Below are 56819 nucleotides of genomic sequence, written 5' to 3'. Positions count from 1 at the left end.
GACGGAGGCCGCCGGTGCGGCCGCCCGGGCGCGGGCCGCGGCGGCCGAGGCCACCGCACACGCCGCGCGGGCCAACGCCGCTGCCAACAAGGCCGAAGCCGCAGCATTCGCAGCGAACGCGGCGGCCAACAAGGCCGAGGCGCAAGCCGCAGCCACGCACGCCGCGGCCCAGCGCGCCAACCAGAAGGCCGCGGAGGCCACGGCCCAGGAGGCCCGCGCCGGCATCGCCGCGCACGAGGCCGGCCGGCTCGCCGGGCTCGCCGCCATGGCGGCGAACAACTCTTACCAGGCCGCGAACCGCACCAAGGAGGAGGCACAGGGCGCCGTCCGCGAGGCGGCCATGGCACGCCTCCAGTCGACCATCGCCGTCAAGGCGTCCGCCGCGGCACGCAGCACCGCCGCCGGCATCGCCGACCCCGCGAACACCGCGATCGCACTGACCGCGCCGTTCGCCGGGAAGGACATCGACGCCGACTTCGCCGCCGAGGTGGCCGCCGCCGCGGAGCAGATGGGTGCCGAGCAGGTCACCGCGGCCGAGGCGAAGGCCGCAGAGGCGGTCAAGGCCGCCGAAGCCGCCGAAGCCGCCGCCAAGGGAGCCAACGCCCAGGTCGCTCCGGCCTTCAAGGCCGCCGCGGACGCGGCGCGTTCGTCCGCGAACGCAGCACGTTCCGCCGCCGCGGCCATGAGGTCGGCGGCGCAGGCCGCCGAGGACGGTGCCAAGGCCCGCACGGCCGCCGCGCGCGCCAACCAGGCCGACGCCCAGGCCCAGGCCGACGCCAAACTCGCCCGCGAGGCCGCCAACAGGGCCTTCGCGGACGCGATGGCCGCCCGCAACGCCGCCAACCAGGCGGAAGCCGAAGCCTCCCGCGCCCGAGGCGCCGCCGCCGAGGCCGACAGCCACGCGGTCGCCGCGAACAGCGCCGCCAACCTGGCCGAGCACGAGGCGAGCGTCGCCCAGGGCGCCGCCGCCCAGGCGGAGAAGGACGCCGCGGACGCCAACAAGTTCGCGGAATCGGCCGACGGCCACGCCAAGTCCGCCGAAGCCGCGGCCAAGAACGCCAACACGTACGCCAAAGAGGCGGACGAGGCGGCGAAGAAGGCCGAGGAGTACGAGCTCGAGCAGCAACGCAAGGCCCGCGAAGCGGCGGCCAAGGAGGTCAAGGAGGGCAAGGAGGGCGGCGACCAGCACCCGAAGCTGACCGACGAGGAGATCGCGGCGCTGAAGGCGGCCGGCATCACGCCGGAACAGTGGGCGATGGCCCGCCAGCTGGACAAGAAAAGTTTCCTCGACTTCCTCGTCGAGAACGGCGGTCAGATCATCGTCGACCTCCTCTTCGAGGACATCGAGAAGTGCTTCGAAAAGCCCAACTTCGAGGACTGCTTCTGGGCCGCAGTCGGCGCCCTCCCCTGGGGTAAGGCGCTGAAGATCATCAAGGAAATGCCGGCGATCGCCAAAGCCCTCAAGCGCATCGTCACCGGCCTCAACGACTTCCTCGACAAGTCCGCCGAAGCCAAGAAGCTGTTGGCCAAGGGCGAGGAAGTCCTCGAAAAGCTCCGCAAGAAGAACCCGCCGTGCGTGCCCGGCAAGAAGCACAGCTTCGCGCCCGGCACTCCGGTCCGCATGGCCGACGGCACCAACAAGCCGATCCAAGACATCCAAGTCGGCGAGCAAGTCCTGGCCACCGACCCCGAAACCGGCACAACCGCAGGCCGCGCCGTCACCCATCTAATCGTCGGCGAAGGCGACAAGAACCTGCGCGAACTCACCGTCGACACCGATGGCGAAGCCGGCCAGGCCACAGGCACCATCACCGCCACGGACATCCACCCCTTCTGGGTCGAAAACCGGCACACCTGGGTGAACGCCGCAGACCTCAAGACCGGCGACCGACTGCGCACCCCCGAAGGCGAACTCAAGGAACTCATCGGCATCCGCGCATGGACCGAACGAATGCGCGTCCACAACCTGACGGTCGACGACCTGCACACCTACTATGTACTCGCCGGGGAAACGCCGGTCCTGGTGCACAATGACGGTGATGTATCCGGAGTCGTATTCTATCGCGGGGTGAAGTCGGGCGAGCAGCTCTCATTCGCAGGGAGATTGGGTACCGACTTCAAGGTTGACAAGGTGACCGGGTTTGTTATTCCCGGGCGCGGTATATCACTTACGACGCAACCCGACTCGCTGGGGAAGTTTGGTCGAGTTGGCGTTCCGGTCGATGCCTCCAGCATTCCGAACGGACTGGAGATTGTTCAGGTGGGCAAGCCCGGGCACTATGAACTGGCGGTTAAGCCGGGCGTCAACATGACGCCGGACGAGTTTCAGGGCAAGCTTGGAGCGGTCCGCCCGGTTGCCGGTTGCCCCTGAGCGATGTCCGACCTTACGTAGGAGGTGTTCAAGTCGAAGTATCAGATAGTTTTTCCGGAGGGCCTCGATGAATTCGACTGGTCTGAGATCGAGAATAAAGGTTGGATTGACGGCGTCCGGATTTCATGGAGTGGCAAAAGCTGGACGCTGTCGTTCTTCGACGAAAATCGACTGCCACAGGCCGTTGCCATCGACATCGATCGAATGGGATACTTCTCGGCCAGGAATGTAATTGTGGTTCGACAAGTTGCTCGCGATGAAATACGTCGCGCAGTGTCAGCAATGGCGGATAGGGGATTTGCCGATCTCCTGACCGACTGAAGGCGAGATGCCCTGCTGGAAATATCCAGCAGGGCATCTCCTTTCTCACGAAAGGCCCTGTCCCGTTCCTCGATGAGAATCAGTCTATGACTATCGCGCCCTCGAGAAGGAGGGTCGGTCCCGAAGCCGGTCTACTTCGACTCGGCGTCGGGCAGCTCTGGCTGGGAGGTGAGCCATTGGAGAGTCTACGACGGCGCAGGCACCTACCAGCCGCGCCCGAAGGCACACCTGCTGCGCGCGGAGTGCTCCTGCGGCTGGACCGGACCCCGGCACACCGTCGACTGGACGACGGCCGGGGAGCTCCCGTTCCACGAGAGCGGACTGCGGCGGGTTCGTACCGGAAGGTCGTCCTCTCAGCTCTTGACGGCCTCTGCGATCTGCTGGGCGGTCTGGGCGGGGGTGAGGTGCGTGGTGTCGACGACTTCGGCCTCGGCATGCAGCCACGTGCGGGCCGCCTCGGCGTAGGGCTCAAGGTGTTGGAGCCGGAACGGGGAGTTGGGGCCGAGAACGGTGTCGCCTGCGATACGCGCGCGGAGAGTGTCCAAGTCGGCATGTAGGACGAAGTGCCGGACCGGAATATCGTGCCGGGCAAGGCCCGAGCCAATCTCGCGCCAGTACCGCTCGACCAGGACGGTCATGGGCATCACCAGAGTGCCGCCGGTGTAGTCGAGAACGCGTCGGGCGGTCTCGACCACGAGGGGACGCCACGGCGGCCAGTGCTGGAAGTTGTCCGTTGCGGGCAGCCCTGGCTTGATGTCCATGAGCGTCTCGCCGACTTTCTCGGCGTCGAACACCCGTGAGTCCGGAATCAGCTGCCGGACGAGCGCGCTGGTCGTCGTCTTGCCTGCGCCGTGCGTGCCGTTGAGCCATACGATCATGGACTTGACGCTAGCGTCTTGCGGGCTGAGGGGACGGGCAGCGTGGAAGACCCGGTGCCGGTCGGCCGGAGGTCAGGAGCCAGTGACACCCACCACGCTTCGCGCGCAACTGGTGACAGGTAGCGCGCCGACCGGGTGACAACCAGCGTGCTCTGCCCGGTCGAAGTCGCAGGCCAGCGGACGCCGATGGTGACAACCAACGTGCTTCGGCTCACGTCGTGTGACTCGCAGCGACAACTGTCACTTCGCAGGGATTTCTGTCACCAGCCGCCCCTAGCCGTCGAGTGGTGAGCCGTGACGGGCTGGCTGAACCAGGTCAGGCTTGTTGGAACCGGAGCGCTCCAGCACTGGAATCGATCTTGAGCTTGGGCTGTGGCCCACAATGATCAGGCGTCTGCCGTCGGGACCTGGTAGAACCGGGTCCCAGTGGCACTTGGGCCACGAGGCTCTGGGGGCGGTATGTCGGGACCGGCAATTGGACTGTGGCTCTTCGAACCACGCGGGTTCGCGGACATCCTGGCTGATGTGGTCCCGTGGTTGGAGACCTTCTGCGAGCCCGTGGAGGTCAAGGCCGGCGGCGACGTGGACTTCTGGGTGCGAGACGCTTCGGCCCTGGGCCTCCGGGCCTTCGACCCGGCCGACGTCGGTGTGTTCTTCCTGTCGGAGGACGAGGAGTTGCCTGCCGAGGACGAGGACTACTCGGCTCTCGCGGCCACCAGTGCAGGGGCTGATAGTCGGCGCCGGCTGCTCGGGGCCGGTGAACCACGTGCTGCTCGGCCACCTGACGCTCGCTCTCACCCGCCGCCTCGATGCGCTGGTCGATTTCGACGGCCTCTTGGGTGGTCACCGCACCACGGGAGAGGACGCGAGCAACGAGGCAGTCCTGACCCGGGCGAGAGCACTGGCGTCAGACCTCCCGGGAAGGCTCACGGAGGTCTCTTATGACACCGGCGGTGGGTGCCGGTGGCTTCGACATGTGGGAGACGTGGAGTTTCTGGAAGCCTGGCTGCAACATCCCGACTTCTACTTGATCAAGTAGCGCTTCAGCGCCGATCGTCGCGTCCCGGCTCACGGTGCAGGTCGCCACTCGCGGTCGCGTGCTGTCGCGTACTGGTGGATTCCTTTGATTGGTGACAACCCGACTGCGAACACGAACCTTGTGACAACTAGGTTCCGTCTTCAAATGATTGTTCGATGGTGGATCATGGTGTCGTGATTCGTCGCCATGAACTGACTCATTTTGAGTGGGAGTTGTTGGCTCCGCTGATAGCGAGTGCCGGCAGAGGTCGGCCTCGGGTGGAGGGCCGCCGGGTCGTCAACGGGCTGGTCTACAAGATCCGGACCGGGGTTTCCTGGCGTGACCTGCCGGAACGTTACGGCCTGTGGAAGTCGGTCTACACCCGCTTCCGCCGCTACGCCATCAACGGCGTATTCACCCAGGCCGCAACAGATCCAGGCCCAGGCCGACGCCGCCGGTGACATCGACTGGCTCGTCCAGATCGACTCCACCATCGTCCGCGCCCACCAGGGTCGGCCGCCATCGCCTCGAACGCCTCCTTGCGCACCGACCGGTCCCCCTCCGCGCGGGCCTGCGCGTACAGGGCGGGCCATCGGGCCTGTGCTCCGGGTGCGCAGGCTGTCACCAGCGCCTCGCCGGTGTCGGCGACGACCCGCAGTGCCTGCTCGCTCCATACCCGGCCCGACCGGTGCACGTCACGCCGTACGACCGTCTGGCCCGTTTCGAAACTGCGCACCGCGTCCTCCCCCGGCCCGGCCGGGGCCTTGGACTGTCCGGCCCGGCTTGCCCACCTCAGCCCACCCCGGCCGGGGTGGGCAAGCCGCCGTCCGGGTGGCTTGCCCAGGTTCCCCTTGGGCTTGCTCCAGGACCAGATGAACCTGGAGCTCGGCGGGGACCTCCTTGTCGACCTTGGTCAGAAACCTCTTGAACTCGGCTGCCCGGTGCTGGCGGTGCAGTGATCCGATGACCTTGCCGGTCGCGACTTCCAGGGCGGCGAAGAGGGTGGCGGTGCCGGCGCGGATGTAGTCGTGACTGGGGCGCTCGGGAACGCTCGGCATCATCGGCAGGACCGGCTGGGACCGGTCCAGGGCCTGGATCTGCGACTTCTCGTCCATACAGAGGACCAGAGCCTTCTCCGGCGGATCCAGGTAGAGGCCGACGACGTCACGGACCTTGTCGATGAACAGCGGATCCGTTGACAGCGTCAAGCGAAGCAGGTGCCCTGAGAGCCTCGTCCCACCGCTCTGGCGGGCTTGTCCCGAACAGAGGTGCTGGGTCGGTCACATCTATGCGGAAACCCTGTGGGGTGGTGAACGATGGTGGGGTCGGCGTCGACCCTTGCCACCAGTCTGCGAATCAGGACGACGGTCAGACGTCGCGGTTGCTCACTGCCGAGAAGCCCGCGCAGTGGTCCACAGAGGGCGGGGTCAGCAACTGTCAGGCGTTGACACGCCTGGTCATGGGCCCCCTGTTCCCCCTTCTTGCCAAGGCTTCCGGCGGCGAATTGGAAATGCTTGTCCCGGTGGCCCGAAGGGGGCCGGCACGGCGGTACATCACATTCGGCAGTTCGCACTGACGTGCCATTCCGCTAACACTTGCAATATGGTCGAACATGTCACATGATCCATTTCCAGTGAGAACAGATGTTGAGCCTATGAGCGACATTTGGAATGTCGTTCTCCTCGGTTCGATATCGCGAGAATTGGCTGTGTGGATCTTGCACATTCACGCCGGCGCCTAATTCACTGGGAGCGAATAAATGCGGCACACGCGCAACCGACTCATGCGAAATGTCAGCATGGTGGTGACCGGCACCGTGATGACCACCGCCATGATGTTGGCAGCACCGACCATGGCATCCGCCGATGGTGGTGACACCGTCACCACGTCGGAGGTCGCCGCGGCACTGAACACCACCGACGCCGGGAACGGCGACCTGGTCGCCGAGCCCGTCAAGGCTTTCGTGGACACCGACTCGGCCGCCATCATCACCAAGGACGGCACGACCACCGATGTCCCCAAGGACCCGGAGAAAGGCGTGTCGCTCGGTTCGGTCAACGTCGGGCTTCCGAACGCCGACGAAGCCAAGGACGCCAAGCGGCTCTCCGATGGCACCGTCGTGTACCCCGGCACCGACGGTTCCGCCCAGGCGGTCATCCCGACCGGGACCGGCGTCCAGATGCTGACAACCATCGCCAACGTCGACGCTCCGACGCGCTACGACTACAAGGTCGGCGTACCGGACGGGGGCAAGGTGACGATCGACGGGCACGGCAACGCTGCCGTGCTCAACGGCGACAACACCCTGGCGCTGGTTGTTCCGGCACCTTGGGCAAAAGACGCCGATGGGACCGCTGTTCCGACTCACTTCGAGACGGACGGCACCACGCTGACCCAGGTGGTCGAGCACGCGTCCAACAACTATGCGCACCCGGTCGTGGCGGACCCGAGGATCTACTACTCCTGGGGAGCGATGGTCATCAAGTTCGACTCCTGGGAAACGGGCGCCATCGCGCGAGCGGGTTCGGCCTACATCGGCGCCCGCTATGGCGGCCCCGCCGCAGCGGCCTTCGCGAGCTTCGCCGGCGACTGGCTGGCGCGTGTCGCGGAACAGCGCAGGCAGTGCCTCGTCTACCGCCTCGTGCCGTACTACGTCTGGGCAAGCGGCCTCTGGATCGAGAAGTGCTAGGGCCTGTCTGGCAATTGATCTTGTGATAGGTCGAGGTGAGTTGCTAGACGCGGCGTGGGAGCGGGTGGAAGCCCTGCTGCCCAAGGTTGACGGGCGTGGGCTTCCATGGCGTGATCACCGGCAGGTGGTCAACGGTGTGCTGTGGCGGCTTCGGACTGGGACCCCTTGGCGTGATCTCCCGGAGCGGTACGGGCCGTGGCGGACCGTCTACGAGCGGTTCGCCCTCTGGGAGGCAGACGGCACGTGGTCGAAGCTGCTGGAGCACGTCCAGGTCCGCAACAACGCGGTGGGGCAGGTGGAGTGGACGGTCTCCGTCGACTCCACGGTCAACCGGGCCCACCAGCACCCCGCCGGTGCCCGTAAAAGGGGGCCGCAGATGGGGACGAACTAGAAGATCCCGGACGCTCGCAAGCACGCCAGGCCCTCGGCCGGTCCCGGGGAGGGCTGACCACCAAGGTCCATCTTGCCGTGGAGGGTCGGGGCCTGCCGTTGTCGATCGTGCTCACGCCCGGCAACGTCAACGACGCCACCGCTTTCGGGGAAGTTCTCGACGGGATCCGCGTCTCTCGTGCCGCCGCGGGTCGCCCACGCACAACGCCAGAGCGGGTACTGGGCGACAAGGCGTATTCGAGCCGGGCGATCCGCCACCTGCTGCGGCGCCGGGGCATCGCCGTCACGATCCCCGAGCGCCGTGACCAGGAAGCCAACCGCCGACGCCGGGGGCGTCTCGGCGGCCGACCACCAGCCTTCGACAAGGAGATCTACCGCGACCGCAACGTGGTGGAGCGATGCTTCGCCCGCATCAAGCAGTTCCGCGCGGTCGCCACTCGCTTCGACAAACTCGCCGACCGCTACCGCATCGGAATCGTTCTGGCCTCCCTGGTCCGCTGGCTCCGCGAACCAGCCAGGTGACTATCCGTCGGTCCCGCCTGAGCCGGTGCAACGGGCCAGATGGGCCCGGCACTCGTCAAGAGCCTGTGTCACGGTTCCATGCTCGTTCTCGCCCGCTGGTTCGAGGAGTTCCCCAGCACTCACGAGGGCTTCCCAAAACTCCGCAGGCTGACTGCGGATGGCACGTGGACCGCTGCGCACAAGGGAGCGGAACACGCTCGCCAGCTCGCCCATGACAAACCAGCGCGAGAGACCCAGAGCACGACCGCTCGCCACGCCGCCCATGGCGCTCATCGCCGTCCGCAGGTGTTCCGCGATCAGCAGCTCCCGTTCGTCGAGCTGCTTGGCAACGTCGAACATACCTAGCGTCTCCATGAGTCCGCCATACAGCTCCTCCTCGCCCGGGAGTAACTCACTCTGCACCCGCTCTGGCGGCGCCGGCTCACAGGAGCGCCGGTCGTGCTCCGTTGCTTTCCGCCATTCACCGTCATGGTGCCGCTTGACGCGACCGGAACCGTTCTTCGCAGGTGAGAGGCATCCCGTCAGTGACCCTCGCAGTGCTGCTGTGGGCGGCCCGCGACGGCCGAGCAGGGGCCAGGGAGCTGTTCGTCGAGGTCAGCAGCCCACGCTTCCACCGTGCTGGGGAGGCGGGCGGTTCGACGCACTTGGCTTGATGGCGGTCTGGCCCTCCGAGATCTCGCGATGATCCATCAGATTCTGTCAGTGCCCGCTGCTACATCATTCTGAGGGACGGGCCGCGACCGCAGCCCGCCGACAGGAGGGGACGCCATGTCGAAGGTGCCGGACGGGTTCCACCGTGTCCGCGGACACATCCGCCGCAATCCGAAGCCGCGGAGCGCGAAACGGATGAGCGGCTGGATGATCGCTGGCGTTGCGGCCGGCATCTGGTTATGGGGGCAGGTGTTCGGATTCGGCGAGGCGGCCAGCACGCCGGCGCCTGCGCAACCGAATCCGGCGCTCTCCTCTCCGGCTACCCGCTGATGGGACGCAAGCCGTTACGCCTTCGACGCCCGCACGGTGCTTCCGAGATTGCCTCGGCGGCTGTCGTTGCGCTGGCCGTTCTCGTCCTGGCCTTCCGGATGGCCACGGCGGCCGTCGGGGCGCTCAGGGACGCGTGGCCTTTCCTGCTGGCTCTCGTTCTTCTGACAGGGGCCATTGGGGCCTGGCGGATCGCGCGAGCCGTGGGCCGTCGGCGGCGCGACTCCGAGCGGCTGGCCATGCTGCGGATCACGCTGGCCGAGTTCGACGCGATGGACGACCGGCAGTTCGAGCACGCCTTGCGGGACCTGCTGGTCCGGGACGGCTGGCCGGCACGCCGCGTGGGCGGTGGCGGCGACCAATCGGCCGACGTCATCGGTGACCACATGCACCGCGGCCGGATCGTCGTGCAGGCCAAGCACACACGCGTAGGTGGGAAAGTGGGGTCCTCGGTCATGTACGCGGTGAAGGGGACGGCCGGGCCAGCCCACCGAGCCGACCACGCTGTCGTCGTCACCAACGGCACCTTCACCCGAGACGCCATGGCCTGGGGCGACCGGCACGGCGTCCACTGGGTCGACCGGGACAAGCTCAGGCGCTGGGCGGAGACCGGCACCGCGCTGCACGAGCTCCTCGGGCTGTCCGCACGCGCCCGTCGCGGCCGGTTCAAGCGTGCGGCCTGACAGTCACTTCCCCATCATCGACGTTCCGGAGGTGTGGTGTTCGACGAAGACGGGTCCCTCGACCCGCTGCTGAAATTCCTGTTGTACGCCATCCTCGCGCTGGCGATCGGCAAGATGCTGTGGGAGTGGCTCACGAAAGACGTCAGCCGGTGGATCACCGTAGATCTGTGGGGGCTGATCGCTGATCACCCCTGGTGGACCGGCTTCATCGCCGTCGGCGCGCTGGCCTCGCTCACCCTCCTTGCGAAGCTGCTCTCGTTCCTGTTCGGCGCCGACACGTACACCTACGTCGATCAGGACAAGGCCTACGCCTCCAACGCTCCGTCGAACGAGACGGCAGACCCGGACGTGCTGACCTTCAGAATGAAGCAACTCGCCGCGATGACCGCGACGGGATTCGAGCAGGCGTGCGCCGAACTTCTGGCCCGTGACGGGTTCCACAGCACACGGCGGGTGGGAGGCTCCGGCGACCTCGGCGTGGACGTCAGCGCCCGCGACCACGACAACCGGCTCCTGATCTTGCAATGCAAGCAGTACGCGGTTCCGGTCGGCTCGGGTCACGTGCAGAAATTCAACGGAACGGCCCGCATCCACCATGGAGCCGACGTCCCGATCATGATCGGCCTCAACGGCTTCACCCAGCCTGCGATCGACTTCGCCGCGCACCACGAGCTCATCCTCATGGGCCGGCCCGAACTGAAGAAATGGGCGCACGGCCGGCACCTGTACGACGTCTTGGGTATCCCGAGCACGACCCAGTGAGCCCCAGACCCACCCCCCAGCACGTCGAAGACGTAAGCGAGCAGGTTCGTGGATTCCGGGAGTCGAACAGCAAGGAAGCCAACGACGCAACACAGGGCTGGGTGAGCGGGCAGGTTGCCCGGTGCTCCACCGGTTTGCATGGCCCGTGCCCGAGTAACCGGGCGCCCCGGCCCCGGAACTGCCGGTCGTTCTCGACATGCCGGGCAAGGTCGCCGACTTCCTCCGCGCCGCCGAGCTGGAGCCCGCCGAGCGAGCCACGCTTGACCAGGGCGTGACTGTACGGCGCGGCCAGGGTTACACCCTTCGCCTCATTGCCGTGCCCGCGATCCACCGCCAACTCCTCGACCGCTGCCAGCCCCTCGACGGCACCGCGGCGGTCCCGGCCCAGCGCAAGGCCCGCCGCGAGTACGAGAACCGCGTCAACGCCCTCCCGGCTACCAGCCTGCACTGAGCGGACCGAGCACCACACCCGCCAAGATCAAGTACTGGCGGCCTTTGGGCCTACGTCGGCGCTACCCCTGCTCGGGGACGAGACGAACCGGAATGCCGAGTGGTTCACCGATTCTTGGCGCAGTACGTCGCTGTCGCGGCCGACGCCAGGCTGACCGCCCAGTTGCCGACCCGAGCCGGAGCGGAGGCGCCGGCCACGCGAAAGGCCTCCCGCCGTCCCGCGTACAGGCGGGGCGGCCGGAGGCCTCAAGTCGGTGGCGAGGAAAGCGAAGGGACTAGTTTCAAGGAGTGTGGAGAAGGAAGCCCCTTCATGGCCTCGCCACGGACACGCTAACAGTCAGCCGGGGATCAGGTCACGCAGGTTTTCGGGAGTGACGATCCGCGACCCCGGGTGCAGCCCGGCGGGGCGCTCCAGGCCGATGTAGGTGACGGGTCCCGCCGGAACGGTCTCGCCGTCCCACAGGGTGACGGTCGTCGCGCTGCCGGTCATCAGCTCCGTGAGGTGGCGCACGGTGAGCTGCTCGCGCTCGACGATGGCGCGCAGCAGCGTCGCGACCGTCACCCGGTTGCCCTCGACCCTGTTCGACGACGGAGTCCCCTTCAGGTAGAGGTTCAGCCACTTGGCACGCCACCGGCCGTCGGAACCGCGCAGGAAGACCAGCGGCAGGGCTACCCGGCCCGGACCGCGCAGTTCCGACTTCATGCGTACCGCGCGCGGCTCGAACGGGCGTCCCTTCTGCTCACCCTCGCGCAGCATGAACCCGAAGAACGACTCCTCGACCTCCTCGAAGCCCTCTCCGGAGAAGATGTTGATCTGCGGAACGATGCAGGTGGCGCGCACAGCGCCCAGACGCAGGTTGATGAACTCCGAGGCTCCGTCCGGCGCGTCCGTGATGTCGCCGGAGTGCTCGCCCTCGACCCCGCGCAGATGGGTGTACGACAGCCAGGAGGCGGTCGAGTAGTCGGCGTTCAGGAGCGCTGCCGACAGGTCGTAGTCGGTGGAGCGCTCGCTCTGCTTCCAGTACACGAAGAAGCGCAGCAGTTCTCCGTCGACGCGGGACACCGAGCCGCGCGGCAGCACGCCGAGCCCGGACGCGGTGGCGTTGCCGCTCAGTGGCAACGCCACGTCCAGGATGTCCGGGTCGATCAACAGGTGGGCCGCGGCGGGCAGCCGGCGGCGCAGCTCGGCGTCGAGCGCGGCGATCAGCCGCTTGCGCTCGGGCGCGTACACCGGTCGGCGGTCGTCTTCGGCGACCCAGGCACGGCCGAGGCGGTTGACGAACACGCGTTGCTCGCCGGTCTCCCGCTCACGGTTGTGCAGGTGCTGACGCACGGACAGCACGACCCGGCCGGAGACCTCGGGGACGACCTGCTCGGCGGCGGCCACGACGGCGTCGCGCTCGTCCTGGGTGAAGGAGTCGCGCAGCAAATGGTCCAGCGATCGGAAGAGCTTGCCCGGTGCGGCTTTCAACAGCTCGACCGCGGCGGTGGTGTCGCCCCGGGCGAGCAGGTCCTCGACCCGGCTGTCCAGGGAGCGCGCCGTCTTCTCGCCGCGGGCGACGGCGAACACGTCGGCCGCGTGCGGCCATTGCGGGTACTCGTGCGGGTGGAGCCGCTCGCCGAGCCGCTTCCACCGCTCGCGGTGGGCGTGTACGTCGGCGAGCTTGGCCGGCGACGCGGCGACGACCGCGTCCAGGCCCGCGAGCAGCGCCCGGCGCACCGATCGGGGCACGGTGCGCAGCCGCGTCGGCTCCCGCAGCGTGACGTCGCCCCCCACAAGCGCGCACGCCAGACGGAGCACATCGGTGACCGTGTCCAGCAGCAGGCCCGCACCGGCCATCAGCCGGGCGTGGTTGACCACGGCGCGGTTCTCCCGTACGGGGATCTCCTCGGGCTGCGGCCCGTCGGCGCAGTGGCCGGCGAGGACCCCCAGGTCGTGCAGGCCATCCTCGCCGAGCGGGGTGGTGCTGCCGGCCAACGCCAGGTAGAGGAAGGTGATTTCGGCGTCGAGGGCGCCGCCTGGGTGCAGCACCGTCACACGGTCCCCCGCGGCGGCGATCAGCTCGTCGTGGTGGGCGAGCATCTCGGCGTAGGTGTGCCGGACGTTTCCGTACGACGGGAGGGTGAGCAGGTTCACCACACCGGCGCTCAGCTGCTCCAGCGTGCTCGCGCGCGTGGTGTCGTCGGCGAGCGCGTCGCGGATGCACCGCATCCAGAAGTCGAAAGTGTTCGGGACGTTGGCGGGAAAGTCGATGAAGTACGGGTTGTGCCGGACGTGGTCGCCGACCATCTCCCGGACGACGCCCAGCGTCCGTACGGCGGTCTCGACGACGGCACCCTCGGAGAGCCCCGACAAGTGGGCGAGTAGCTCGGCCGAGAGCTTGAAGCCCACGGACATCAGCGCGGCGTCGAACTGCTGCGCCGCGACGGCGCCTTCCCCGACGGGTCCTGTGGGGCAGGGAATGCGGTGGGTGTGCCGGATGACCAGGGGTTCGAGTCGGTGGACCATCCCGGGATGATCCCAGGCCGGTGCGAACGGCCGCACCCGGTTTTCCCCCGCACCCGCCCGGGCGGAGTCGACCCGGGGATCAGATCACCAGCGGTGCCTACCTGGCCGGCGCCGAAGAACATCAGCAGCTCGCGCGCGACATCTTCGAGGGCACCGCGGTGAAGGTCCGCGACGCGGGGCCCCGGGTGGGGCCGCGTCGGCCCTGAAGATGGCCTTCGGCGGCTACCAGAAGGCGGCCCGCACCCTCGCGGCCGTCGCCCACGCCCTGGCGGACGACCACGGAGTCGGCGACCTGCTCGTCGAGGAGGCCCGCACGATGCCCGAATTCATCCTCGCCGACCGCGATTACATCCCCAGCGTGGCCGCCCGGGCCAGTCGCCGAAACCCTGCAAGCGGCCGACCTGCCGGCGCACCACCGGTCGGTCACCGGCCCCGGACCTGACCGATTGACCGGTGACTGGTGACTGGTCACCGATGACTGACCGGTCGCTGCCTCCGCCTTCGTGGAGCCGGTGACCGATGCCGGTGACCGGTGACCGAAGGCCGACCCGGTGATCAGACAGAGAGCGCCGGTTCAGTGGGTCACCTGGAAGCGGGCAGGACCGGATGGTCGACGTGATGGTGCTCGATGTCGACACCGCACTCACCGCCCCAAGCTGTCCAGACTCGCCGGCCGACCGCTCCGCGACTGCCACGGAGCTTTTGCCGGGTCCTGCCGTCCGCCCGCCCCGGGTATGCCTGCCCTCGGTCCTGCCCCCAAGGGCCTCGCGTGCGCGCGGTTCGCCGGATGGGATGCGGGGCAGTGACACACGAGCGGCCGAGGGAGCAGGAGCAGGCGTGCCCAGACACGAACGTGATTCCGACACCACGCCCCCCCACACATCGCCCCACGCTGCGGGATGGCTCTCCCCTGCGTATGCCCGACGCCGTCTCCGCCGTCGCCATGCTCAACTCGCCCGACGCCGGAACCCATTCGCTTCAGCCCCACATGCACGCCCTCCAGCGCGCCGTGGGAAACGGCGCCCTGGCCAAGGCCCTCGCCGGCCGCCGCGACGCCTCTGTACGTACCTCCGCGGCACGCGGCGCGCGCACAGGTACGCCCGTCCAGCGGGCCGACACCGGCGCCACGGACGCTGGTCCGTCCGACGACATCACCTATCGGCTCCAGCTCCAGGTCAAGAAGGAGCGCCGGATGCGCGAACCCGAGTTCTGGGACGGTGACAACGTCGGCCACGCCTGGGTTGTCCTCTACACCGAGTCCGGCGGCTCCACCTCGTACAAGTCCTACGGCTTCTTCCCGGTCGCGCCTCTCAACGGGCGCCGCGAGGTCATGGCGACGGTGCCCGGCGTCGTGAAGAGGAACTGGGACCTGCCCGAAGGGGCCTCCTCCCTGCTCGAAACGGCTCTGACGCAGGAGCAGGTTCTCAAGTTCAAGGAGTACGTCGACCAGCACGACGCCGACGACTACAACCTCGCCCGCTACAACTGTGTCTCCTTCGCCCGCGGCGCGTTCAAAGCCGCCACCGGCAAGAGCGCCCCAGGCTTCGGCCTCCCGCTCCTGGAGAACCCCAATCTCCTCCAGGACGCCATCAAGCGGTCCAACGAGAAGCAGGGCAAGCCGCGGGCGGGCGAGCCGATCACGGACGCGTACGCGGGCGACGCCAGCCCCACCAGGGCGGAACGCCTTCAGCAGCGGGCCGACCACCCATCCAACGCCGGCAGCGACTCCGACGAGTCCGCCCCGCGCGGCAGGGCCGCCGTACCCGCGGTACGGCCCGCCTCGGAACGCTTCCCGCTCGATTGAGTCTGGCGGCGGCCATCACACCGATCAGTACTTGCGCACACCAGGCCTGTCGCGGGCGGTTGCGCAGAGCCTTCGACAGGTCGAGATACAGGCCGTCGGTGACGAGCCGGTGGGCACCGTCGTGGCGGACACGGAGTTGATGGTGACGCTGCGCGCACATCCGCCACAGCGGCAAACATCGCCAGCACCTGCCCCGCCGGGGTGACACCCGTGGCTTCGGCTCCAACCGTGTCATCTTCGACGGGCAGGTCGCGGGCCACCTGATTCTGCAGATCTTCTGCTTCGAGGCCGACCAGAGCTCCAGCGAGTGGTACGACGCCCTGCACGCACGTCTGCGGCAGCTGCCGCGTGGCATCTTCAACACCCCCTGGTTCCAGGTCGGTGCCAACCTGCCCGGTGGCGGCATCGCCGGCATCCTGGCCGACATCAACACCCTGGGCGTCATCCTCATGAGCCACCGGCGGGTCCCTTTGTCGGGTTGCTCCTTGAGGTTGCGATGATCTTCGTGGACCTCGAGGGTCAGGCTCAGCCCGGCTGGCCGAGGGAGTCTGCCTCAAGGGTCGCGCGGAGCGCGGTCAGGGTCGAGGCGATGCGGTTCAGCTCGTCGGGGGGAACGGTCGCGGTGAGCGCGGTGAGTTCGCTGGTGACGACGGTACGGGAGGCGGTCAGTTGTTCCTTGCCCTCGGGTGTGAGGCGAAGGACGGACGAGCGGCGGTCCTGGGGGTGTGCGACCCGCACACACCAGCCCGCGGTCACCAGTCGGTCGACGGCCTTGCTGACGGCTCCCACGGTGATGGCCAGCTCGCCGACGATGTCGAGGACGCGGCATTCCGGCACGCGGTCGATGATCTCCAGAAACTCGAACTGCCCCAGGCTCAGATCTTGTTCGGTGCGCAGCCGGGCGTTCACCGCGTTGTAGAGCCGGGTCTCGACGCGGACGAGATCAGTGAAGATCGATGTGATGTGGCTCACGACACCTCCAGTAGATTCCTAGGAATCATCTTCCTTGGAATGTGGTTGACTCTGAGAGATTGATTCCTGGGAATCCATCTTCTCATCCCGATCACTGGAGGCCACCATGTCCCGACAGCAGCGCGAGGCTCTGGATGCCCTGCTCCGTTCCGCTCCGCGCGGCGGGACGCCGCCCACTGTCGAGGAGCAGCGCAGCGGTTTCGCCGCAGCTCTGACCAGGCCCGCGCCGGACGGCGTGGTCACCCGCAGGACCGTCCTGGGCGGGCGGCCGGCCCTGGAGCTGATACCGGCCGAACTCTCCGGCCGCGGCCGGCTGCTCTACCTGCACGGCGGCGGCTACGTCGTCGGCTCACCCCACACCCACGCCGGGCTCGCCGGTGAACTGGCCCTGCGCACCGGGCTGCGAGCGGTGTCGGTGGACTACCGGCTGGCGCCCGAGCACCCCTTCCCCGCGGCCGTCGACGATGGGCTCGCTGCCTACCGCGAGTTGCTGGCAACGGGTACCGACCCGCGGGAACTCGTCGTGGCCGGCGACTCCGCCGGTGGCGGTCTGAGCATCGCCACCCTACTCGCGGCCCGCGAGGCCGGACTCCCGCAACCAGCCGCCGTGGTCACCTTCTCCCCGTGGGTCGACCTCACCCTCACCGGGCAGAGCATGCGCTCCAAAGAGGATGCCGACCCCATCTTCACCGAGGCCGACGTACGCGCCTACGCCGATCTGTACGCTGCATCGGCCGACCGCACACACCCCCTGGCGAGCCCGGTGCTCGCCGACCTCACCGGGCTGCCCCCACTGCTCGTGCAGGTCGGAGCGAACGAGGTGCTGCTCGACGACGCCGTCCGGCTGGCCGGCCGTGCGGGCGCCGACGACGTCGAGGTCACGCTCGAAATCGGGCCCGGCCTTCCCCACGTCTTCCAGCTCAACCACGGCCGGCTCGACGAGGCGGACGCCGCACTCGACCGCGCCGCCCGCTTCCTCACCACACACCTGGGCGTCGAGCGCCTCGAACTCGCCCACTGACGCCTGCCGACCGGGCGAGGACGCCGCCCGATTCCACACATCCTGCTGCCGGGGAACTTCAGGGGGCCGAAGGGAATCTCTTCGGGTAAAGCGAAGAGCCTTGACCCTTCGCCGGCCTCCAGACAGCTCTCCAGCACTACGGCATGCCGCCGGACATCAAGTTTGCGGAGGGTTTTGCGGACGATTCAAATGTCGTGCGTGACTTCGTTACGTGAAGCCGGCTGTCCGCCGGATTGGCTCGGGTGCTCTGCGCATTCGACGCTGTTTCGGATGGTGCGGTCGCACGTGCTCAGCGCTGCGACGAGTTGGTCGTGTTCTCGGGTCGGCAAGGCCCCGGTGTCCAGTGCGCAGGCGTGTAGGAGGGCGTGGCAGTGTTGAAGCTGTCGATTGGTGGCGAGGGCCGTGAGCAGGGGGTGGGCAAGGGTCTCTCGGGCGGCGTAACCGTCGTTGGCGTCGCTGGTGCGCTGGTAGAGGTCCTCTGTGATGCGGCGTGCGGCGGCGTTGTTTGAGGCTGCGGTGATGTCCAGGAGAGTGAGTCCGAGTCGGATGTCGAAGACGGTCGTGCCGTGTTCGCTCGGGTGATCCAGGTAGCCGGTCACGAGTTCGGCCAGGTGGCGGTCGACGGGGCGTCCGAGAGCGCTGCGGCACAGGACGGTCAGGCAGGTGGTGATGAGCTGTTCCCACGGTTCGCCGGGCTGGGTGTCGACGAGGAGTGCGGCGGTGCTGTCGGCGTCGTCGGAGGTGAGGGCTGCGAGGACGGCGACTTGGCGGCCGTCGCGCATGCGCTTTCCGATGCCGTGGTGCTTCTCGATGTGGGCGAGGGCCTCGGTCCACCGCGGGGAAGCCGATGACCGAGTGTGATCGCGCCGCTGGGGATGTACGGGCCGGGTAGCCGGGGGGACTACGGCCCCCGGGAGGATGATCCGTTCGGGCCGTGGATCTGGGGCGGTGACACCCCCTGACCCTCCGGTCCGGGGGTGTTGTGGGCATGCAGAGTGGGGTCGCCACCGGAGCCGAGGGGAGAGCTCTCTTCGCATCGGCGGCCGGCGCGAGGCCCGCGACCTCGGTGGCGGCTGGAAGGCCGGCCGGATGAACGCCGATACGAACAGCTACTGAGAGGTCGGGTGTACGGCCACGACCACGACGCCCCCAACCTGGGCCCGCTGCCGCACCAGACATACGCCGTCCTGGTCGGCGGCCCGCTGGATGAGCTGCTGCTCGACATCACCGGCTGACGGCCGGAGGAGATCGACGTCGGCGTCGCCCTGATCACCGAGCCGGGGCGCCGGCCCGGCCACCGGGCGCTGTACGACCCGCGCCCCGGCGAGCCGCGCCCGGCGGGCGGCCCGGGTGTGGTGTGCCGCTTTCAGTACTCCGGTGACACACCCTGGCCCACCCGGGCGCCGCCGCGAACAGGCCGCAGCGGACGACGCGATGTGAGGAGGCAGCGTAGTCGTCCAGGGCGTCGACATCGGCACGCAGCCTGGCCTCCAGCCCGTGCAGGATCGCCTCGGTGAAAGGCTTCTGCGGATCGCCCTCGACGAACTGCGCCCGCTTCGGATGGCGCAAAGCCCGATGGTGGAGACTCCCTGGCGTCACCGGTCACCGGTCCAGTCACCAGCCTGCCGGTCACCGCCCGATTGAGGCGCTGCCAGGAACGCGCCCGGACCCCGGCGTTGCTGCCCGGGAGTCACACCTCCGGTGCACCTCTGGGTCCCCTGCCGCAACTCCCCGTCCGTGCGCCCTGCGGTGCAATCCCGGTTACCTAGACGCCCAAGTACTCCCTGGGAGGCTTCTTTTCCCTGGTCAGACCTGGTAACAGGCGCGGAGGCAACCAGTTTGGTAACTGGTTGGGTAACAGGTGCTGGGCAAGCCTCCCGAACCCCCTGGGTAAGGCTGGCTTGCCCGGTCGCCGGTCTGGTCACCGGTCTTGTGCGGCGAACTCACCGGTGGCGGAACTCACCGGTGACGTCTCCGGTTGGTGGTGGTGCCGGGTCCGAGGGTGCGCCGGTCCGAAGCCGGCTCGGAGTGCTTGCCGGTGTGGGCCTCGGCGGGTGGGGGTGTCTGGGTGCCCTCGGCGGCGAGGCGGGCCCGGCGCGCCGCGATCGGTGGCGTCGGGGGTGTGGCGGGGCGGGGCCCGAGCCGAGTTGGCGGCGCTCGTTCATCTGTCCAGTCTCCAAGGCCCGTTCCGGGCTGGGCGCGAGACCCGCCGCCGGTACACATGGGGGGAAACAAGGGGGGAGACATCGGGGGAAACAAGGGGGGAACCATGGGGGGAGACATGGGGGAAGCGGGTCCGCCGCTCCCTCGGTGTCGTTCCTGGTCAGACCCGGTATCCCGGTCGGTGACTGGCCGGACTTACTTAGGGGGTGGGGAGGGTTGGGGGTTGGCGGTGCCGTTGGTTCGGTGGGGTCGGAAGTCGGGGTTGGTGGGGGTGGGTGGTGCTGGCGTGACGTGATGATCACGGACGCGGAAGGCGCGGTGCGGGCACGGGGGTTACGGGTTGCGGGGCTTGGGGTGGGTGCTGCCTGATGGTGGCCGGGTGCGGTGGTGCGTCGTCGGACGGGAAGCCGGCCGGGGCGGTGTCTTCGGTGGCGACGTCGTCGGCGGTGCCGGCGGCGGATCCTCAGGCGGCGGAGAAGACGCCGGTCCTGACGGCGTACGCGGCCCTGACAGCGGCGGAGGAGCGCTCGTACGCGGCGGCGAGGGTCGACCCGGAGCTGACGAAGTTGGCGGGGAGTCGAGGGGCGCCAGTAGCAGGAGTCCGCCGGGCGCCCCGCGCCGGGGCGTTCCGCATGCGAACGCCGTTGCCGCATCCGAAACAGGGTGCGGCACCCGGGCAGACAAAGTGTTGAGTCGAACATCCGAAGAAACCTCATTCGGCACTGGTGATCGATTTCAACCCGACTCCGCACAAACCGAGACCGTCACCGCTCAGCCATGGTGCGCCTCATACCGGCGCAGTCACAAAGCCGGTACCGGGCAGGCGGGCAGCACAGCCTGGGTGTCTCGGAGGCAAGGCAGGGCGCTGTACACGCCATTGATTTCCCGGGCCCGAATCGGTCAGCCGATCGCCGAAGTCGAAGGCGGCCTCGAATGCAGCCGAGCCCTGCGTATCCGATCGCAGTCCTGGGTGCTTGCCTGCGTATCGTCCACGTCGTCGTATCGAAGCGGCCCTCTCCGCGAGGTCGATTCGGCCGATTCCCCGCAGCTGCCTCTCGTGTGCGAGATCGTCTGAGCTTGGAAGGCCGTGGCGCCGCGGCGGAGCCGCAGGGGGTTCCGTCTCGTGTGCGTACGACAGTGCATCGTTGCAACTGCCGGGGCGGTGTGGTGTTTGGCGCCGCTGTGTCCGCTGGTTTCGGGGCCGGGTAGCGGCTGACTGGCCTGCATGCGGCGCGCTTTCCCTGCTGACCATGCAGGCACTGAGACGATGGCGCACTATGGGGCAGAATGGTCATAAGTGGGATCCGCCACCACCGCGCCACGTGCTACATCGAGGTCATAGGCGGTCAATTTGGACAGTGTGGGCGCTCATGGCCGTGTTCACGGGGCTTCTGGGTAGCTTCGTTGTCTCCTTTATCGTGCTTTTTCAGGACCAGAACCGTCGCGTGCTGCCGCCCGGACCGTCTACCGCATCCACAACCGCTGAATCGTCGTCATCTCCATCTGAGATGCGGCCTACTCCGAAGTCATCAAAGCCGTCGTCATCCCCGCCGGAGATCTCACCTACCCCGCAGCCATCGGAACCGTCGTCATCCCCGTCGGAGATTCCACCTACCCCGCAGCCGTCAGCGAGTGTTCCGATCGCGATCCCTGGGGGGCCGCCAGTCACCATCGTGGTCACCCTTACGCAACCAGGCACAGGCTCGGCGGATGGTTCGGCCGGACCTTCCTGGGTTGGCGCCCTCGGAACAGCGCTGACCCCGATTGCGGTTGCGGGGATTACCTATTTCCTGGGCCGCCGGGCAGGCGGTGCTGCGGCTGAAGCGGCGGATGACAGCCCCGCGTCCGATCTGGAGCCCGACGTGTGAGCAGTGGCATTGCACAGGAGGCGCTCCCGGCTCCAGGTGCTGCCCGTGGATCCTCAGGCCGCACTCGGTCTCGCCGACCCCCTCGCGGACATGGCTCGCCATCCTCGGTGAGCCGGCTCTCCGCCGCGACGTCCTGACCCGCGCCGGCGAGGCCTTCACCCGGAAGCCGGCCCGGCGAGCGGCAGGGTGACCGTACGACCCAGGGCATTGACGACGCCGGCTACTCCGGCCCCTGGCCGGACACCTGGGACGTCACCGTGCAAGTGTGCGCGGCGCGGTCCGGGTCCACCGTCCACGCGTACGCCGACGTCCGATGGGACGGCCGCCGATATCCTCGACGGGGCGAAGATCCGGGTACAGATCATGCAATCCCGGGACGGCACCGACCCGGTGGTGACCGAGCGAGATTTCCCGCTCAAGGACCGGGTGGAGCGCACGACGCCCAAGGGCGACCACGACGGCCACTTCCGTATGCCGACGATCAGTCACCGCGCCGCCCGTGGCGCCTACTCGGACGGGGTGCTGTTCCTGGACTGGCACAAGGACGGGCGCGGCTACCGGGCCCACGACTACAAGGGATCACCGACCGTCTGAGCCGGCCCGGAGTCACGGCTAGGCTCCGCAGGACCAGCGCGCATGAAGGAGTCCGACGTGTGGCTTTGTACGTGAGGATGGTCAGCATTTCGACACCGGTTTGGGAGGCACGAGGCCCGAGGCAGGACACCGTTTGTTCACGGATTTCGACAGCACGAGGCTGCGGGGCTGACAGGGTCCCGTCCTCCGGTCCCTTGTTCGCGTCGTTGGCGCTGGGCAGCTCTTGTCGATCAGCACTGACCGCGGCCGAAACGCTGCGACGACTGCGTCCGGTGGTTCGGGCCGATAACGCATGGCAACCGGGCCCCAAGCGAGGCAGGGTGTGGCGTGATGAGCTATCACGACGAGACGTCTCGCACCCTGTCCTACGCCCGCCACGACACGCTGGAAGGGCTGCTGCCGCTCTCTACGTCCAGACAACGCATCCCCGTTGCGCAAGGAGATCGAGCAGGCGTGGCGCGGGCTCGATGTTGTTCCAGCGGAGGTCCAGTTTCTCGAGTGAGGGGAGCTCGGGCAGCCAGTTCGGCAGGGTGTGGAGTCTGTTGCTCCGCAGGTCGAGATGGCGGAGCCGTGAGAGTCCCGCCAGCGCCTCTGGGACGTCCGTCAGGGCGTTCTCTCGTAGGTCAACGTGGCGCAGTTCGGCCAGGTCGCTGACGGATTCTGGTAGGCACGTGAGTGTGTTGCCCCGCAGCCATAGCTCGCGGAGCTGGTGCAGTCTGGCCGATCGATTCGGGGAGTGCGGTGAGTCGATTGTGCTCGGCCCGGAGTTCCACCAGTCCGATCATTTTGCCGATGGTGTCCGGGAGGCTGGTGAGGTGGTTGCCCCCGAGGTTGAGGTATCGGAGGGCGGTGAGCCGGCCGAGCGATCGGGGAATCTGTTTCAGCTGGTTGTCGTGCAGGTACAGGTATTTGGTGAGCGGTAGTTCAGTCAGCTCGTCTGGGATCGAGGCGAGCTTGTTGTGGCCCAGGTCCAGCGTGTGCAACTGCCGTAGCTGTGCAATCTGGGGTGAGATCCGCGTGAGCGCGTTATTCGCGAGGATCAGCACGCGCAGTTCGGTCCGCTGCCATAGCGACTCTGGCAAGGAGCCAAGGTTCTGCTTCCACAGACTCAATGTCGCCGTCACGTCGGCATGCCTCCAAGATTTGGACGGACTCGCTGCCCGCAGCCTACGACCAGTGCGGTCACCGTCAGGCGAGAAGATTCCGCTTCCGGAGGAGCCGGAAGCCCGCGCGGCCGAACATCTGGCGCTTGAGCATCTTGATGCGGTTGACATGACCTTCGACGACGCTCGAGTTCCAGGGGAGGGTGAGGCCGGCGATGACGGCGTCACGGTCGCGGTCGATGCCCGCGGTGAGCGTGTGGAGGCTGGGTAGGTTGTTCTGTCTGACGGCGTCGAGCCAGTCCGGCAGTCGCTCGCCCTGGCGCTCGGTGAGCATGGTCGCGAAGGCCCGCACGTGCCTGGTGAGTGCGTCGATCTCGGGGCAGTTGGCCCGGACGTTCTTCAGCTGGAGGTGTTCGGTCTCGGAGAGCGTTTCGGGGCGGCGGAGGATCCATCCGGCGACGGCCCGCGGCGAGGGCGGCCTTGCGGTGACGGGCCGTGGTGAGGTGCGTTTCTGGCGGAGGTAGGCGCGAACGCGCTGGTAGCTTCCCTGGTAGCCGAGTGGGACGATTTCTTCCCATGGTTTCCAGGCGTTGGTGTGACCTTCGTTCCAGCGGTCGTCGAGGTAGGCCTTGTACTCGTCGAGGACCGAGGTCCTGGTCTGCCACTGACCGGTGCAGAGGTCTTCCGGCGTGGCAGTGTCCGCGTACCGTTCGACGGTTCGGCTCGTCATGCCGAGCTGCCGCTGGATCGCGCGGCGGCTGTGCCCTGCCTTGATCAGGGCATGGATCGTGGCATGCGTGGTCCGGGTCCGGTCGGCGAACCGGTGGCCGGTCGGCCATGGCGAGCCGGACGGCTCCTCTGCGGGCTCGGGCTCCGTCTCGGTCGGTTCAATCGTCTGAGGGACCAGGACGCGCAGGCATGGGCGGTGCTGGGCGATGCTGCGCTCGGCGGCCTCGCTGAGGTTGTGCCAGAGGTGCCACCGGTCCGCGACCTGCACGGCCTGCGGGGCACCGACGGTGGTGCCCCACGAGGCTCCTGCGGCGGTGCACCGCACATCAACACGCACTATTGCGATGTTCACGTCGACCGACAGCACCGCGACGTCCGCGATCGACGGGAACAGCAACTCCTCCAGCCGGAGCAAGATCTCATTCACAGCCCCGAACTGTCTGCCCAGCCACTTCTGCCACTGTTCGTTTGAGGCAACTTCCCGAGGCGTCGCAGGGAGTTCAGCCGTCACTCACAGTGCACGGATCCCACAACCTGAGCCAGAACCACTTCACGTGAACGAAGCCAGCTCACCGCCTGCCACACCAGCCGGGCCGTCCGAGACCGGTTGTGCCCGAGCGGGCGGAAGCCCATGAACCGATCGATCGACACCTGCCCGAGATTACGCAGCGCGCCGGGGAGAGCAGACTCGTTCAGGACCTGGGCAAGGGAGTCGACGGACCGCTCGGACAGCGGGCGCCAGGCGGCGGCATCTCCCATCGGGAGGTTGATGCCGGTACGGAGCACGAAGTCGTCGGTGGGCTTGCCCTCGTTGTCCGCAGTCAGGTGCGGGGCCATGCGGCCCTGGCCCATGGACAGCACGTTCGCAGCCGGCTCCTCACGGGCGAGCCTGAGGAGCCGGTCGCGGTCGGCGGTGGAGTTCTGCCCGCTCAGCCGGATCGGGGCCTTCAGATCCATCAGCAGGGGCGGGGGGCGGTGTTGGCGTCGACCCGGATGACCACCACACTGAGTCCGGAGTCATCGTCGAACGGGACAGGGATGAAGCTCGGCTCCCACGGAGGGTCGAACTTCTCGGCAACCGCTGGCGACCTTGTCGATCGTCTCCTGGGCGTCGGTACCGACGACGCGGTCGGTGCCCGGCTCGACCTTGTCGTTGATGCCCACAAGGATTGTGCCGCCGTAGGTGTTGACCATCGCCGCGATGGTCGTCAGCAGACTCTTGGAGTACTCGCGCTTGAACTCCAGCGTCAGGCTCTCCACCTGGTCCGGCCGCGCGGCAAGGGCACGGATGCGCTCGATCGTCAGGTCCGCAGCCGACGCGACGAACAAGGAGTGACACCTCGAACCTCTATCCGTCACCCGTAGGAGGGGGAGAAAAACGAGGCAATCCAGCCTCCCCACAGACTCGCCTGCGTGTGGGCTCCCAGAATCCACCCGAGAACAGGAATGAGCAGGTAAAAGGGCAGGATCCGGAATGTGAACGCCGTCTTCAGCGGTCGTCGGCGAAGGGCGACAAAGCTTAGAGAGGCCAGGATGGAAGCCACCACGAGTACGCAGATCATCAGGACCTGATCTAACGCACTGAAGGTCTGGGGTTCCATCCTCAAGTAGGCGTATGCCTCTCCGAACATCATGAGGACGACTAGCACTGCGAAGTTCGCAAAGAAGGGCAGATCTCGGCGTACTCGGTCTGTCAGCCGGCGCCGTACAGATGGCCAGTCAGTGTCAAACACCGAGTTGTCCTGGGTATCCGCTCTGGTAGCAGCGTTGTTCGGGTTGTCCAGAGCGTCTCCTGGTCGGGCAACGACTACGGACGTTCGAGGGGAGGGCTGGCCAGGAGAGGCGGTCTCGCCCGTGGCCACGATGCCCTCGCGCAGAGCGTCGAGTTCGTGATCCTGTTCGGCAAGCTGTTCTTCTGCTCGCCGCAGGAGATCGGTGACCTGGTCCCCAGAAAGGAAGGGGGGCTCAGCCGCCACGGCTGAGAGGTTCGACGACGAGATGGCTTCGTCGGTGATGTCGTGAGCTGCGGTCTTCGCGCGGGCGACCTTCTCCTCGGCAGCTAGGCGCAGTCCGTAAGCTTCCCCTGCCGCTCTACGAGCGCGTTCCAGCAGATGGTGAGCATCCCGACGGTATTGGCGAAACTGGCTGAGTTCACGTTCAAGCTCGGCTCGAACCAGCTCGCGGGCGTTATCACGCTGGACCTCAAGTTCGATGCACCGCTCCTGCAGAGCGGAGACTGCATCTTCCAGGGCTGCGCAGCGCTTCTCCGAGGTGGCGAGCTGGCGCATGGCCTCAATCTGCTGAAGCCGAGCGTCGTCCAGCCTCATGAGAACCGTGGTCAGTGGGCTGTCGTTGTGTGAAGGATGCGGCGATCGCACAGTCTTGGCGGCGCCGGCGGTTTCCCCCATCTTGGCTTCGGCCAGCAGATGGTGCCCGAGTTTGCGCTGTCGTTCTCGCATCTGTGGCTCTGTGATGAGCCGGTCGACGACCGTATCCAGAAGGTCGCCGGCTATCAGACGACTGCCATTGCGGTAGCCGGTCCACATGCTTCTGGAGTGGTGGAAAGTCGCTTCCAGTTCACGTATCGGAACCCCTGCAGTGATCTTTCTTAGCCATATCGCCAGCTGGTTAGCCTGCTCCGTACGCCCCTGAAGATCACTCAATGGCCGTGCCATTCACACCTCCGCTGCTTGTTCAGGACAAGGTCCCCAGTTGTCCGCGATCTATTCCAGACCACCTGCGGCAATGCCGACAGTCGAGTCCGGACAACCTCGCTACCCAGAACCCTGGAGGCTCCACAGTTTCCCGCCAGTTCAGGCGGACACAGCGAGGAGAACACGTGACCATCCAGATTGCGCCGCTGGCGGTAGTGCTCATCGTCGTGGGCTGCGCCGTCGGTTTGGCGGTCTTCAAGTACACCGCCGGCACGCACGGCACAGCCGGTCGCGGGGACCTGGTGGCATCGATTGCCTCAGGGGCCGCCGTGGCAACGATCCTCGCGCTGCTGCTTACACCCGGCTTCGGGCAGCCGATGACGCCCACCTCGCCGACGACGAAACCGACTTCGACCGTGTCCCCTCAGTAGGAGGGCCTTGCTCAGGTTCAGGGAGGGGGCTCGCTTCCCCACCGGCGCCCTGTGCCTCCACCTCCTCCACCTACGCCGCGGCGAAATGCGCGACGCCGCGGCACTGGGCAGGGCAGATCGGTGTCCTGGAAGGCGACGACCACCTCGCCCGTGCGCAGCAGCAGGCGCCCGGCGGGGCCATGGGTCCGGGGATGGTGATCTTGTCGTGGGCGAGCAGCCACGCGCCCACCGCGCCCCGATCGAAGGCCGGTGTCGTGGGGGTGCCGCCAGCGGGTGCGGGGAAATCGTCGTGTCGCCGGCGCCAGGTCGTCACCGTGGCCCGGCCCACTCCCGCGATCCGCGCGACATCCGCCGATGTCACGACGTCAACCTCCCCGGCCGGTGCCGGGGCCGGCCGGGCGAGCGGCGACCGTTCACCCGGGCTGAGGCACCGGAGCCGCCCCCAGTCGATTTCGGGGTGCATGGTCGGGAGCAGGGCGACGTCCAGGCCCCGGTACAGGGACACCTCCACGGCCCCGCCCGTAGTCCACGAAGCCGGTTCGTGTTCTGCGCCCGGGCGAAAGCGGAGGGCGCCAAGGCCATCCGCCGCCGGGGCCAGGCTCGCGAGTACTACGCGACCGAGAGATCGTTACCGAACACTGCCCCTGCCGTCTGTCTCCCCCCGCCAGTGGGCGAGGTCGCGTCGGGTGGTGAGGGTGTGGGGGTGGTCCGGGCCCAGCACCCGCATTCGGTCGGCCAGCAGTTCGGCGAGCGCGGCGGCGGCGCCAGCCGGATCCCCCGCCCGCCCGCGCCAGTGGGCGAGGTCGTGTCGGGTGGTGAGGGTGTCGGGGTGGTCCGGGCCCAGCACCCGCAGTCTGTCGGGCAGCAACTGCTCGAAATCGGCCACGGCACCGTCTGCATCCCCTGCTCGCCCGCGCCAGTGGGCGAGGTCGTGTCGGGTGGTGAGGGTGTCGGGGTGGTCCGGGCCCAACACCCGAACCCTGTCGGGCAACAACGCGGCGAGTGAGGCGGCGACACCATCCGCTTGCCCTGCCTCCCCCCGCCACCGGGCGAGGCTGTGTCGGGTGGTGAGGGTGTCGGGGTGGTCCGGGCCCAGCACCCGCAGTCTGTCGGGCAGCAACTGCTCGAAGCCGGCGGCGGCACCGTTCGCGTCCCCCGCCCGCCCCCGCCAGTAGGCGAGGTCGTGTCGGGTGGTGAGGGTGTCGGGGTGGTCCGGGCCCAGCACCCGCAGTCTGTCGGGCAGCAACTGCTCGAAGCCGGCGGCGGCGCCAGCCGGATCCCCCGCCCGCCCGCGCCAGTGGGCGAGGTCGTGTCGGGTGGTGAGGGTGTCGGGGTGGTCCGGGCCCGACACCCGCAGTCTGTCGGGCAGCAACTGCTCGAAATCGGCAGCAGCACCATCTGCACCCCCTGCCTCCCCCCGCCACCGGGCGAGGCTGCTCCGGGTGGTGAGGGTGTCGGGATGGTCCGCGCCCAGCACCCGCAGCATGTCTTCCAGTAACTGCTCGAAGTCGGCGGCACCGCCCACATCCCCCGCCCGTCCCCGCCAGTAGGCAAGGTTGTGCCGAGCGGTGAGGGTGTAGGGGTCATCCGGGCCCAGCACCCGCAGTCTGTCCTCCAGCAACTCGGCGAGCGAGGCGGCTGCTGCTGCTGCGTCTCCCGCCTGCCCCTGCCAATGGGCGAGGTTGCTGCGGGCGGCCAGGGTGTTGGGGTGGTCCGGGCCCAGCACCCGCAGCGTGTCCTCCAGCAACTGCTCGCAGTCGGCGGCGCCGTCCGCGTTCCCCGCCCGCCGCAGCCAGTAGGCGAGGTTATACCTGGCGGTGAGGGTGTTGGGGTGGTCCGGGCCGAGGCGCGTGTGGGCGGTGTCGGCAAGGTGGCGGAAGTATGCGGTGGCGGCGGTGACCTGGCCAGTCGCGCCAAGGCTTGCACCGGTGCGGTAGAGCACGGCGTGGGCCTCGGGCTGGTAGAGGGCCCCTGGCGCGTGGCGGGTGAGGGCGTCGGTGTTGGCGCGCAGGGCTCGGGCAAGGGCGGCGTCCCGCTCCACGTCGGGCCAGGTGGCGGTCAGGGCGTCGGCGACGGTACGCGCGAGCTGGTCGTACCGTTCGGTGGGCAGGGGTTCGCGGGCGGCACGCTGGATCAGCTGGTGCACGTGGACGGCCTGCTGGGGGGTGCCGGGGGTGTGGTCGATCAGGCTCAGGCGGTGCAGCACCCGCAGTGTGTCGTACGCCTGCTCCGCTGTGATGGGCGCGGCCTGGTCGTGCCCTGGTGTGCTGTGGGTGCGGTGTTCGGCGAGGTAGGCCAGTACGGCTGAGCCGGTCAGGACGGGGGCGGGGATGCCGTTGGGGTCGAGCATCGCAGCGACTTCGAGCAGGGGGCGGGCGAGGCCGGCCGGCTGGAGTTGGTCGGCGCGGTTGATGGACAGCGACCAGGCCGCGGCCGTGCTCGTGGTCTGGTCGTCGGGCAGGGCGTCGGCATCAGGGAGCAGATCGGCCAGGCGCCGAGTGTGATCGGCCAGGCGCCGGCGGTAGGTGGCGCAGTCCAGTTCCGCGTCGATGAGGTAGGCGGCTGCCTGGGACAGGGCCAGGGGGAGGTGGCCGAGGTCGGCGGCCAGGTGCGTGAGTTGCTGCTCGGGTTCGTGGCGGCCGCGTTCGACCAGGGCCGCTTGCAGGTATGAGGTGGCCTCGCCGGGGGTGAACATGCCTACCGGTACTTGCCGTCGGCCGGGGCCGCTGAGGGCGGCGTCGCGGCGGCGGGTGGTGACCACCGTGGCGCCGTGCGGGCTGGTCGGCGGCCACAGGTTGGAGAGGTCGGCGGGGGAGGACACGTCGTCAAGGACGATCAGCCAGCGCCGTGGCACCGTTGTGGGCCGGGGTTCGAGCCAGGCCAGGAACGCCCTTGCGGCGTCCTCGGGGTTCTCCGGAGGCACGGGCAGAACCTCGGCAGCGGCCTGCGCGTACCCGGACATGATCGCCGACCGGGTACTGGCGGTGATCCAGACCAGGAGGTCCGCGGTGCCCGAGTGCCAAGCGCGGCGAGCGTAGTCGGCGGCGAGCTGCGTCTTGCCGACTCCACCCGCACCGGCCAGCACCTGGCCGACGAGGACCGCGGCATTCCCGTCGTCCAGGGCCGCGCCTACCTGGTCCACCGCGTGGCGGTGCTGGAAGCAGTCAGCACGGCGCGGGATCACGCCGACCTGGTGCGGCCAGGACACCAGAGGGCGCGTGCTGGGGAAGTAGTTGTTCTGCGTGCTGTGGTCGCCGTACTGGCCGGCGGCGGGTCCGTTGTACGTGTTCCCGCCGCTTCCACGGGTGTGTTCGGGGTCGGCGGTGGGGCCGTTCAAGACCCGGTTCCGAAGTGGTTGTCCATCCGGTTGTTGTTCCCGGTCTGGATTGCGGTGGGGCCGTTGAAGGTGCCCGAGACGTTACCCCCGCCACCTGTGTGCGCGGACTGTTCGTCGATCAGGGCCCGCAGTCCTTCGGCGAGCCGGGCGCGTTCCTGCGTATCGCTCACGCTCTCCAGCAGCACCTCGAAGCGGGTCTGCCAGGAAGCCTCGTGACGGATCCGTACCCGGTCCGCCTCGGCCGGCTCCAGTTCCCGCAGGGCGGTGGCAGTCTGGTCCAGGCGTTCCAGCTCCGTCTGCTCCAGCGCAGGATCCCCGCGGCCCAGCAGCCGGGCCACCCGGGATCGCAGCCCGTTCCACGCGTCAGTACCCGCCGCCTGCACCACCGCGGTGCCGCCTGCCACGGCCACTGCCGCCAACGCCGCCTCCAGCATTCCCGCCACCCCCACGCTCGCGTCTCTGCTCCCGAGACCGTACCGCCGCCTCGGCACGCAGGCAGAGATCGCGCGAAAATGCCCGACAACCACCCGTCTGCCCATGCGCCCAGGCCGGGGTGCGATCGTGTCCGGGCGTGGCCTGGCCGCGTTGGGTAGGGCATGGAGATGGTCGAGCGGTTGCCGTTCGGGATGCGAGCCCCGGTGGCGGTGACGTATGTACCGGTGCGCGGAGTGCGGAGCACTCACGAAGAAGATGAACCCCAGCCTGCCGCGTTCTCCACACGTACGAAAAGCACCTGGTGCGACACCCACATCACGGAGATGCTGCGTAAGGGCGGCCTGGAACCGCTGGAGCCCTTCACGAAACCGAAGGCGTGGCGCCTGACCCGATGCCTGGCATGCGGCTGCGAGGCGCACTACCGCTTCGAGTACACCCTGGAAAAGAACGCGTATGGGGAAGCGACGTGCCGGGCCTGCTACTGGCGACAGTGGGCGCGGAAGGCCCGGCAGGCCATGGGCGCGTACGCGGACCGGAGCCCGGTTCCCGAGGCCGAGGCGCGGGAGCACGCCGAGAAGAACGGATACGACTACCTCAACGCGCTGACCGCCCCGTCTTTCTCCGACGATCCGCACCATGTCCGGTGCCGGTACTGCGGTCGATTGAGTGCCGCGCGGCTCGGGGACATCGGGTTTGGCTGCCAGTGCCAGATTAACCCTCGGCGTGAGCGGCAGACGACCAAGCCCGTCGGTTCCAAGCAACGCGACCTTCTCAAGGACAGCGAACTGCCCGTCCTCGACTGGTGGGACCACGAACAGAACGACACCGCCATCTGGGAGACCGTCACCGTCAAGGCGCGGCGGGAGGCGGCCTGGCGCTGCCCCGACTGCGGCCTGCGGTTCACGAAACGGATCCTCGCTATGGTCAACATGCGCGGGTGTCCGGAGTGCGAACCGAAGCGACGCGCTGAGTGGGAGGCGGAGTACGCCCGCTATCAGACGACGCCGGTCGCGGACGTGCCTGAACTGCTCGCCGCCTGGGACGACGAGGCGGATCCCCGGACCGTGAAGGTCACGGACTACTCGCAGCGTCGGCTACGTTGCCCACGAGGGCACCGCCGTCGCCAGTCACCGCTCCCGTATCTGCGTAACGGCTGCCCGTCCTGCCGCGGCCAGGACACACGCGCGACGCGTCTCAAGGCGATCGAGGCCGACCCCAAGGCTTTCGGACTCAACGCCGAGATCGCCGCACAATGGCACCCGACCAAGAACGGCAAGACTCAGCTGACGAAGGTGTCGCCCGGTTCACGCAAGCTCGTGTGGTGGCGGAATCCAGACTGCGGCCACGAGTGGCAGGAGACACCGGCCCGCCGGGAGCAAGGCCAGCGCCTGCGCTGCCCGGAGTGCCGCACGATCCTCGACTCGCTCGCCCACCACTTCCCTGATCTGGCGGCGGAATGGTCGCCGACCAATCCGTTGTCCGCGTGGCAGGTGCGGCCGAACGGCCAGACCTTGTTCACACCGGCCTGGATCTGTTCCGTAAACCCGGATCATGCATGGCAGGCAGCCCTGTCCTCACGAGCGAACGGCAGGGGCTGCCCCGAGTGCCGGGAACACGGCAAGTCCCGTATAGAGCTTGACCACTGGGCCGCTGCGGAGCGCGCCTTCGGCCGGGCATCGTCCGGCCAGTCGGTGCGGCACGAGGCATTCGCTCGGCGCGCGAACTGGCTCGTCGACATCACGGTCGAGACGGTCGGGGAGCGGAAGCTAGCCATCGAGTACGACGGCTCCTACTGGCACGCGGACAAGGCCGACCGCGACATCGAGAAGTCCCGTGACCTGCTGGCCGCCGGATATCTGGTGGCCAGACTACGCGAGCATCCACTGTCACCACTGCCGATCGACAACCCGAACTACGCGGAGTTCGTCGTGTACTCGGCGATGCCTACGCCGGACGAGACGATCGAGCGTGTGAGAGAGTGGGCGAGCAGGCGGGACGAAGAGCTGGGGGCCCAGCGCTGAGGCCTGTTGCGGTGGAGGCGACCGCCTTCTCCTCTCCCGATGGGACGCCGCCACAAGAGACGATGGACCGGCTCGAGGAACTGCTCAACCGGAGTGTTGGCGCCTACGCCCATTACGCCCATTACGCCCGCGCCATCCTCCTGCTCTCCGACGCCTAGGCCGTCTCTTTCGGATCTTGCCGGGCGGTGCGGACCCGGCCGTCGGCGGCCCTGGTGTCGCTCAGGTTGCCGGTGTCCCACCGGTGTCCGGGGCCGGGCTTACTGCGGACCACCAGGCGATCAGCCGGTCGGCCATCGCATCGGTCCGATGGTTGACGGGGTCCAGCCCGAAGTGGTCCTCCAGCTCGTACCAGAGGAACTCGCCGATCTCCGCCCGCGTGGTGCCACGGTGGAGGCGCTGGAACAAGGGGGCGAGCATGCAGTCGTACTCGTCCGGCGAGAGGTCGGCGACGCCGATCGGATCCCACTCGTTGAGCAGATACCGCAGGTTGTCGGACAGTGCGGCCGACGGAGTCCAGGTAGGCATCGGCCCAGACTGCCACTTCTGGGCGACGGCCGTCGCCGAAATATTGCGGGCCCTTCCTCGTGAGCGCGACGGTCCGGAGGAGTTTCCTTCAGATCATCGGATCGTTGGTCTGGTGTGTCGTTGACTGACGCCCAGTGGGCCCGAATCGAGCCGTTGCTGCCGGATCGGACGCCGAAGCGGGGCGGGCGGTGGCGTGATCACCGGCAGGTGATCGATGCGATCGCGTTCAAATACCGCACCGGCACGCCGTGGATGGATCTGCCCGAGCACTTCGGATCGTGGAAGGGAGCCCACAACCGGCTGCGGAAGTGGGCCGCCGACGGCACCTGGGAGAAGTTCGGGAGCCGTTTCGGCGAGATCCGGAGCCACTGACCGGGTGACCTGGTGGGGCTGGGCGGAGTGTCCGTAGGGGGCTGAGGACGGGGCGTCGGTGGCTTGTGATCGTGGGCCCGGGTCGCCTCCCTGACAAGTCGCGGCCGGGGCCTCGCTCATGGACGTGCCGGGGGGCTGGACCCGTGGGTCCAGCCCTCACAGGCTGACTACCTGACGCTGCTGGTCAGACCGTGGTCCCCGCAGGCGCCGTGGCAGTGCTCAGCCGTGGATCTCCCAGGTGTCCCTCGGCAGCCAGTGGGAGAGGTCGTCGAGCGCCTCGGTGGGGAAGAACACCGGCCGGGTGAGGAGGCGGTCACCTTCCCGTTGCACGTTGATCACCACGCCCAGGGACTCCGAGCCGGGAACGCCCGCGCTCATGTAGGAGAGCTCGTCCTCGGGTGAGCGGGCCTCGGCTCGATCCAGCATCCACTTCTCCAGCACGGAGGGCACCCGGCCGACAAGTGCCGCACCGTCCGCGGAGACCTGCGGTCCGCACAGAGCGTCGACCGCAATGCCCGCGAGCTGTTCATCCCGGTAGTAGAGGTGCAGGCCGAACTCCGGGTACTTGCCTTCCACGACTGTGTAGACGTTCGCGTCTACCTCGCGCCGACGGGTGTGTCGCTCGACCTCGGCAGTGAGGCCGCTCATGGCGTCCGCCACCTCACCGGGGCTCATACCGAAGCGCAGCGGCCCAACACCCACGAACGGTTCCAACAGCCACTGCTGCCGCTCTTCATCCGGCACGACATGCCACCAGCCCTTGAACATGATCACGGAGTCTATGACAGCCGCGGACGCTCACGTGCTGCGCAAGCTCTGCCGTCCACCCGAACGCACGACCATCAAGATCCCGACAGCGTCAGGTAGTCAGTTCGGGGCGGGGAAGAGGGATTCCTGGGTGGCCTGGTAGCGGTAGGACTCGGTGCCGGTCTGGATCAGCGTGCAGCGGAAGGTGATCCGGTCGGCGATGGCCGCGCAGAGGCGGGCGTCGCCGAAGGAGCAGCTGCATCGCGCGCTGAACAACCGTGACGTGTTTGCCTCGCCCTCGCACCGCTGGTCCAACCCGCGGGCCCGCCTGCTGGAGGGCCCCGAGTGGGACGCGGTGTGCGAGGACGTCCTGGCGGCCCTGAGCCTGGACATGCCCGTCGAGGAGCACTTGGCAGAGCTGGTGCGGGGACTGGACGCCGGGTGGAAGCAGCTCGCCGAGCGGCTGGAGGAGGCGGGGCCGGCGGCGAAGGTATCCATCGAGGTGCAGGACGACGGGCGGGTGAACCTGCACGTCGACAAGCTCGGCGCCCTCGGCGAGCCACCCGGCTACGAGGCGCCGACCCGGGCCCGGCTCGTGCACGTCGACCAGTACTACCTGCGCGTCGACACCATCGCCGCGGCGAACGCGCGGCTTGTCGAGGCCCAGGCCGCCGTGCCCATCGTGAAGTTCTGGGGCAACGGCCTGCTCGCCTCGGTGGACGGGCTGCGGTTCGTCGTCCCCGTGCGCACGATCAGCGCGGCGCCGTCGCCGAAGTACTTTGGGTTCAAGCGGGGCATCACCTGGCTCAACGCCGTCAACGACCAGGTCGCGGGCATCGGGCAGATGGTCGTCCCCGGCACCCCGCGCGACTCCCTGCACATCCTGGACGCCCTGCTGAACCTGGACGGCGGAGTGAAGCCGGAGATGGTGGCCACCGACAACGCCTCGTACTCCGACATGGTGTTCGGCCTGTTCAAGATCCTCGGCTACAACTTCAGCCCCCGGTTCCGCGACCTGGACGACCAGCGGTTTTGGCGGGCCGCGATGCCCGGCGTCGAGACCGGCACGTACGGTGTGGTGGAAGAACTGGCCCGCAACCGCGTGAACCTGAACAAGGTAATCGCGCACTGGCCGGACATGCTGAAGGTCGCCGGGTCGCTGGTCACCAACCAGGTCCGCGCGTACGACCTGCTGCGGATGTTCGGGCGCGAGGGGCGTCCGACTCCGCTGGGTACGGCGTTCGCCGAGTACGGTCGGATCGCCAAGACCGAGCACCTGCTGCGCGTGGTCGACCCGGTGGACGACACCTACCGCCGTCAGATGAACAGGCAGCTCACCGTCCAGGAGTTCCGCCACAAGCTGGCCCGGGACGTGTGCCGCCACGGCAAGCGCGGCACCATCCACCAGGCGTACCGCGACGGGATGGAGGACCAGCTCGGCGCGCTCGGCCTGGTCCTCAACGCCATCGTGCTCTGGACGACGAAGTACATCGACGCCGCCGTCGCCCAGCTCCAGGCTGAGGGCCACGAGATCCGCGACGAGGACATCGCCCGCCTCGCCCCGCTCAAGCACCGCAGCCTGAACCTTTATCTGGACACCTTTAGGATCGAAATCGAGGGCGCACTCCCTCGATCAGAGGACGAAGCCCCGTTCATCGATCGTGCGGGACGGCGTACCGAGGAACGTCTCGGGCGTAACGGTGCCGTAGGCGACGTTGAAGGTGTCGAGTCGGTAGTGCCACTGTCCGCCGTAGCTGGCGATGAGCCGGTAGTTGACCTGCCATCGGAGCCATTGGCCGGCGGAAATCCGGGCGGCCGGAGGCCGGCCGCTGCGCGGATGCGTGGCGAAGCTCGACATCTGAGGCGGACGGACTCGCAGGTATCCGTCCGCCTCGCGCAGCGTCACCTCGAGATCTGCGAAGTCCAGCACCCGCTCGTGGGGCTGGAAGCCGTCGGCCTCTCGCATCTGGACCTCGTGCAGGCCGGACGTCAGATCGGGCGGGAGAGGGAACGCCACCGGCGCCCCGTTCCGCACTGCGGCCGCGGATCCGCCGCGGGACGCTTTGGTCCAGGTCGTGCGGACCCGCTGAACGACGACATCCATAGCGTCGATCATCGGTGATGACGGCCGTCGATGCCACGCGGATTATCCGCAGCCCCTGGTCGGTGGATCGCCGTCCTGGCTGGTGGGAGCAGGCTCGCCGAGGTCGGCCAGCAGCTCACGGATCCGGCCGATGATCGCCGTGTGGCGCTCCGCCTCACGCGGCCGGCCGCGTTCGGTGGCATCTTGGATGAGTTGCTGCTCGGTGAGAAGCCGTGCCTGCAGCCGGGGCGCGTACTCGCTGGTGGTGAAGAACTTTGAGCAGCGCAGGTAGAGGTCGCACTCGCAGGGTCCCTCGGCCGGGGTGCGCAGGCAGTGGCCAAGCTCGAGCTCGGTCTTGAGGAAGTTGGTCTTGAGCCAGTGGACGGTGGCCTCGTCGAGCTGGTTGGCCGGCAGGGCCTCGGCGGCCGGGCCGGCGATGCGTCCGCCGGCGGCGACGACCTTCTCGTACTGCTCTTTGAGCACGGGGTCGCTGACGTGGGAGCAGGTCGCCGACATCTGCGCGGTGCGGTGGCCCAGGATGGCCATGATGGTCTGGATCTGGGCGCCGCCCTCGGCGAGCTGCGTGCCGACGGAGTGCCGGAACCGATGGGCCGTGACCGTGTGGTTGCCGTCGCCGTCGACGAGTCCGGCCCTGCTGCAGGCGATCTCCAGCGCGTCGTCGAACAGGAAGAACCTGCCCATCGGCTTGCCGCGTCGCATGAACACGTAGCGGACCGGACGCTGGGCCCAGGGGCCGTGCCGGGCAGCGGCGTTGCCGTCCTTGGCTGTCTGGATCAGGTTCCGCAGCGCGTCGGCGGCCTGCGGATGCAGCGGGATCATGCGTTCGGTGTAGGTCTTGCCGACCGGGATCCGCAGCCGAGGGCAGCCGTCGGGACAGGCGTTCAGGCAGAGCGCCTGAGCTGGACGAGGACGACGAAGACGTGGGCTGAACGCCCGCGTCGGGTGACGCGGGCGACATCAGGAGTGCTCGAAAGCGCAAGCGCCGGTAGGGGAGCTGATGTCAGGCTGCCTGGCTTGTTCAACTAAGCCTTGATGGGTGCGGCCGATCTGGCGGCCCGCTCGATCTTCGCGCAGTGGGCTGCACGGGCTTCCTCGTCGATCTGCTGCTCGTGTTCGGGGCGCATCCCGGTCCGGCCGTCGAGGCCCTCGCGCAGGATGTCGGCGTGCCCGGCGTGCCGGTTGGACTCGCCGAGGACATGGACCATGACGGCGAACAGGTTCGTGTTGAGATAAGGCTCCGGCCACCACGGCACGTGGCCCGGGGCGTCGAGGGGAAGCTCGTTGATTGTCGCGTCCGAGTGTTCCCACGTGCGCCGGTAGAACCCCATGATCTGATCGCGGGTTTCGTCCTCGGCGGCCCACTGATCGCTGCCGTCGGAGTCCTGCCACCGGGGCAGCGGTTCCGGGGAAGGGCGGTCGAAGACCTCGCCGAAGTACCTGGCCTCGACGGTGGCCACGTGTTTGACCAGACCGAGGAGGTTGGTTCCGGTCGCTGTCAAAGGTCGGCGGGCGTCGTATTCGGACAAGCCGTCGAGTTTCCAGAGCAGCGCCTTGCGGTCCCGCCGCAGCCTGCCGTGCAAGTTGTCCTTCGCGAATTCATCGATCATGCGGCATGAGCCTGCCATGGGCTGCTCGTGGCCTCAAGATCCACCAAGGTTCAACCCTGCGACCGAGGATCGAATCCTTGGGAGGGCTTCCACCCCCTTTACCCCGGCGGGGCGGGCCGGGTCGTGACAGGGCACGAGCGGTGTGCCGGAGCCGGGTGCCGGTACCGCCCCCGCGGTCCCGGCGCCCGGTTGCCGACGTCTCAGGCCCTGCGGGAGCGCCACCGCACGCCGACCAGGACGCCCGCGATGAGCAGCAGGCCCACCGCGGCTCCGCCCAGGCCCGCACGGAGCCCCTCGGGGACGTACGAGCACGCCACCCGGTCTGCGCCGCCGGATCCCAGCGGGATGCCGAGCAGGCCCTGGTAGGGGACCGGGGCGCGGGCCGGGCCGCCGTCGACCGAGCACGTCCAGCCGGGGGACGCCGTGGTGGAGAGCACCGCGGTGCCGGTCGAGCCCTTGGGGAGGCGGGCCTCGATGGTGTGTCCGCCGGCGGTGACATCGGTGGCCCCGCCGTCCTTCAGGTGCGCCACGGCCGCGTCGAAGGCGGCCTGGTCGAGGCAGCCCAGCGCGTCGGGCGGCAGGACCTGGCCGTCCTTGGAGGTGCGGACGGAGAAGGTGAAGCGGCCGTCGGCCCCCGCACGGCCCAGATCCTTGATCGGGGCGCTGACCGCGGGAGGCATGGCGGCGAAGCTGTCGCGGCGGCCGGTTCCCTCGGCCCGGACGGTCGCGTTCAGGTCGGGTGCGTAGACGAAGGCGCGTGCGCCGGGGGTGCACTTCCCGGTGAAGGTGGCCCAGCTCTCGGGGCCCTCGCCCGTGCCCTTGGTCAGGGGGAAGCCCTTCCCGGGCGCCGGGGCGGGCGCGGCCGGTGCTCCGACGCGGGTGAGTGGGGGCACGGTGTAGACCTTGGCGCCGAGGGCGGCCTGGCGTCGGGCCCAGACGGAGCCCTCGGGGGCCCCGTAGGCCTGGTCGCTGCCGGTGGCGCGCAGGGTGACCAGGGGCGGGGCGGGCAGGCTGCGCACGGTGACGCGGTCCGCACCGGCCGGTTCGAGGACGGTGCCGACGCCGAGCAGGGCCCGCAGGACCGGGTCGTTCGCGGGCCACAGGTGGCGGCCGCCCATCCCCTGCCCGAGCCCGAGTCCGCGCAGCGCGGTCGCGGTTTCCACGCTGACGTAGCTGCTGTAGTAGGAGCCGCCCTGGCCGCCGACCAGCATCGCGTCGTTGTTGGTGACGAAGATCCCGGATCCGGCGTCGGCCCGGGTGGCGGGCCAGTTGCGGTGTGCGGCCAGCGCCTCCTGCGCGTTCTGGCCGAGCTCGGTCATCGTCAGGGGGTGGCTGGGTCCGCGCCGGCGGGGGTCGTTGGCGACGGCGTTGCCGTAGACGGTGTACGTGGTGCCGGCGAAGACCGAGAAGGCCAGCAGCAGCATGACTCCGATGCGCAGACGGCGGCGCAGCCCGCGAGCGTAGAAGAACAGCAGGACGGCGGTGACGGCGCCGCCGATCAGGACGCCCTTGAGGGCGTGCCGGTTGACCGCCGGGTAGTCGTAGGTGGCCGCGACAAGCAGGGCCAGCAGGCCGGCGCCGCCGAGCAGGGCCCGGGGCCGGGGCATGTGGGCGAGGCAGATCCAGGCGGCCATCGCCAGCATGCCGCTGAACACGAAGGACTCGCGGAAGGGGGCGCCGTGCGGGAGGGCCCCGCCCTGCCAGAGCTTGGCGGTCGGGACGAAGACGAAGGAGAGCCCGGTCAGCACGATGAGCGAGAGCCAGGCGAGGCGTGCGCGGACGTGCACCTTCGTCTGGAAGGGCAGGGTCAGGACGAGGAGGAGGACCAGCACCCCGGCGTAGACGTTCGGCGCGGGAAGGAGCGGGTGGGTACCCGGTATGAGCATCGACAGGAAGGTCAGCGGGTCGGTCTTCACGCTGACCACGTACAGCTCGGTGGGCTGGGCCTGCTTGTTGGCGAAGGCGCACACCAGGATGGCGGGGGCCGCGAGGAGCAGCCCGGTGCCGGTCATGGTCGCGGCCCGCCACAGTGCCCGGCCGCAGGTGCGCCAGTCGGTGTCGGCGAGCAGGAGCCGGACCAGGAACACGAGCATGGTGGCCATGGTGGCCATGGCGGCGGTGTAGAAGTTGGCGTACCAGCAGAGGGCCACGAGGAGACTGCCGAGGACCCAGCGGCGGCCGGTCAGGCACCAGTCGGCGGCTATGCCCAGCATCGGTATCGCGACCAGGCCCCAGGTCCACATCGGGACGACGGTGCCCTCGGTGACTCCCCAGCCGCAGACGGCGTAGCCGACGGAGAGCAGAGAGCGCAGCCAGGGCGAGCCGGGGCGCAGGCGCCCCAGGTACACGGTCATCAGGGCGGCGGCGAGGCCGATGCTGCAGAGGCTGACGAGGTAGGCGGAGAGTTCCGCGTGCTCGCGCGGCAGGACGCCGGCCAGCAGGGAGAACGGATTGCCGAGGTAGGTGAAGAAGTCTCCGAGGAATCCGACGCCGTATCCGCTCTGCCAGTTGAAGAGCAGGTCTCCCTGGGCATTGCCGTGCAGCAGGTCCCAGAGATAGGTGTGGAACGGGACGTACTGATGGCGCAGGTCGTTGGTGGCGCGCGGGATGGAACCGAAGGGGTACACGCCGCGCACCGCGAGACCGGCGCTGTAGGCCGCCATGGATATAAGTGCTGCCACTAAAGCGGAGAGGAATGCAATATTCCGATTCACCCCGCCCACCGGGCCCGCGGCCTCTCTTCGACGTCCCGTCGAGAGGGGTTTTCCAGCGGGCGGCAGCGAAGTGGCGGTCATGTGTGGCAAACCCTCGTGCGTGAATTATCGGCCACATACAGGCCGCCAATCCCCGCACCCTATGTACAACGCAGAAAAATTCATGCATCTAAGGCAGCAAATATGATCGCAATCACGGGAAGGTACGGTCCGAGCCGGATAGAAAATGGACAATCAGCCACTTTTCGCCCGACCTGTCCCCCGGGAGTTCCCGGCCCGGTGGCTCATGAACTCCCGGACGGCGAGGATGGGGGCGGAGATCAGGGTCATTGCGTGAGGGCGGTCGGTCCGGTTCGCCGGTCTCGGGTGTGACGTGACGTCATGTCCTGGCTTGGGGCGAGAAGGGCCCGGGAAGCAGAGCAGGCACGGTGCTGGTGATCATGTGGTTGTCGAGACCCATGAGAACCGAGCGAGACCCTGCCTGCCCGAATATCATCGCCCATGCCGGCCGGGCTGGGACAACTGGCCCTTTCGAATGCCCGGACCACCGAGGAGGACGCCGCTGCCCTGCGGCGCTTCCTGGATCTGGTGCCCGATCCTCGCGGACGGAACGGGCGACGGTATCCGGCGCACGCGCTGCTCTGTGCGGCCGCGGCGGCGGTCCTGACCGGTGCCCGCTCGCTCATCGCGATCAGTTAATGGATCACAGATGCGCCGCAGCACGTCCTGGGACTCCTCGGCTTTCCGGCCGACCCGCTCACCGGCCTGCGGACGGTGCCGCACGCCGCCACCGTCCGCCGCCTGCTCCAGCACGTCGACGGCGACGCGCCGGACACGGCCATCGGCGCATACCTGCAGGCCAGAACCCCACCACCGGCGCCACCCGCACCACCCCCGAAACGGCCGGCCCTACGGGCCATCGCCGTCGACGGCAAGACCGTGCGAGGCTCGCGCACCCCGACCACGACCGCGATCCAATTGCCGGCCGCAATGGACCACCACGGCGTAGTCCTGGCTGGCTTCGTTCACGTCTAACAGCAGCGTTTGTCCACGGGTTTCGGCAGCGCTTGGTCATCAGCCAACTCCTGGATGCTCACGAGAAGTGGTTCTGGCTCACTTTCCGTGGAGCATGCACTCTGAGTGACGATCATCGGGAGAGTGGGCCCCGGGGAAGATGCCCGGAATTGATCCGTACGGGGAGTGGTGTGGCTGACAGTTCGGCCCGTGGAAGAAGTGGTGCTCCGGCTGGAGGAGTTGCTGTTCCCGTCGATATCCGACGTGGTGGTGCTGTCCGTGGCCGTGAACGACGAGGCGGTTCACATCGAGGCCCGAAGCACGATGGCTGGGGCCATCTGTCCCGAATGCGGGACCTGGTCAAGGCGGATTCACAGCTCCTACCTGAGATTTCCCGCTGATGTGCCCAGCGGAGGCAGACGGGTCGCTCTCTGCCTGGGCGTCCGCAGGTTCCTCTGCACGGTCGTCTCGTGCGGGCGGCGGACCTTCGCCGAACAGCTGCCGGGCTTGACCCGTCGGTACGGCCGACGGACCGAGCGCCTGCGGTCGACGCCGACCGCGGTCGGCCTCGCGCTCGCCGGCCGGGCCGGTGCCCGCATGGCGAGAGTCTTCGGCGTGTCCGTCAGCCGCAACACGGTGCTCAGGCTGGTCGAAGCGTTGCCCGACCCCGAAGTTCCAGCCCCGCGGGTAGTCGGCGTCGATGAGTACGCGACCCGCAAAGGCCGTCACTACGGGACGGTCCTGGGCGACGTCGAAAGTCGACGTCCAGTGGATCTGCTGCCCGACCGGGAGGCGTCCAGCCTGGCCGCGTGGCTCGCGAAACGGCCCGGGGTGGAGGTGGTCTGCCGGGATCGGGCTCCGTTCTTCGCCGAGGGTGCCACAGCCGGGGCACCGCAGGCAGTGCAGGTGGCGGACAGGTGGCATCTTTGGCACAACCTGAGTGAGGCTGCAGAGCGGTGCGTCGCAGATCACCGCGGATGCCTGCAGGTCCTGGCGCCAGATCCGGCCCATCCTGCCCCCGATCCGGAGAACTCCTCCGGCTCGCCCTGGCCGAGGGGACACCGCTTCGCCGACCGCACCCGCGTCAACCACGCGACCGTCCACGAACTGCTGGCCGCCGGGCTCAGCCGGAGGGCGATCGGCCGCCAACTCCGGATGACCTCCCACACCGTCAAGCTCTTGGCCGACGCAGCCGCACCGGAGGAACTGTTCCAGGGGCAGTGGCAGGGCCGGCCATCCAAACTTGACGCCTTCAAGCCCTACCTGGATGACCGCTGGAACCAAGGCTGCACGAACGCATGGAGGGTGTGGGAGGAGATCGTGCCGCTCGGCTATCAGGGCAGTTACCAGCGGGTTCGCGCCTATTTCCGGGAGAAGCGGTTCTCACCAGGCCCCGTCACCGCTCGGCCACCGTCACCCCGGGTCGTTGCCGGATGGATCCTCCGCCGGCCGGAGAGCCTCAACGAGACGGAGCACCTTCGACTCAAGGCCGTTCTGGTCCACTGCCCTGAACTGGAGGCCCTCAGCGGCCACGTTCGCTCCTTCGGCCAGATGCTCACCGAGCGCCAGGGCGAACGGCTGCCGCAGTGGCTCGATGCCGTCCGGCAAGATAACCTCCCCTGCCTCCACACACTCGCCGCAGGCATCGACCGCGACCGCGATGCAGTCATGGCCGGTCTCACGCTGCCCTGGAGCTCAGGCGTCGTCGAAGGCCATGTCAACCGGATCAAAATGCTCAAGCGCCAGATGTTCGGCCGCGCAGGCTTCCAGCTCCTTCGCAAGCGCGTCCTACTAGTGTGACTGGGTGTCGCTGTACCGCAGACGTCAAGGCCGCAGCGATCAAGGCTCACTGAGTGTCGGCGCACAGCGTCATGTGACGCAGCGTCGTGTATGCGAGGTACCCGCGCCATGTGTCCACCGTCGGAACCTGGCGGGCGAACTGCTCGTAGGAAGTGCTCCCGTCTAGCACTCCCGTCAGAACTTCGCCATCTTCGCCTCCGGCCCGCTGTGCGGCGCGGGCGCAGGCCATCAGGGCGGCGCCGACCGCCGGGTGGGACGGGCCGTGGGAGTCGGCAGGCCAGTCGGTGGGCCGTACCACCTCCGGTCCCAGCCAGCTGGCCAGGACGTCCGCCACAGTGCTCCACAACTTGAACGGGCACAGTAGGTGCGGGGTCTGGGCTATTCCATCCGGTCTGGCACCGTTCAGTCCCAGGAGGTCAACGAGAGGGCGGCCGAAGAGGGCCCGGGCGTCCCGGTCAAGGTTGTCGGTGCTGTTGGTGGCGTGAACCAGGTTGAAGACGGGGTTCAGGGCCCCGAAATCCCCGCGCAGAGTGCCCGGTCGGGCCCGGTGGGGAAGGACATCCCCACTTCTACCGTGATCGGATGGATCACTACGCGGGTCGGCGGCGCGGCTGCCGCAACCTCACCGACGTCCAGGACGAGTTGGCGCGGCGTCTTCAGTCGCGGGCGGCCCGGCTGCGGGCGGAGGCCGGCCGTGACGGTGGGGACGGCTTGTCGGTGGTGGAGGCGGTCGCGCTGGCGGCGGTCCAGCTCGGTCGCCAACCGCCGGCCCCGACCCCGCAGGGCCGGCCCGCAATCGGCGGCGCGCCGGGTCGTTGAAGAGCCGGGAATGCACACCGACGCGGGCAGACCCTGACCGCGAGTCCGTGTCGGACCCGGGTCCTGATGCCCGATCCCGCCGGGTGGTCGGCCGCGCGGCGGTGTCCGCGTCGGGTGTCAGGACCACCCCGGCCGCCAATCAGGGGCCGATGCCGGCCTGCGGGTTCCGATCGATCCGATCAGCGCCGTCCACCCCTGGGATTCCCCGGTTGAGGCGTTGACCACGGTCACCTTGCCCCAGGCCTTCATGAAGAGCACCGGGGAGGGCCCGAACCGGGCTGTGGTCAGGGTACCGAGACCGCCGGCGCTTGGGGATTGAGCACAGGTTCTCACCTTGTCGTTCAACGTCCGCAGGTGAACGACGTCTCGACTACCAAGTGTCGCCGTGCCCTCAGCTGACGGAGTCAGGGAGATTGGCGTTGCCGGTGTCCGACACCAGCTCCGCGAGTTGGAACAGGTACTCGGACTGCGAGAACCGTCCGTGGACGCGAATGACGTAGGACCGCTCTGAGCACTTGAAGATCTCCCGTCGTTGGACCTTCCACACATCACCTTCGTAGGTGTCCAGGTTCCTCAGGAACGCAGCCATCGCGTCCTCCGGACTACCCGTGAGCTCTTCAAGAATGGCAACGCGATACGACTCCGCAGGCGACCCGCCGACCGGGCTGACCAGGACTATCCACCGGGACATATGGCTCTCAACTCGCTCTTCAGTGATCAGGACCTCGCTGGACTGATCGTTTCAGGCAGCAGTGTCGGCGATCAAGCGCATGGCGGTTCCCGAAGGGGGCGGACCACCGAAGCTCGATCCGACTGCATCAGCTGGTGCGGCGGGGCTTGGTGCCCGTCTTGGCTCACCGATGTCGATGTGGGGCGACCGGAACCGCCGGGGTTCGCGGTCGTTGAAGAGCGCGGGTCGCACACCGCCTCGGGAGCTTCAGGTTCCCCCGGGCCCTCGGGGCGGTCCCGGGTCCTGACATCTGACACGCTCCGCCCCGCCTGTCCTGGCCGGGGAGGGATCTCGCAGCGAGTGGCTGTGTCAGCGTCAGGTGTCAGGACCACCCGCCGGTTAGGTCGGGCAAGCCCCTGTTACCCCGGCTGGGCAATAGGGGGTGCGGGTCTGTCCGCGCTGGTCGGAGTGGGTAACAGGGCCGCCGGTAACAAGCTCGGTAACCGGGTGGGTCACAGCCGACTTGGCCGGGGTCGGCCGTGGCTGCTTGATGCCGGGCAAGCCCCGGCGGGCAAGCCTTCGCCCCCCTGCGGTTTCCCCTCTGGTGCCCCCTGCGGTGACCATCAGGCCTGTGAGTGGTATTTCCGCAGCTCACCGCCCCTTCTGCGCGTATTCTGCCGCCTCGTTCTGCCGCCTCGGCACATCTTTATATCCATGTGGGAGGGGGCGGCCGTGGGAGGGACGCAGGCGCGGCGGTACGGGTCGACGCAGAAGACCAGGGAACAGGTCCTCGAAGCGCTCGGCGTGGTGAAGGTGGCGACGGCCGCGCAGATCCGGGCGTTGATGTGTCCGGGGACGGCTGATGCGGCGACGGCGCGGGGTGGTTGCAAGGATCTGGAGGCTGAGGGCCTGGTGCTCTCTGCCGGGCGGACCACGCGGGTGGAGCCGGACGGGCGGCGGATCACCGAGAAGCTGTGGTCGTTGACGCCTGCGGGGTTGGAGGCTGCCGCGGCGGTGCTGGATCGGGTGCCCCGGGAGATGGGCGGGACCGCGAAGGCGGCGGCGGCCTCCGGGGCGAAGCACGCGGGCAAGGTGACCGACACCCTCGCGGCGTTCCTCCAGACCCCGCCCGAGCCGACCGCGCCCGTGGTCCGCAAGGCCGCGGCGGTGCCTGCGCCGGCTCCCGCGCCGGCGGAACGCCCGCCGGGGCTGGGGCCGATCGGCGCCTGGTCGACGGAGGTCTCGTTGCCGGTCACCGGATCGTTCGCGGCCCCGGGTCGGGGCAGTGTCCGCACCGACATGGTGTTCACCGCCCCACACACGAAACTGCCGCTGCTGTTCGTTGAGGTCGACAACGGGACGGAAGGCCCGCCGATCCTCGCGGAGAAGATCGCCCGGTACCGCCGCTTCCTCGGGCGTTCGGTCGTCCAGGCCGGCCGCGACGTCGTGCTGTGGCGCACCGTGTGGTCGGCGCCGATGGCGGATGCGCACCCGCCGTTGGCGATCGTGTTCACCAGGAAGATGGGCCCGGCCGCGATGGAGACGCGGATGCGGGAGGTCGCTCGCCTGAGTGAGCGGGAGTGGCGGGGCCACTGGTCCACCGGCTACACCGCCCCGGACGGCACGTGGGACGGCTACCGCGACTACAAGGGCACGGTGCCGGTGATCGTGACCGTGCTGGAGCTGCTGGAGCTGCTGGAGCGCGAGGGCCCGCGCGGGCGGATCTGGTGGCGCTACGGCCGCGAGGGCTGGGAGACCCTCGCCGACGCGCTCGCCAACCCCGACGACCACAGCGCCTATTTCGCCCGCGAGGAACGCCGCCGGGCGGTCGAGAAGACGGAGCGCCGCCGGGAGGAGCAGGAGCGCCAGGAGGAGCGCCGGCGCCTGGATGATCCGCAGCAGCCGTCGGCCTTCGTCATCGTCGATCTCGCTTACACGTACTCGTTCTGCCACCTGGACAGGGTGACGACCACGCGCCGCCCAGCCCAGCACCCGGACGGCGCGTCAAATCACAACAGGGCAAACGTTGCCTGCTATGGCACTAGCCACCGCCCGGGCCGGAACGCCTTCCCGATCGCCCCAAACCCACCCCCGTACGCAATTTGTACGATCCAACCGCCGCAGTCGCTCCCGTGCGCCGCCCGTTGTGTCAGGCGGTGGCGGTGGGGCCTTTCCAGTAACGGGCGAGGAGGCCGAAGGAGTAGGTGTCGGTCCATTCGCCGCGGATCAGCGCGTTTTCGACGCCGTGTCCCTCGAGGCGGAAGCCGGTGCGTTCCAGGACGCGGATGGAGGCGGTGTTGCGGGTGTCGCAGTAGGCCCCGAAACGGTGCAGGCCCTGGGTGGCGAGATGGCCGACGGTGGCGTGGACGGCCTCGGTGGCGTAGCCGTGGCCGTGGTGGGCGGGGGCGAGGGTGAAGCCGATGTCGGCCTGCAGCCGGTCTTCGTGGAGGTTGACTCCGAGGTCTCCCACCAGGTGGCCGGGGTTGGCCTGCAGCTCGATTGCGTACTGGAACCAGCCGGGGTCCTCGGGCTGCGCCTCGGCGTATCCGCGGACCGTCTCCGCGGCCTGCGCCGGGGTGAGGGGTGAGTTCCAGCTCTGGTAGCGGGCTATGTCCGGGTCGGACCGGTAGGCGCCGAGGAGCGGGGCGTCGTCGGGCCGGAAACGGCGGAGCAGCAGGCGTGGAGTTTCGATCATCAGGTCAGCGTGCCACGCACGTTGGGGCGTGGGACAGGCGCCGTGAACTACCGCGGCCCCGGCCCCGGGGATTCGGCGGCCGGGGCCGTTGTGCGGGGCGGGCTATCGGCGGGGAGCGGGTTGGTGCTGGTTGTCGCGGGCTTGAACCGTCAGCGCGCGGTGGTGGCGGCGGGCCACGGAGTGCGGGCCGAGGAATAGGGCGGCCGGAATGAAGTGGGGCGCAGGAAGGTGGCGTTCGAGGGCGGGGAGGTAGTTCCAGCGCAGGCCGGGGTGTGCGGAGTGGGCGTAGTGGTGGAGGTCGCCGTAGGGAGCCAGGTCGCGGTCGCGAGTCCGGCAAGGAGCCGGTTGCCGGGGTATTACGGGGTCTGGGACACTTGATCCCATGCCTGGTGCCCAACAACGCGATCCCCAGCCGTCCCGATCCATGCGGCTTGCCGCATGGATCTTTCCCGTGGGGCTGAACGGTCGTCAACGACAGTCCTGGTCAGAGTGGACGAACTGGCGGATCTTCTTGCTGCTCCTCTCGGGGCCCTGCATGCTGATCGGCGCATTCACTTTCCGAGGTCCCGAAGTGACTTGGTGGGAACGAGGCGTCCTTGCTGTGGCAGGGGCCTCGATATCGGCAGTCCTGGCTTGCGCGGTGATCGGATACCGGCAGCTCACGGCCTCGAGCCGGCCGACAGCAAAGCCCCAGGACGCGAGCACAGGTCAGTGACCCCAATCCCCCCGGTGCGCGAACGAATTACGTGCGCTCAACTGGCCAACTAGTGCCGCATCAGGCAACGTTCGCCCGCCCTGTGGGGGACAAATGATGTGCTGGGTATGGCGGTTGCCGCGTAACCTGCCTGGCTGTGGATATGGGACGTGCTGACCGACAGCTCCGCCTGATCGCTGAGGCCATGGAGGTCGCAGGACCTCTAGGGGTTGCGGTGTGGCTTCGCGGTGGATGGGCCATGGATTTCTTTCTCGGCGAGATCACGCGAGACCATGAGGACATCGACTGGTTCGCTTGGGCGGACGATGCCGGGGCCTTGGCGGAAGGGCTTGCTGCTCCATGGCCATCAACCGGTCCCAGGACCGCCGTCTGACCTGCAGCTCGATTTCGCCAAGGACGGGCTGGAGAACAGCTTTACACTCCTGGACCGGGATGCGGCGGGCCGTGTGGTGGTTGCCGGGGGCCCATGGGCCGGTGCGCCCTGGCTTGAGGGAATGCTCGATGCCGGGATGGGCCGTATCGGTGGTCTGCAATGCGCGATCGTCAGTCCGCAGGCCCAGATCGAGATCAAACGGATGATGCCCATCTGGGATCCCTCCCGGCCTCGATGGACCAAGGACGCCGAGGATATCGCCCGGCTGGAGGCGGCCCTCCGCGCACGGGGTAAGCGTCCTGAGTGAGGTTCTTGTGCGTCGGCCGTCCGTTACCGTCGGGCAGTGGCAGAACGAGTACGTGTCCGTGAGATCGATGACGACGGGGACGGCGGCTGCTGCGGATCATCCGCAGGGGCACCGGGTCGGTGGTGACCTGGCGACGGGCCCAGATGGTGCTGTTGTCCGCGCGGGGCATGCCGGTGGTGAAGATCGCTGAGGTGTCGTTCACCAGCGATGACCGGGTCCGGGACGTGATCCACAACTTCAACGCCGATGGCTTCGAGTCGCTGTTTCCGAGGTACTCCGGAGGCCGTCCCAAGGCCTTCACGCTGCCCGAGCGGCGCGAGATCAAGAAGATCGCCAAGTCCAAGCCGACCGAGCACGACCTGCCGTTCTCGACCTGGAGCCTGACCAAGCTGACGGACTTCCTGGTAGCCGAGGGGGTGGTCGACGACATCAGCCACGAGGGCCTGCGCATCCTGCTCCGCGAGGAGGGCGTCTCCTTTCAACGCCTGAAGACCTGGAAGACCTCCCGCGATCCGGACTACGCAACGAAGAAGGCCCGCGTCGAGCACCTGTATGCGATCGCCGACGGCGAGGTCATACCCGAGAACGGTGAGCCCGGAGTTGTTTTCTGCATGGATGAGTTCGGGCCGCTCCACCTGATGCCCCACCCGGGCCGGCAGTGGGCCGAGACCGGCGGCAAGCACAAGAATCCCGACCGTGAACCACGCCGCCGGCGGCGGGCGACCTACAACGGCTACGGCGGGGTGCGGCACCTCTTTGCCGCCCTGGACTTGGCCAAGGACAAGCTCTACGGCCACATCAAGCCGATCAAGAGACGGACGCAGTTCCTGGAGTTCTGCCGCTACCTGCGCAGTCTCTACCCCGACGACGTCCGCATCGCGATCGTCTGCGACAACTTTTCCCCGCACCTGACCACGAAGAGGTGCCAACGGGTCGGCACCTGGGCGGCGGCGAACAACGTCGAGGTCGCCTACACCCTGACGAACAGCTCCTGGTTGAACCGGATCGAGGCGCAGTTCACGGCCCTGCGCTACTTCACACTTGACGGCACCGACCATGCCGACCACAAGCAACAGGCGAGCATGATCCGCCGCTACATCATCTGGCGAAACCGCCACGCCGACGACCGGCGCCTACGCGCCGTCGTCGACAGGGCAAACGTTGCCTGATCCGGCACTAGCTTTTGAGCCATTGATCACTATGCGCGGCGCGGTGCCGGGCGACGGCGTCATTGTTGGAACACCGCACGGTGCAGTAGGCACGTCGACCATTGCGGGAGGTGTCGACAAAGGCCAGGTCGCAGCCGGTTCGTGAACACCTACCGAGACGGCCGGGGCTGGCGAAGCAGACGACGTAGGCGAGTCCCGTCGCTGTGACGGCCTTGATCTGGGCGACGGGCCCCTGGTCGGTGGTGCTGTAGTGCAGGTGCGGGTGCCCGTCGTGGGTGGATATGTAGGGACTGCTAGTGGCCGACCCCAGTAACTCGTTGATCGTGTCGCGGCGATCCTCGAGGGACTGCGGGCCGAAACATGCCTCCAGCCTGCTGCTCCAGTGCTGAACACTCTCGGCTTCCCGTGGCGTGAGCGATGTCCGTTGTATCCCGCGCTGCGTGAGTACGACCTCAAGGGCTTGAGGGGTGTGCGGCGTCGGGAGATTGACCAAATCCGCTGCCAACAGCGCGGCTTCGCCGCCGTAATGGTTGAAGTGCATAGGGCCAGGTAACCATGGTTTGGTGATCACGCCGACTGGGTTTATTGCCACCGGCCGGTGTCTCAGCCGTGCCCGCACCGCAACGAGGGAACAAACACCATGACTGCCATTGCGCATGAAAGCGGTATCGACCAGCAGATCCACAGCCTGGCCGCATCGGTGCATGAAAGCGCCGCGCTGAACAACGAGTTCTATACGCGCTGGATGGCCGGCCCCCTGTCCTACCCCGAGGTCAGTGTCTTCGCCGCCCAGTATCTGGCTCGCACCGTAAACACCAGTGTCATGGTGGCACTGTCTGTCATAAACACCGAAGACCTCAACGCCCGCATAGAGTGCGTGAAAAACATGTACTCCGAGTACGGAAACGGCGACCCGAGCAAGGCCCACCTCGTTCTACTTGAGTCTTTCCTGAGCGACCTGCTCTCAAGGCTCAAGGGGACGCCCGTCTCCGTCGAGGAAGTCCGTAAGGCAGCGGCTGCGGCCCTGCCTACGACCACGGCTTTCAGCAAGGGCCAGCGGGAGCTCTTCACCTCCGAGGACCAGCGCGTCGTCCAGGGGGCACTGCTCGCGCAGGAACACCTTGCGTACTCCATGCTGACTCGGCTGTACGAGGGAGTCCGCAACTACAAGAGTGTCTATGACACCGACGACGACTTCCACGAGGCATGCGAGTACTTCTACATCTACATCGGAGAGGCCGAGAAGGACCACAAGGCCCAAGCGGTCATCTCAGCGGCCGCTGTGTGTCGGGGAGAAGAAGACCTCAAGGCGGTTCGCGAGGGGTTCGACGGGTTCATCTCGCTGACCACCGACTACTGGCAGGGTGTCGCCAACGAGATGCGCCGAGCGGACTGACCTTCGGCACCGGGACCTCGGACAAGCGAGTGGTAGGACGGTAGACCCACGCATGGGAGTCGAACAACCCGATCCGGTACGGCCTTCCAAGCTTTCGCTGGTCGTGGCGCCTTCTCTGGTGCTGCTCCAGGCTTCCAGCCTCCAGGTCGGCTCGGCAGTCGCCAAACATACGTACGGTGTGATCAGTCCGACCGCTCTGGCCGGCATGCGCTTGGTGTTCTCGGCCGGGCTGTTCTGCCTGCTCGTTCGCCCCCGGCTTCGGCAGATCACAGTCCAGCAGTGGCGGGCTGTGATTCTGCTCGGGGTGGTCTTCGCCGGAATGAACATGGCCTACTTCCAGGCCATTCGCCATCTGCCCCTGGGGGTGGCCTCCACGCTCGAACTGTTGGGCCCCCTCCTGCTGTCGGTGGCTCTCTCACGTCGGCTCCAGCACCTGTTGTCAGGGATGCTCGCTGTTGCGTCCGTGTTGCTGTTGACTGCTCCCGGGGGCGAGCTTTCGGCGCTCGGGATCTGTCTCGGTCTGCTGGCCGCCCTGTGCAGGGCGGCCTACGTGGTGCTGAGTCGGCGTGTGGGCGCGCTTTTCGCCGACTGGACGGGCTTGACGGTTGCTCTGGTCATCGGCGCTTGCATCGTGGCTCCCATCGCCGGCGTCACCGACGGCGCCGAGGTGGCCGCGCATCCGAAAGTCCTCGTCACCGGCCTGTTCGTGGCGCTGTTGTCGTCTCTCATTCCGTATTCACTGGACATGGTCACGCTGCGGCGCATCGACGTGCGCGCCTTCGGCGTCCTTCTCGCGCTCAGTCCCGCTGTCGCGGTCGGCGTGGGGTTCTTCATGCTTGACGAGCATTTGACACTGCGCCAGGTATGCGCGATCGCTCTGATCATGATCTCTACCGCGTGGGCGGTTGTGGTCCAGCCTTCCGCCGCCCCGATCTCGTCCTCGGACAGCACGCCAAGCGTCGACGAACGGCACAAGCCGCCCGTCTAGCTGCCACCAAAGATGCGCGTGCTCACCGCGGACCAAGCTCCGGGCCCCGCTGGCGACGCCGGCCGCGCCCGATTGGTGACCGGAGCCTGTGCGCCGTCGCGCCAATGAGCCGGGCCCGACTAAGAAAGGATCTCTCATGGACGTGATGACAGCCGTGATGACCCGCCGGAGCACGCACCGCCTCACCACACCGCCACCAAGCGACGAGGAGTTCTCCTACTTCTTGCGGTCTGCCGCCCTGGCCCCCGACCACGGGGTGCTGCGCCCGTGGAGGTGGATCACGGTCAGGGGTGAGGACCGGCACACGCTGGGGGCAAGTTTTGCCACCACCGCAGCACCCGAGAACAGGGCCAAGACAGCAGCCAAGGCCATGCGGGCCCCGTTGCTGGCCACGCTGGTCTTCACACCGCGCCCCAACCCCAAGGTTCCCGAATGGGAGCAGCCCGCGGCGACCAGCGCTATGTCGCATTCGCTGATGATGCTGCTGCACTCCCGTGGGTTCGGCAGCATCTGGCGGACCGGTCCTCTCATCGAGGACGTCGGCGTGCGGGAAACCCTGGGACTGGACAGCACCGAGCGTCTACTCGGATGGCTGTACATCGGCACCCCCGAGTCGCGGTCGGCGCCGCGGCGCAGGGAACTCACCGACGTGGCCGATCGTCTGACCACCTTCGCCGGCATGGGCGCCGGTGCCCACTCAGCCCGGATGTAATGGTTGAACTGTTCTAGGGCATGGCCGCACGCTGGCTCCATGGCCGTTGACCGGTTAGGTGACAACCACCAGACCACCGACCGCTGTTCCGTTTGCGGGCGGGGGGCAGGTGACGAGACCCGTTGGGTGCTGCTCTCCCAGCATCAGACTTCGCAGGGGCAGGTGGAGTACTGCAGCGCGGAATGTGGATGCATCGTGATCATGCTCGACGGTCACCTGATGCACGCCTTTCAGGAAACGTAGCGCGATCATTCACCAGCATCTTTCCCCGCCGACGCGAGAGCGGCGACTATTTCTTTCATGCATAAACACTCGGCATGGCAGTCGATGGGTGCTTTCTCTGCGCCCCCTCTAGTGGATTCGAATTTCCCGCAATGTGAAACCCCGAAAATCTTTCCGCGTGGTGCGCACTGAGCTAGGATTTCATCGTCATTCAATTCCCCCAACGGAGGATGATATGGAAGAGCAAACGGAAGAGTTCTACGAGACGCCTTCCCTCGTGGAGGTCGGCGAGTTCTCCGAGGACACCCTGGGATACAAGGGATCCGTCTGGGACAACTTCCTCATGTATACCACCTGAGGAGAGTAGTTGTGCGCACCGGGTTCGTAGTGGTACCCGACACTGCTGAGGCGGAACTGGCCAGCAAGTCCCACCCCTTCGTATCCCCGAAGGTAATTTCTCATCCTTCGGGCCGGCCGTGGGTGGTGGGGAATTGGCATTCCGGCGACGTCGTGTCAGCGCAAGCGGGCCCAGTGCGGGTGGTGGTGATCGGCTATTGCACGGTCACCAACGCCAGGCTTTCCGACTTGGCCAAGCGGGTCCGGGAACTGGTGGACGTCGACCGGCTCACCGAATCCCTTCACGGCAGCTTCCACCTCATCGTCTCCGTCAATGGGCGAACCCGCGTTCAGGGAAGCCTGGCCGGTTTTCGCCGTGTCTATCACGCACGTCTTGGAGACGTCCCGCTCGTTGCGGACCGCGCCGACGCGCTGGCGTGTATGACCGCCGCCGACATCGACGAGGAAGCCCTTGCCGTGCGTGTGGTCTGTGGCGCCGCGCTGCCTCCGCCCGTGAGCGAGCAGAGCATGTGGGTGGGTGTGCGCGCCGTTCCTCCGGACCACTATGTGGCGCAAGAGCACCATTCCGCGCGGGAGACCCGCTGGTGGCACCCACCTGCCCCGGATGTGCCGCTTGAGAATGGGGCCCTGCTGGTACGTGAAGCGCTGCTGGCCGGCACCGCCGACCGGCATCCCACGCACGGGCGGCTGAGTTCCGACCTGTCCGGAGGGATGGACTCAACGTCCCTGTGTTTCCTGGCGGCCCGCAGCACCTCGGACCTCCTCACCTTCAGGTGGGCCGAGGCCGAAGCAGGCAACGACGACTCATCGTTCGCCGCCCACGCGGCCCAGTCGTTGCCGCATGCAGAACATCTGGTGGTGCCGCAGAGTGACCTTCCCGACATTTTCGCCGACCACGACAGTGAGGCGGACATCGAACAGCCCTACCTGTTCAGTCGCACACTCGCCCGAACCCGCTACAGTGCCCAACTCCTCGCCCGACACGGGGCACGATGGCATCTAGCCGGCCACGGAGCCGACGAACTGTTCTACAAGTTCCCCGGCTATCTGCACCATCTGCTACGGCGCCACCCAGTGACGGCCGTGCGCCACCTTCGCGCACATCGAGCCTTGAGCCGCTGGCCACTGGCTGCGACAGCCGGCGAGTTGCTTCGCTCCAGCAGCATCACGCGCTGGTGGCACGATCAGGCCGACGGGATCACCAACGCCGCGCTCCCCACGCGATTTCCTCCCCTGGAATGGGGGTTCGTGCCGCTGAGGGCCCCGGAATGGGTCTCAGAAGAAGCCGTGAGCGCAACACGCGCAGTGCTGAGCCGCACCGCACAGACCGCCCAGCCCCTGGCTCCAGACCGCGGCCAACACCAGTTCCTGCACGCCCTGCGATCAAGCGGCCCTGCGTATGCACAGTTGGCCCGCGTATACGCCGAGGCCGGAGTACAACTGCACGTCCCCTACCTGGACGACCGCACGGTCGAGGCGGCACTGAGCGTGCGCCTGCACGAGCCGATCACCCCTTGGCAGTACAAGCCCCTGCTGGCGGCATCGATGCGCGGGATCGTGCCGTACAAGATCCTCGGCCGCCAGACCAAGGGAGAATTCAGTGAGGACGTACGCGTAGGGCTGCGCCGCCATCTGCCCGCCATGCTGAGAATGTTCGACGATTCAGCCCTGGCCGATCGCGGCTTGATCAACGTTGACGTACTGCAACGGACGCTGCTCGCCCCACAGCCCGACTCGTCTCGTCACCTCGCGCTGGAGCGCCTGGTGGGCTGCGAAACATGGCTCCGCGGGGTGACCACGATGAAGTCTCGGAGGAGTGCCGATGTCCGTGTTCCTGCATGGTGACGTGGCGTTGACCGACACCCGACGACGGGGTGGTGCTGCTGCAGCAGCGCACCGGACGGTACTGGCAGCTCAACCGCACCGGGGCCGGCGTCCTGACCGGCTTCTTGCCGGGGAACACGCCGGCAATGTGGCCTCGGAGCTGGCAGCCCGTCACGGGCTCAGCCGCGAACGAGTGCACAACGACATCACCACACTGATAGACCAACTCCGCGCTGCCCGACTGGTGGAGGCGCCATGAGCTCGCCAGTGGCGATGCCCGAACGACAGAGGCTTCCTGTGCGCCGGTGCCTGCGGAGCAATCGCTACTATCGTCACCCTGCCGTTCCGGGCCGTGGCCCGGCTGTTCGGCGGCGCCTCGTTTTCCGCTCACGGACACCACTGACAGGCCAGTCGCGCGGTGACGTGCTTACCGCCCCAAAGCCCAAGCCCGGCTGGTACCCCCGTCCAGCCGGGCTTGCGTCTGCCCGGCCGTATCGGTCCTGTTTGACACCGCGAGCAACTGGATCACTCGTCACGTATCTCTCCCGCACTCCGCGTCCGGCCCTGCCCCCGTGCCGCTCGTACCAGTCGGACTGGTACGAGCGGCACGTTCGTGTGGTCACGGTCGGGCAGGCACACCGTAGTAGTCGGACGGGCGGCCGGAACCCGACCGCGCTTGCCCTCCGGGCCCGGCGGGGGTAGCGGGGGCTGCGGCCGAACACCGCGTGGGAGACGGCGGCCGCGTACTTGGATACCAGGTCGGTGGCGAGGGCCGCGACCCGTTCCACGGTGAGGCCGGAGCGCTCGGCCAGCTCCCCGAGGGACAGGCGGGCACCGGACACTAGTACTCCAGCAGGATTTTGATGTCTGACCTGCGGGTTTCGCTGGGCGGCTGGAGTGTAGCGGGCTGCGGTGTGGTCAGGGGCGGTCTTCGTCGGGCCGTCCATCGATCGTGCGATAACGCCGCAAGTAGTGGCAGCGGCGGG

At 68.0% G+C, this 56819-nt stretch carries 48 protein-coding genes and 8 pseudogenes (1 of these 56 running past the window's edge); 32 read left to right on the top strand and 24 right to left on the bottom strand.

Going from position 1 to position 56819, the window contains the following annotated elements:
- Together ACFYW3_RS36010 and ACFYW3_RS36005 are read left to right on the top strand one after the other, a co-directional pair.
- Positions 1 to 2371, top strand: partial view of a polymorphic toxin-type HINT domain-containing protein gene (locus ACFYW3_RS36010; protein ID WP_389388601.1) — the 3' portion only. It extends 1919 nt beyond the left edge of the window; only the last 2371 of its 4290 coding nucleotides appear in the window; its start codon lies off the left edge, out of view; the stop codon is at positions 2369 to 2371.
- A 24-nt stretch (positions 2372 to 2395) separates the two neighbouring features.
- The gene (locus ACFYW3_RS36005) at positions 2396 to 2692 is read left to right on the top strand and encodes a hypothetical protein (protein WP_389388600.1); all 297 of its coding nucleotides are present in this window, start codon (positions 2396 to 2398) and stop codon (positions 2690 to 2692) included.
- Between the two features lie 353 nt (positions 2693 to 3045).
- Here the strand turns inward: ACFYW3_RS36005 and ACFYW3_RS36000 are convergent, their stop codons facing one another.
- The gene (locus ACFYW3_RS36000) at positions 3046 to 3570 is read right to left on the bottom strand and encodes an ATP-binding protein (RefSeq protein ID WP_351753215.1); all 525 of its coding nucleotides are present in this window, start codon (positions 3568 to 3570) and stop codon (positions 3046 to 3048) included.
- Positions 3571 to 4029: 459 nt separating this feature from the next.
- Between ACFYW3_RS36000 and ACFYW3_RS35995 the strand changes: the two are divergent.
- Together ACFYW3_RS35995 and ACFYW3_RS35990 are read left to right on the top strand one after the other, a co-directional pair.
- A pseudogene (locus ACFYW3_RS35995) lies at positions 4030 to 4609 on the top strand (DUF6368 family protein).
- A 155-nt stretch (positions 4610 to 4764) separates the two neighbouring features.
- Positions 4765 to 5049, top strand: a complete 285-nt coding sequence (locus ACFYW3_RS35990) for a transposase (protein WP_389388599.1) — start codon at positions 4765 to 4767, stop codon at positions 5047 to 5049.
- A 399-nt stretch (positions 5050 to 5448) separates the two neighbouring features.
- On the opposite strand, the pseudogene ACFYW3_RS35985 reads toward ACFYW3_RS35990, so the two are convergent.
- Positions 5449 to 5790, bottom strand: a pseudogene (locus ACFYW3_RS35985) (IS630 family transposase); the annotation flags it as partial.
- A gap of 596 nt (positions 5791 to 6386) precedes the next feature.
- On the opposite strand from ACFYW3_RS35985, the gene ACFYW3_RS35980 reads away from it, so the two are divergent.
- Both ACFYW3_RS35980 and ACFYW3_RS35975 read left to right on the top strand, forming a co-directional pair.
- On the top strand, positions 6387 to 7277 hold the full coding sequence (locus ACFYW3_RS35980) for a hypothetical protein (RefSeq protein ID WP_389388598.1): 891 nt from the start codon (positions 6387 to 6389) through the stop codon (positions 7275 to 7277).
- A 22-nt stretch (positions 7278 to 7299) separates the two neighbouring features.
- A protein-coding gene (locus ACFYW3_RS35975) for an IS5 family transposase (protein ID WP_389388597.1) occupies positions 7300 to 8189 on the top strand; the annotation gives its coding sequence in 2 pieces (ribosomal slippage) (positions 7300 to 7654 and positions 7654 to 8189; 891 coding nt in all).
- On the opposite strand, the gene ACFYW3_RS35970 is transcribed toward ACFYW3_RS35975, so the two are convergent.
- Entirely contained in the window at positions 8190 to 8528 is a 339-nt protein-coding gene (locus ACFYW3_RS35970; protein ID WP_329402671.1) for a hypothetical protein, read from the bottom strand. It abuts the gene before it with no gap.
- A 429-nt stretch (positions 8529 to 8957) separates the two neighbouring features.
- Between ACFYW3_RS35970 and ACFYW3_RS35965 the strand changes: the two genes are divergently transcribed.
- From ACFYW3_RS35965 to ACFYW3_RS35950, 4 genes are all read left to right on the top strand, one after another.
- Positions 8958 to 9170 (top strand): hypothetical protein, encoded by a 213-nt coding sequence (locus ACFYW3_RS35965; RefSeq protein ID WP_351753202.1) that lies wholly within the window; start codon positions 8958 to 8960, stop codon positions 9168 to 9170.
- Positions 9170 to 9850: a restriction endonuclease gene (locus ACFYW3_RS35960; RefSeq protein ID WP_351753200.1), complete on the top strand. Its 681-nt coding sequence runs from the start codon at positions 9170 to 9172 to the stop codon at positions 9848 to 9850. Before ACFYW3_RS35965 ends, ACFYW3_RS35960 begins: the two co-directional genes overlap by 1 nt.
- A 36-nt stretch (positions 9851 to 9886) precedes the next feature.
- Positions 9887 to 10612 (top strand): restriction endonuclease, encoded by a 726-nt coding sequence (locus tag ACFYW3_RS35955; protein ID WP_389388596.1) that lies wholly within the window; start codon positions 9887 to 9889, stop codon positions 10610 to 10612.
- Positions 10613 to 10808: 196 nt separating this feature from the next.
- Positions 10809 to 11063, top strand: coding sequence for a hypothetical protein (locus ACFYW3_RS35950; RefSeq protein WP_389388595.1), 255 nt, complete (start codon positions 10809 to 10811; stop codon positions 11061 to 11063).
- Positions 11064 to 11399: 336 nt separating this feature from the next.
- On the opposite strand, the gene ACFYW3_RS35945 is transcribed toward ACFYW3_RS35950, so the two are convergent.
- Complete coding sequence (locus ACFYW3_RS35945; protein ID WP_389388594.1) at positions 11400 to 13571, bottom strand: TerD family protein; 2172 nt, start codon at positions 13569 to 13571, stop codon at positions 11400 to 11402.
- Positions 13572 to 13779: 208 nt separating this feature from the next.
- Between ACFYW3_RS35945 and ACFYW3_RS35940 the strand changes: the two genes are divergently transcribed.
- Entirely contained in the window at positions 13780 to 14013 is a 234-nt protein-coding gene (locus ACFYW3_RS35940; RefSeq protein WP_389388593.1) for a hypothetical protein, read from the top strand.
- 474 nt (positions 14014 to 14487) lie between these two features.
- Positions 14488 to 15375, top strand: coding sequence for a hypothetical protein (locus ACFYW3_RS35935; protein ID WP_389388592.1), 888 nt, complete (start codon positions 14488 to 14490; stop codon positions 15373 to 15375).
- A gap of 525 nt (positions 15376 to 15900) precedes the next feature.
- On the opposite strand, the gene ACFYW3_RS35930 is transcribed toward ACFYW3_RS35935, so the two are convergent.
- Positions 15901 to 16347 carry a MarR family winged helix-turn-helix transcriptional regulator gene (locus ACFYW3_RS35930; protein ID WP_351383792.1) on the bottom strand — a complete coding sequence of 149 codons (447 nt, stop codon included), beginning with the start codon at positions 16345 to 16347 and terminating at the stop codon, positions 15901 to 15903.
- A gap of 106 nt (positions 16348 to 16453) precedes the next feature.
- Between ACFYW3_RS35930 and ACFYW3_RS35925 the strand changes: the two genes are divergently transcribed.
- Positions 16454 to 17368 carry an alpha/beta hydrolase gene (locus ACFYW3_RS35925; protein ID WP_351753180.1) on the top strand — a complete coding sequence of 305 codons (915 nt, stop codon included), beginning with the start codon at positions 16454 to 16456 and terminating at the stop codon, positions 17366 to 17368.
- Between the two features lie 185 nt (positions 17369 to 17553).
- On the opposite strand, the gene ACFYW3_RS35920 is transcribed toward ACFYW3_RS35925, so the two are convergent.
- The gene (locus tag ACFYW3_RS35920) at positions 17554 to 18150 is read right to left on the bottom strand and encodes a hypothetical protein (protein ID WP_389388591.1); all 597 of its coding nucleotides are present in this window, start codon (positions 18148 to 18150) and stop codon (positions 17554 to 17556) included.
- Positions 18151 to 18441: 291 nt separating this feature from the next.
- Here ACFYW3_RS35920 and ACFYW3_RS35915 point away from each other — a divergent pair.
- Positions 18442 to 18756: pseudogene (locus ACFYW3_RS35915) on the top strand (hypothetical protein); the annotation flags it as partial.
- 1238 nt (positions 18757 to 19994) lie between these two features.
- Here ACFYW3_RS35915 and ACFYW3_RS35910 read toward each other — a convergent pair.
- The gene (locus ACFYW3_RS35910) at positions 19995 to 20165 is read right to left on the bottom strand and encodes a hypothetical protein (RefSeq protein ID WP_389388590.1); all 171 of its coding nucleotides are present in this window, start codon (positions 20163 to 20165) and stop codon (positions 19995 to 19997) included.
- Between the two features lie 1627 nt (positions 20166 to 21792).
- Between ACFYW3_RS35910 and ACFYW3_RS35905 the strand changes: the two genes are divergently transcribed.
- Positions 21793 to 21993, top strand: coding sequence for a hypothetical protein (locus ACFYW3_RS35905; RefSeq protein ID WP_389388589.1), 201 nt, complete (start codon positions 21793 to 21795; stop codon positions 21991 to 21993).
- A 406-nt stretch (positions 21994 to 22399) separates the two neighbouring features.
- On the opposite strand, the pseudogene ACFYW3_RS35900 reads toward ACFYW3_RS35905, so the two are convergent.
- The 5 genes and pseudogenes from ACFYW3_RS35900 to ACFYW3_RS35880 form a co-directional block, all read right to left on the bottom strand.
- A pseudogene (locus ACFYW3_RS35900) lies at positions 22400 to 23105 on the bottom strand (leucine-rich repeat domain-containing protein).
- A gap of 76 nt (positions 23106 to 23181) precedes the next feature.
- Entirely contained in the window at positions 23182 to 24336 is a 1155-nt protein-coding gene (locus tag ACFYW3_RS35895) for a transposase (protein WP_389388588.1), read from the bottom strand.
- Entirely contained in the window at positions 24333 to 24782 is a 450-nt protein-coding gene (locus ACFYW3_RS35890) for a hypothetical protein (protein ID WP_389388587.1), read from the bottom strand. Before ACFYW3_RS35890 ends, ACFYW3_RS35895 begins: the two co-directional genes overlap by 4 nt.
- A 60-nt stretch (positions 24783 to 24842) precedes the next feature.
- On the bottom strand, positions 24843 to 25154 hold the full coding sequence (locus ACFYW3_RS35885; RefSeq protein ID WP_389388586.1) for a helix-turn-helix domain-containing protein: 312 nt from the start codon (positions 25152 to 25154) through the stop codon (positions 24843 to 24845).
- A 26-nt stretch (positions 25155 to 25180) separates the two neighbouring features.
- A complete protein-coding gene (locus tag ACFYW3_RS35880; protein ID WP_389388585.1) occupies positions 25181 to 26371 on the bottom strand; it encodes a hypothetical protein in 1191 nt (396 codons plus the stop codon).
- Positions 26372 to 26664: 293 nt separating this feature from the next.
- On the opposite strand from ACFYW3_RS35880, the gene ACFYW3_RS35875 reads away from it, so the two are divergent.
- Positions 26665 to 26910: a hypothetical protein gene (locus ACFYW3_RS35875; protein ID WP_389388584.1), complete on the top strand. Its 246-nt coding sequence runs from the start codon at positions 26665 to 26667 to the stop codon at positions 26908 to 26910.
- 628 nt (positions 26911 to 27538) lie between these two features.
- On the opposite strand, the gene ACFYW3_RS35870 is transcribed toward ACFYW3_RS35875, so the two are convergent.
- Positions 27539 to 30247, bottom strand: a complete 2709-nt coding sequence (locus ACFYW3_RS35870) for a tetratricopeptide repeat protein (RefSeq protein ID WP_389388583.1) — start codon at positions 30245 to 30247, stop codon at positions 27539 to 27541.
- Positions 30244 to 30696: a hypothetical protein gene (locus ACFYW3_RS35865; RefSeq protein WP_389388582.1), complete on the bottom strand. Its 453-nt coding sequence runs from the start codon at positions 30694 to 30696 to the stop codon at positions 30244 to 30246. The genes ACFYW3_RS35870 and ACFYW3_RS35865 overlap by 4 nt, the downstream gene beginning before the upstream one ends.
- A 147-nt stretch (positions 30697 to 30843) precedes the next feature.
- On the opposite strand from ACFYW3_RS35865, the gene ACFYW3_RS35860 reads away from it, so the two are divergent.
- The gene (locus tag ACFYW3_RS35860) at positions 30844 to 32703 is read left to right on the top strand and encodes a zinc-ribbon domain-containing protein (RefSeq protein WP_389388581.1); all 1860 of its coding nucleotides are present in this window, start codon (positions 30844 to 30846) and stop codon (positions 32701 to 32703) included.
- A gap of 219 nt (positions 32704 to 32922) precedes the next feature.
- On the opposite strand, the gene ACFYW3_RS35855 is transcribed toward ACFYW3_RS35860, so the two are convergent.
- Positions 32923 to 33228 carry a hypothetical protein gene (locus tag ACFYW3_RS35855; RefSeq protein ID WP_389386343.1) on the bottom strand — a complete coding sequence of 102 codons (306 nt, stop codon included), beginning with the start codon at positions 33226 to 33228 and terminating at the stop codon, positions 32923 to 32925.
- Positions 33229 to 33342: 114 nt separating this feature from the next.
- On the opposite strand from ACFYW3_RS35855, the gene ACFYW3_RS35850 reads away from it, so the two are divergent.
- The gene (locus tag ACFYW3_RS35850) at positions 33343 to 33600 is read left to right on the top strand and encodes a transposase (protein ID WP_389388580.1); all 258 of its coding nucleotides are present in this window, start codon (positions 33343 to 33345) and stop codon (positions 33598 to 33600) included.
- 219 nt (positions 33601 to 33819) lie between these two features.
- On the opposite strand, the gene ACFYW3_RS35845 is transcribed toward ACFYW3_RS35850, so the two are convergent.
- Together ACFYW3_RS35845 and ACFYW3_RS35840 are read right to left on the bottom strand one after the other, a co-directional pair.
- Positions 33820 to 34374 carry a hypothetical protein gene (locus ACFYW3_RS35845; protein ID WP_389388579.1) on the bottom strand — a complete coding sequence of 185 codons (555 nt, stop codon included), beginning with the start codon at positions 34372 to 34374 and terminating at the stop codon, positions 33820 to 33822.
- Positions 34375 to 34467: 93 nt separating this feature from the next.
- Complete coding sequence (locus ACFYW3_RS35840; RefSeq protein ID WP_389388578.1) at positions 34468 to 34623, bottom strand: ATP-binding protein; 156 nt, start codon at positions 34621 to 34623, stop codon at positions 34468 to 34470.
- On the opposite strand from ACFYW3_RS35840, the pseudogene ACFYW3_RS35835 reads away from it, so the two are divergent.
- Positions 34598 to 35935: pseudogene (locus ACFYW3_RS35835) on the top strand (transposase); the annotation flags it as partial. The gene ACFYW3_RS35840 and the pseudogene ACFYW3_RS35835 sit on opposite strands and share 26 nt — an antisense overlap.
- A gap of 558 nt (positions 35936 to 36493) precedes the next feature.
- On the opposite strand, the gene ACFYW3_RS35830 reads toward ACFYW3_RS35835, so the two are convergent.
- From ACFYW3_RS35830 to ACFYW3_RS35820, 3 genes are all read right to left on the bottom strand, one after another.
- Positions 36494 to 37300: a tyrosine-type recombinase/integrase gene (locus tag ACFYW3_RS35830; RefSeq protein ID WP_389388617.1), complete on the bottom strand. Its 807-nt coding sequence runs from the start codon at positions 37298 to 37300 to the stop codon at positions 36494 to 36496.
- 173 nt (positions 37301 to 37473) lie between these two features.
- Complete coding sequence (locus ACFYW3_RS35825) at positions 37474 to 38058, bottom strand: DinB family protein (protein WP_351753146.1); 585 nt, start codon at positions 38056 to 38058, stop codon at positions 37474 to 37476.
- Between the two features lie 200 nt (positions 38059 to 38258).
- Positions 38259 to 40721 (bottom strand): YfhO family protein, encoded by a 2463-nt coding sequence (locus ACFYW3_RS35820; RefSeq protein ID WP_389388577.1) that lies wholly within the window; start codon positions 40719 to 40721, stop codon positions 38259 to 38261.
- A gap of 552 nt (positions 40722 to 41273) precedes the next feature.
- Between ACFYW3_RS35820 and ACFYW3_RS35815 the strand changes: the two genes are divergently transcribed.
- Both ACFYW3_RS35815 and ACFYW3_RS35810 read left to right on the top strand, forming a co-directional pair.
- Positions 41274 to 41471 carry a hypothetical protein gene (locus ACFYW3_RS35815; RefSeq protein WP_389388576.1) on the top strand — a complete coding sequence of 66 codons (198 nt, stop codon included), beginning with the start codon at positions 41274 to 41276 and terminating at the stop codon, positions 41469 to 41471.
- Between the two features lie 525 nt (positions 41472 to 41996).
- Complete coding sequence (locus tag ACFYW3_RS35810) at positions 41997 to 43586, top strand: ISL3 family transposase (protein WP_389388575.1); 1590 nt, start codon at positions 41997 to 41999, stop codon at positions 43584 to 43586.
- 46 nt (positions 43587 to 43632) lie between these two features.
- On the opposite strand, the gene ACFYW3_RS35805 is transcribed toward ACFYW3_RS35810, so the two are convergent.
- Positions 43633 to 43920, bottom strand: coding sequence for a hypothetical protein (locus tag ACFYW3_RS35805; protein WP_389388574.1), 288 nt, complete (start codon positions 43918 to 43920; stop codon positions 43633 to 43635).
- 248 nt (positions 43921 to 44168) lie between these two features.
- On the opposite strand from ACFYW3_RS35805, the gene ACFYW3_RS35800 reads away from it, so the two are divergent.
- Positions 44169 to 44405 (top strand): hypothetical protein, encoded by a 237-nt coding sequence (locus ACFYW3_RS35800; protein ID WP_389388573.1) that lies wholly within the window; start codon positions 44169 to 44171, stop codon positions 44403 to 44405.
- Positions 44406 to 44796: 391 nt separating this feature from the next.
- Here the strand turns inward: ACFYW3_RS35800 and ACFYW3_RS35795 are convergent, their stop codons facing one another.
- Positions 44797 to 44994, bottom strand: coding sequence for a hypothetical protein (locus ACFYW3_RS35795; protein ID WP_351753134.1), 198 nt, complete (start codon positions 44992 to 44994; stop codon positions 44797 to 44799).
- Positions 44995 to 45096: 102 nt separating this feature from the next.
- Between ACFYW3_RS35795 and ACFYW3_RS35790 the strand changes: the two are divergent.
- Positions 45097 to 46485: pseudogene (locus ACFYW3_RS35790) on the top strand (replication-relaxation family protein); the annotation flags it as partial.
- A 739-nt stretch (positions 46486 to 47224) separates the two neighbouring features.
- Here the strand turns inward: ACFYW3_RS35790 and ACFYW3_RS35785 are convergent.
- The gene (locus ACFYW3_RS35785; RefSeq protein ID WP_389388572.1) at positions 47225 to 47770 is read right to left on the bottom strand and encodes a GNAT family N-acetyltransferase; all 546 of its coding nucleotides are present in this window, start codon (positions 47768 to 47770) and stop codon (positions 47225 to 47227) included.
- 857 nt (positions 47771 to 48627) lie between these two features.
- Here ACFYW3_RS35785 and ACFYW3_RS35780 point away from each other — a divergent pair.
- From ACFYW3_RS35780 to ACFYW3_RS35770, 3 genes and pseudogenes are all read left to right on the top strand, one after another.
- Positions 48628 to 48858, top strand: a complete 231-nt coding sequence (locus ACFYW3_RS35780; protein WP_351753225.1) for a nucleotidyltransferase domain-containing protein — start codon at positions 48628 to 48630, stop codon at positions 48856 to 48858.
- The gene (locus ACFYW3_RS35775; RefSeq protein ID WP_389388571.1) at positions 48815 to 49165 is read left to right on the top strand and encodes a hypothetical protein; all 351 of its coding nucleotides are present in this window, start codon (positions 48815 to 48817) and stop codon (positions 49163 to 49165) included. The genes ACFYW3_RS35780 and ACFYW3_RS35775 overlap by 44 nt, the downstream gene beginning before the upstream one ends.
- 36 nt (positions 49166 to 49201) lie before the next feature.
- Positions 49202 to 50334, top strand: a pseudogene (locus ACFYW3_RS35770) (IS630 family transposase).
- A gap of 7 nt (positions 50335 to 50341) precedes the next feature.
- Here the strand turns inward: ACFYW3_RS35770 and ACFYW3_RS35765 are convergent.
- Positions 50342 to 50875, bottom strand: coding sequence for a CGNR zinc finger domain-containing protein (locus tag ACFYW3_RS35765; protein ID WP_389388570.1), 534 nt, complete (start codon positions 50873 to 50875; stop codon positions 50342 to 50344).
- A gap of 99 nt (positions 50876 to 50974) precedes the next feature.
- Between ACFYW3_RS35765 and ACFYW3_RS35760 the strand changes: the two genes are divergently transcribed.
- The 6 genes and pseudogenes from ACFYW3_RS35760 to ACFYW3_RS35735 form a co-directional block, all read left to right on the top strand.
- A complete protein-coding gene (locus ACFYW3_RS35760) occupies positions 50975 to 51730 on the top strand; it encodes an iron-containing redox enzyme family protein (RefSeq protein ID WP_389388569.1) in 756 nt (251 codons plus the stop codon).
- 52 nt (positions 51731 to 51782) lie between these two features.
- On the top strand, positions 51783 to 52718 hold the full coding sequence (locus ACFYW3_RS35755) for an EamA family transporter (protein WP_351753125.1): 936 nt from the start codon (positions 51783 to 51785) through the stop codon (positions 52716 to 52718).
- Between the two features lie 136 nt (positions 52719 to 52854).
- A complete protein-coding gene (locus ACFYW3_RS35750; RefSeq protein ID WP_389388568.1) occupies positions 52855 to 53430 on the top strand; it encodes a nitroreductase in 576 nt (191 codons plus the stop codon).
- A 457-nt stretch (positions 53431 to 53887) separates the two neighbouring features.
- The gene (locus tag ACFYW3_RS35745) at positions 53888 to 54010 is read left to right on the top strand and encodes a lasso RiPP family leader peptide-containing protein (RefSeq protein ID WP_389388567.1); all 123 of its coding nucleotides are present in this window, start codon (positions 53888 to 53890) and stop codon (positions 54008 to 54010) included.
- Between the two features lie 11 nt (positions 54011 to 54021).
- Positions 54022 to 55854, top strand: coding sequence for an asparagine synthase-related protein (locus ACFYW3_RS35740; protein WP_389388566.1), 1833 nt, complete (start codon positions 54022 to 54024; stop codon positions 55852 to 55854).
- A gap of 292 nt (positions 55855 to 56146) precedes the next feature.
- A pseudogene (locus ACFYW3_RS35735) lies at positions 56147 to 56236 on the top strand (LPFR motif small protein); the annotation flags it as partial.
- Between the last annotated feature and the right edge of the window lie 583 nt (positions 56237 to 56819).

The organism is Streptomyces sp. NPDC002602, from assembly GCF_042889445.1.
Classification (GTDB): domain Bacteria; phylum Actinomycetota; class Actinomycetes; order Streptomycetales; family Streptomycetaceae; genus Streptomyces.
Note: the sequence above shows the minus strand (reverse complement) of the source record. Positions and strands in the feature narration are given on the sequence as shown.

Bases quoted from the DNA above. Each gene is read 5' to 3' on its own strand.
- ACFYW3_RS36000 (WP_351753215.1), bottom strand. From the start codon at position 3,570: ATGATCGTATGGCTCAACGGCACGCACGGCGCAGGCAAGACGACGACC.
- ACFYW3_RS35990 (WP_389388599.1), top strand. From the start codon at position 4,765: ATGGTGGATCATGGTGTCGTGATTCGTCGCCATGAACTGACTCATTTT.
- ACFYW3_RS35980 (WP_389388598.1), top strand. From the start codon at position 6,387: ATGGTGGTGACCGGCACCGTGATGACCACCGCCATGATGTTGGCAGCA.
- ACFYW3_RS35970 (WP_329402671.1), bottom strand. From the start codon at position 8,528: ATGTTCGACGTTGCCAAGCAGCTCGACGAACGGGAGCTGCTGATCGCG.
- ACFYW3_RS35965 (WP_351753202.1), top strand. From the start codon at position 8,958: ATGTCGAAGGTGCCGGACGGGTTCCACCGTGTCCGCGGACACATCCGC.
- ACFYW3_RS35960 (WP_351753200.1), top strand. From the start codon at position 9,170: ATGGGACGCAAGCCGTTACGCCTTCGACGCCCGCACGGTGCTTCCGAG.
- ACFYW3_RS35950 (WP_389388595.1), top strand. From the start codon at position 10,809: ATGCCGGGCAAGGTCGCCGACTTCCTCCGCGCCGCCGAGCTGGAGCCC.
- ACFYW3_RS35945 (WP_389388594.1), bottom strand. From the start codon at position 13,571: ATGGTCCACCGACTCGAACCCCTGGTCATCCGGCACACCCACCGCATT.
- ACFYW3_RS35940 (WP_389388593.1), top strand. From the start codon at position 13,780: ATGGCCTTCGGCGGCTACCAGAAGGCGGCCCGCACCCTCGCGGCCGTC.
- ACFYW3_RS35935 (WP_389388592.1), top strand. From the start codon at position 14,488: ATGCCCGACGCCGTCTCCGCCGTCGCCATGCTCAACTCGCCCGACGCC.
- ACFYW3_RS35925 (WP_351753180.1), top strand. From the start codon at position 16,454: ATGTCCCGACAGCAGCGCGAGGCTCTGGATGCCCTGCTCCGTTCCGCT.
- ACFYW3_RS35920 (WP_389388591.1), bottom strand. From the start codon at position 18,150: ATGCGCGACGGCCGCCAAGTCGCCGTCCTCGCAGCCCTCACCTCCGAC.
- ACFYW3_RS35910 (WP_389388590.1), bottom strand. From the start codon at position 20,165: ATGCGGAACGCCCCGGCGCGGGGCGCCCGGCGGACTCCTGCTACTGGC.
- ACFYW3_RS35890 (WP_389388587.1), bottom strand. From the start codon at position 24,782: ATGGATCTGAAGGCCCCGATCCGGCTGAGCGGGCAGAACTCCACCGCC.
- ACFYW3_RS35880 (WP_389388585.1), bottom strand. From the start codon at position 26,371: ATGTGGACCGGCTACCGCAATGGCAGTCGTCTGATAGCCGGCGACCTT.
- ACFYW3_RS35860 (WP_389388581.1), top strand. From the start codon at position 30,844: ATGGAGATGGTCGAGCGGTTGCCGTTCGGGATGCGAGCCCCGGTGGCG.
- ACFYW3_RS35855 (WP_389386343.1), bottom strand. From the start codon at position 33,228: ATGCCTACCTGGACTCCGTCGGCCGCACTGTCCGACAACCTGCGGTAT.
- ACFYW3_RS35825 (WP_351753146.1), bottom strand. From the start codon at position 38,058: ATGATCGATGAATTCGCGAAGGACAACTTGCACGGCAGGCTGCGGCGG.
- ACFYW3_RS35820 (WP_389388577.1), bottom strand. From the start codon at position 40,721: ATGGCGGCCTACAGCGCCGGTCTCGCGGTGCGCGGCGTGTACCCCTTC.
- ACFYW3_RS35815 (WP_389388576.1), top strand. From the start codon at position 41,274: ATGCCGGCCGGGCTGGGACAACTGGCCCTTTCGAATGCCCGGACCACC.
- ACFYW3_RS35800 (WP_389388573.1), top strand. From the start codon at position 44,169: ATGGATCACTACGCGGGTCGGCGGCGCGGCTGCCGCAACCTCACCGAC.
- ACFYW3_RS35795 (WP_351753134.1), bottom strand. From the start codon at position 44,994: ATGGCTGCGTTCCTGAGGAACCTGGACACCTACGAAGGTGATGTGTGG.
- ACFYW3_RS35785 (WP_389388572.1), bottom strand. From the start codon at position 47,770: ATGATCGAAACTCCACGCCTGCTGCTCCGCCGTTTCCGGCCCGACGAC.
- ACFYW3_RS35780 (WP_351753225.1), top strand. From the start codon at position 48,628: ATGGGACGTGCTGACCGACAGCTCCGCCTGATCGCTGAGGCCATGGAG.
- ACFYW3_RS35765 (WP_389388570.1), bottom strand. From the start codon at position 50,875: ATGCACTTCAACCATTACGGCGGCGAAGCCGCGCTGTTGGCAGCGGAT.
- ACFYW3_RS35760 (WP_389388569.1), top strand. From the start codon at position 50,975: ATGACTGCCATTGCGCATGAAAGCGGTATCGACCAGCAGATCCACAGC.
- ACFYW3_RS35755 (WP_351753125.1), top strand. From the start codon at position 51,783: ATGGGAGTCGAACAACCCGATCCGGTACGGCCTTCCAAGCTTTCGCTG.
- ACFYW3_RS35750 (WP_389388568.1), top strand. From the start codon at position 52,855: ATGGACGTGATGACAGCCGTGATGACCCGCCGGAGCACGCACCGCCTC.
- ACFYW3_RS35745 (WP_389388567.1), top strand. From the start codon at position 53,888: ATGGAAGAGCAAACGGAAGAGTTCTACGAGACGCCTTCCCTCGTGGAG.